This is a genomic window from Marinomonas pontica (genome assembly GCF_036322735.1).
In the GTDB taxonomy this organism is placed as follows: Bacteria; Pseudomonadota; Gammaproteobacteria; order Pseudomonadales; family Marinomonadaceae; genus Marinomonas; species Marinomonas pontica.
In genome coordinates, this window is the sequence record NZ_AP027271.1 from 780,001 (window position 1) to 837,671 (window position 57,671).

The following is a 57,671-nucleotide window of genomic DNA, read 5'->3' on the forward strand; positions in this document are numbered from 1 at the left end:
CGGAGAAGGCTAGGCCAGCACAGCGATGGTTGTCTGTGTTTAAGGCGGTAGGTTTAGGGCTTAGGCAAATCCGGGCCCTTTTAAGACCGAGAACTGATGACGAGCCCTCTTTTGGGCGAAGTGGTTGATGCCATGCTTCCAGGAAAAACTTCTAAGCTTCAGATATGCAGGAACCGTACCCCAAACCGACACAGGTGGTCAGGTAGAGAATACCAAGGCGCTTGAGAGAACTCGGGTGAAGGAACTAGGCAAAATGGTACCGTAACTTCGGGAGAAGGTACGCCGGCCGGTGTGAAGGACTTGCTCCGTAAGCACTAGTCGGTCGAAGATACCAGGTGGCTGCGACTGTTTATTAAAAACACAGCACTCTGCAAACACGAAAGTGGACGTATAGGGTGTGACGCCTGCCCGGTGCTTGAAGGTTAATTGATGGGGTTAGCGCAAGCGAAGCTCTTGATCGAAGCCCAAGTAAACGGCGGCCGTAACTATAACGGTCCTAAGGTAGCGAAATTCCTTGTCGGGTAAGTTCCGACCTGCACGAATGGCGTAACGATGGCCACACTGTCTCCACCCGAGACTCAGTGAAATTGAAATCGCAGTGAAGATGCTGTGTATCCGCGGCTAGACGGAAAGACCCCGTGAACCTTTACTATAGCTTCACAGTGAACTTTGAACCTACTTGTGTAGGATAGGTGGGAGGCTTTGAAGTGCAGACGCCAGTTTGCATGGAGCCACTCTTGAAATACCACCCTGGTATGTTTGAGGTTCTAACTCAGGTCCGTAATCCGGATCGAGGACACTGTGTGGTGGGTAGTTTGACTGGGGCGGTCTCCTCCCAAAGAGTAACGGAGGAGCACGAAGGTGTGCTCAGCATGGTCGGAAATCATGCATAGAGTGTAAAGGCAAAAGCACGCTTAACTGCGAGACAGACACGTCGAGCAGGTACGAAAGTAGGTCTTAGTGATCCGGTGGTTCTGTATGGAAGGGCCATCGCTCAACGGATAAAAGGTACTCCGGGGATAACAGGCTGATACCGCCCAAGAGTTCACATCGACGGCGGTGTTTGGCACCTCGATGTCGGCTCATCACATCCTGGGGCTGAAGCCGGTCCCAAGGGTATGGCTGTTCGCCATTTAAAGTGGTACGCGAGCTGGGTTTAGAACGTCGTGAGACAGTTCGGTCCCTATCTGCCGTGGACGTTTGAGATTTGAGAGGAGCTGCTCCTAGTACGAGAGGACCGGAGTGGACGAACCTCTGGTGTTCCGGTTGTCACGCCAGTGGCATTGCCGGGTAGCTATGTTCGGACGGGATAACCGCTGAAAGCATCTAAGCGGGAAGCCTCCCTTAAGATAAGATCTCACTGGGACATAAGTCCCCTAAAGAGCCGTTCGAGACTAGGACGTTGATAGGTTGGGTGTGTAAGTGCTGTGAGGCATTGAGCTAACCAATACTAATTGCTCGTGAGGCTTGACCATATAACACCAAAGTGGTTTTAGATGAAGAGAGTGAAAGCTCAAGATCATCAAAATGACAAAGACACAGATACGATACAACATCAGCAATGATGAGCATCGGTTTGATACTTGGTTATCACTATTTCAAAATGAATTGTTAAAGATCCAAGCACGTATTCGCGTGTTTTGAGTCAAGCTAACCTTAAAAGGTCAGCGCACAACACAGTGCAGCTCAGAACAAACGCAAAACGAATTGCTTGACGGTCATAGAGGCGTTGAACCACCTGATCCCATCCCGAACTCAGAAGTGAAAAGCGCCATCGCCGATGGTAGTGTGGGAGATCCCATGTGAGAGTAGGTCGTCGTCAAGCTTTAAACAAAGAGAAACCCCATCCTGCTATGCAGGGTGGGGTTTTTTCGTTATGAGGAACCTCCTCACCGTCGCCGAGGGCAGTCCCACGAGGATAAGCATCCCACAAGGGGATAAGCATCCCACAAGGGGATAAGCATCCCACAAGGGGATAAGCATCCCACAAAGGGATAAATACATAGGGCGCTTTATAACAGACAAGCATGTGAAAATAGATCATCATCAAGCTTTATATTTAGAAAGCCCTGATAGGTTATCCTGTCAGGGCTTTTTTTCGTTATGGGCAGTCGGGGTCTTGGACTTTCCATTGGGCTAACATCATGGTCATTTCAAATTGTTAGATTATTAATGACCTAATTTCATGTTTTAGATATAAAATCTAATAACTAAACAGGGGGATTTTTAGCTTGAGCACCAATAGGCATCATAATGAAGAAAAGCAAAAGACGGATAAAAGAAATATCTATAAATTAGTTTTTTCCCAGTTTTTAATTAATTTAGGGGATGTTCTCATTAATCCCAAAGTAACTTTGCCATGGCTGTTGAGTAGTGTTGGTGCTCCGTTATTTCTATTGGGTTGGCTCGTGCCCATTCGGGAGTCTGGGTCACTGTTACCTCAAGTCCTTATTGCTCATTTCATGTATGGTTTAAAAAGAAGAAAGTGGGTGTGGATTCTAGGTAGCATAGTGCAATCTCTCTGTGTGGTTGTAATTGGCATTGCCGCCTTGGTATTAGAGGGTGCAAGTGCTGGCTGGGTAATAGTAGGGACGTTAATCGTATTTAGCATAGCGAGAGGTTTGAACTCTGTTGCATCGAAAGATGTCCTTGGAAAAACAGTTATTAAAAGCAAGCGTGGCAGAGTGACAGGCTGGGCTTCTAGCGCATCTGGATTTATTACTGTGGTTGCTGCATCTGCGATATTGTTTTTTTTCGATCAGCTGCAGGAGAATGTTAACTTTTATATCATTGGAATTGCAGCGGCTACCTTTATTTGGTTGTTTGCAGCCTTGGTTTATTCTTTTATTAAAGAGCCTTTAACTGAGGTTCATGAAAAAGCTTCTAGTTTATCGGCTATTTTGAAAGAGTTTAGATTGTTGAAAAACGACCCTGTTTTTCGTCGATTTGTCATCGCTCGTTCTTTGCTTCTGTGTGCGGCATTAAGTGCCCCTTATTATGTTCTGATCGCTCAAGGGCTTACTAATAGCTCTGTGCTCACTTTGGGCATTTTTGTGTTGGTTAGTGGCTTGGCTTCTTTGTTGTCTTCTCCTTTCTGGGGAATGTTTTCAGATTATTCTAGTCGAAAGGTAATGCTAATTTCATCTCTATTGAGTGCTTGTATAGGTGTTATCTTATTCGCCAGTGTGAGATATGAGTTTAATGCTTCCATAATTGAATGGATTATTCCTATTTTATATTTTTTGCTTAGTGTCGCACATCAGGGCATTCGAATTGGTAGAAAAACGTATTTAATTAATTTAGGTGAAGGGAACAAGCGGACAAGTTATGTGGCTGTCAGTAATACTGTCATTGGGTTTATTTTATTAGTAATGAGTAGTGTGAGCTTACTTAGCTATGCTCTTTCATTTGAAATGTTGGTGATAATATTTTCATCAATTACTTTTGTAGGTGTTGTTATGGTAATGCGTTTACCTGAGACCTGAAGCGACACTTGGTGCCGCTTTATTGTATTTAGGGTTAATTCGGTAAGGGGATTAAGGGCGCGTGTTTTACTCTGTTTAGGACAACAGTGGAAGTAAGATCTCTTACACAGGGATGGTTGGAGAGGGATTCACTTAAAAATACGGAAAGGGAAGGCAAATCCTCACTGATCACTCTTAACCAATAGTCTGCTTCCCCACTGACAGAATAACATTCTAATACTTGCGGAATCGCATCAATAGCTTGTTTGAACTCTTTGTCAGCGTGTTTAACGCTTTTTTCTAGAGTGACGCTGACGAATGCTGTAATTTGAAAACCAAGCTCGCTAGCGTTAAGTTGAGTAAAGTAGGCTTCAATTAGGTTATTCTGTTCTAGTCTTTGTAATCGTCTTGAGCATTGTGATGGCGATAAGTTAACTTGCTCTGAAAGTGCAACGTTACTGAGTCTTGCGTTGCTTTGTAATGCTTTTAATAATCGCCAATCATAGCTATCTAGTTCAATGTGACTCATTCAAGGTTCCTTATTCAGCATCTAGAATATGCTGTTATTTTTATATTAACCACGCCGTTTTTAGCCAGATCAATTAGAATAAGGTGTTTTTTAAAGTAAACAAGTTCAAAAACATTAAATTTGCGTTTTTTTAAACATTTATTTGCACGTTTTGTGCTTTTGATGATGTTTCGAAGAGCGGTTGTTGTGATTCGGCTAAGTTGATACAAAAATGCCGCACATCAAATTGACAGCGGCATTGGCATTCGTCTTGTTAGGCTGCTTACTTCGGTAAATTTTGAGCGAGCCAATCAAGCGCTTCTGGATAAGGTGCTGGTAATTTCAATGCTGCTAGGGCTGTTTGAAGTAATTCCAAATTACCAGAGCAAAAGTTTAGATGACCGACCTTTCTACCTGGACGAACTTCTTTCTTATACCAATACAGCTCAAGATCTTGGATGTTAAGCCATTGGTAATCTAAGTCCACACCAATTAGATTGACCATCATGCTCTGGTTTTTAATTTCAGCTACGGCTAACGGGAGCCCTGTTACAGCTCTTACATGATTTTCAAATTGGCAAACACTCGCGCCTGCTTGTGTCCAATGCCCACTATTATGAACGCGGGGAGCAAGTTCATTGATAAGTAAGTCATCGCCAACACGGAAGCACTCCATTGCCATGACACCTACATAGTCCAATGCATCCATTAGCTTGCTCAGCATGGCTTCCGCTTTATTTTGTAACGGCTTTAGTCTCTCAAGTGGGGAGATAGAAGCGTACAAAATACCATTGATATGAAGGTTAAGTGTTAATGGGTAAAAATGTGTTTCACCATCTCTTCCTCGTACACCGACGATCGACACTTCTTCATCAAAATTAATGGCTTGTTCAGCAATTGCATATCCTTTCCAGTCTTCAGGAATGTCGATATTTTCAGATTGCTTTAACCAATATTGACCTTTGCCATCGTAGCCACCACGACGACGTTTTAATAAGACGCGTTCGCCTAAGGTTTTATGCGCTGTTGTCGCGGTAGAGTCTGCTTCAACTGGAAACCATGGCGCTGTAGCCAATTCTAAACGATCAAGCCATTGCTTTTGCGTTAGTCGGTCAGCAAGTTGTGGGAAGGTAGAAAGGTTCACGAAGTTGTTGTGGGTTGCTAATTGTTTGGTTGCAACGGTTTCAGGCCACTCTTCTCTTTCGGCTGTTACAATATCAGTTGGTTGTAATGCTAATGTGTCCGTTGACTCTATATCAACAGGGCGTACATCAATGCCTAGGGGCGTTCCCGCTTGTTTTAGCATAGCGCCCAATTGTCCTGCTCCCAATACCCATAAAACTGACATTGATTAACCCTCTCTTGGATCTGGGTTCGACAGAACCGTTTCGGTTTGATTGGTTCTGAAGTCTTCGATTTTTTGAGCAAGCTCTGGATTTGTGATTGCTAAGATTTGGCATGCTAATAAACCTGCGTTAAAAGCACCTGCAGTGCCAATTGCTAGGGTTCCAACGGCAACCCCTTTTGGCATTTGTGCAATCGACAACAAGCTGTCCATGCCATTTAGAGCTTTGCTTTGAACCGGAACGCCAAGTACAGGTAGGCGAGTATGAGCCGCAACCATGCCTGGCAAATGTGCAGCACCGCCAGCACCACCGATAATGACTTTAAAACCGTTTTCTACTGCACTTTCAGAAAACTCTGCAAGTTTTGCTGGTGTCCGGTGTGCGGAAACCACTTCAACGTGATAGCTGACACCAAGGATATCCATAATTTCAGCTGCACCTTCCATAGTGGCCCAGTCGCTTTTTGAACCCATTATTAGGGCAACATCTGCTTGCAAAATAACTCTCCTATAGGTGGTATTCAACGTGGTGTTTAGGGGTAGTAGCGCTGAATATAGTCAGTAAATTGGAACTCTTAACGTTCGGCCTATCGTATTTTAAGAGAACAATAATTGGCGGCTAATATAGCCGATTTTGACAGAAACAGCGAGCCTTGAGGTAGGTAGAAGTGTTTGCGCTGCTATGAAAACAAAAGAGCGACTAAAGTCGCTCTTGAAGGTATTTATCGTAATCGGGTACTTGCCGTTCAAATTCACTTTCAAACAATGGAGATGAAACCAGAAAGTTAGCTGAAGAAACACTACAAGCAATCGGAATATTCCAAACTGCAGCGACACGAAGCAGGGCCTTTATATCAGGATCATGAGGCATAGGTTCAAACGGATCCCAGAAAAAAATCAATACATCAATTTTACCTTCGGCAATCAGCCCGCCCAGCTGCTGATCCCCTCCAAGGGGACCGCTGATTAAAGACTGAACGGGAACATTTAATTGCTTGTGCAATAAGTTACCGGTAGTGCCCGTTGCCATTAGATTATGTTTGATGAGTTTGTTTTTGTGCTTATCGGCCCACTCGATCAATGCTGGCTTCATATTGTCATGAGCCACCAGAGCGACATTTTTTCGCTCTGGTGTCGTGATGGTTTTTTGTTGCAAGGTTTTACTTTTCACCGTGATTTATTCCTCGGTTGCACCGACTTTTACCACTTTCATCATGTTGGTTGTGCCATAGCTTACTAAATGGTCGCCTTTGGTCACAATGACAAGGTCGCCATCTTTGATAAGTCTAAGTGATTTAACGTGATCGACTAAACCAGCCACAATCGTATCGACATTGAATTCCTGAGAGGAGAACGCAACAGGCGTAACGCCGCGATAAAGATTCACTTTGTTCAGGGTTGCTTGATTGGGTGATAAAGCATAAATCGGTAATCCAGAACTAATGCGTGACATAAGCAATGGTGTTGTACCAGATTCAGTTAAACTGATGATCGCTTTTACGCCTTCCAAGTGGTTAGCAGCGTACATTGCAGACATGGCGATCGTTTCATCAATGCTCGTGAAAGTCACATCGATACGATGCTTAGAACGATTGATTGCAGGTTGCTTTTCAGCGCCCAAACAAACGCGGTTCATGGTTTTGATTACTTCTTCAGGATACGCACCCGCTGCCGTTTCAGCAGAAAGCATGACCGCATCCGTGCCATCTAGAACAGCGTTGGCGACGTCAAATACTTCTGCGCGAGTTGGCATCGCGCTGGTGATCATCGTTTCCATCATTTGAGTTGCCGTAATGACGGGGCGGTTTAGCTGACGGCAGCGCTTGATCATGTGTTTTTGTACACCGATCAATTCTGCATCACCAATTTCTACACCTAGATCACCACGAGCCACCATAACAGCGTCAGAGGCAAGGATAATGGCATCCAGTGTTTCATTGTCTGCAACAGCTTCTGCACGTTCAACTTTGGATACAATGCCCGCTTTAAGGCCTGCAGCCTCCGCTAATGCACGAGCTTCGTGTAAATCTTCTGCGCTGCGCGGAAATGACACCGCAAGGTAATCAGCGTTTAAGGCTGCGGCAGTTTTAATGTCTTCTCGGTCTTTATCGGTAAGCGCTGCAGCAGATAATCCGCCGCCTTGACGGTTAATGCCTTTGTTGTTGGATAAAGCGCCACCAACAATCACCTTGGTAATCACTTCTTGGCCTTTTACTTCTAGTACTTCAAGAACAACTCGTCCATCATCAAGCAGCAGGACATTTCCTGGTTGAGAGTCTTGAGCTAATTGCGGGTAATCAATACCAACGCGAGTTTCGTCACCGTTGTTTTTGTCAAAGCCGACATCAAGAATAAAAGTGGCGCCATCTATCAGCTCAACCTTTGTATTCTTGAAACGTGCGATACGGATTTTTGGACCTTGTAAGTCACCTAGAATGGCGACGTGACGATTATTCTTTTTCGCCATCTCACGGACCACTTCTGCGCGGTTTATGTGATCTTCTGGTTGACCGTGAGAGAAATTCAAGCGGAAAACGTTAGCGCCAGCTAAAATCAGTTTTTCGATCATTTCTGGTGAGCTGGAAGCGGGACCTAATGTGGCAACAATTTTAGTTCTACGAGTCATTTTAAATACCAAAGATTAGAAAGCGTGAAGTGAAGTATAAGAGACGACGAAGGCTGCGTCAGCAGCCTTCGTGTATTTTGACTATTTCGCAGTCATTAATGCGATTGTATTGTCGAGCATTCGATTCGAGAAGCCCCATTCGTTATCGTACCAAGCCATTACTTTGACTAATTTACCTTGTACACGAGTTTGCGTCGCATCGAAGTTAGACGTATAGGCATTGTGATTAAAGTCTGTAGAAACCAATGGCTCATAGTTTACATGCAACACTTGAGCAAGAATTGGGTCTGCTTTAATCGCGTCTTCAATGATGCCGTTAATCTCTTCAACCGTTGTTTCGCGAGGTGCTAAGAAAGTTAAGTCAACAAGGGATACGTTGATTGTAGGAACTCGAACAGATAAGCCGTCAAACTTGCCAACCAATGCTGGGATAACAAGGCCAACAGCTGCTGCAGCGCCTGTTTTGCTTGGGATCATATTCATCGCAGCAGCGCGGGCACGGTAAAGATCTTCGTGATATACGTCTGACAGGCGCTGATCATTTGTGTATGCGTGAATGGTTGTCATCAAGCCACTTTCAATACCTAACTTTTCGCTTAATGGTTTTGCGAAGGGTGCAAGGCAGTTAGTAGTACAAGAAGCGTTGGAAATCACGGTCATTTCAGAAGTAAGTACATCTTGGTTAACACCGTATACAACAGTGGCGTCCACTTCTTTGCCCGGTGCAGAAATAATCACTTTTTTAGCGCCGGCAGAAATGTGAGCACTGGCTTTTTCTTTTGTAGTAAAAAAGCCGGTGCATTCATAAACAACATCGATGCCTAGTTCAGCCCATGGAAGGTCAGCTGGATTGCGTTCAGAGAAAGTGCGGATTTTGTCTTGATTGATGTAAAGCGCTTCTTCATCAAAGGTGACTTCTTCACTAAAACGACCGTGTACGGTGTCATATTTCGTTAAATGAGCGTTGGTTTTTGAGTCGCCTAGATCATTGATCGCAACAATTTGGATTTGATCACGCTTCCCAGACTCGTATAGGGCTCTAAGCGTATTGCGTCCAATGCGTCCATAACCGTTGATAGCTACTTTAATTGTCATACTCACCTCTAAATAGTGCGAAAGATGCAGGGTGTTCGAATTCGAACATTCCGCGTTCAATATTGTTCTTTGACGTAAAAATACTACATAAGTAATTTTTTAAGCAAGGATTAGTAACAAATTCCTTACAATATGGCTATATTTTGATCAGTAAATGATCTTTGATTGATATTGTACAGATTTATATTACAAACGTTAGCGTATTTTAGCGGAAATAATTGGAATTTCGAATCCTTTATGTAAAAAAATTACAAAATGACGTTATTTTATTCATTTAAATTGCCTTTAAGGCGTGAAATAAATTAAAAATGTAGTAATATTACATAAAATTATCATGTCAGTCTGGTTACTGAGATAACTGAATTAAAAACGGAGAGAAGCATGAATCCGATTGTTGCTAAGGTAACGAACGACATTATTGAGCGAAGCAAGGTACTGCGTGCGCAATACCTTAAAGATATGAAGAAAGCGCAAGAACAAGGTCCGCATCGAGGCAAATTGTCATGCGGTAATCTGGCTCATGGTTTTGCGGCATGCCAACCTCAAGAAAAGCAAAAACTTACATTAATGGAAGAAGCCAACATTGGTATTGTGTCTTCTTACAATGACATGCTTTCTGCGCATCAGCCTTATGAAGCGTATCCAGATCAAATTCGTTCTGCAGTGAAAGAAATGGGCTCTGTTGCGCAGTTTGCAGGCGGCGTTCCCGCTATGTGTGATGGTGTAACACAAGGGCAAGACGGTATGGAGCTGAGCTTATTCAGCCGTGATAATATCGCACAAGGCGCAGCCATTGCTCTTTCTCATAACATGTTTGATGCGGCTATTTATCTTGGTATCTGCGACAAAATTGTACCGGGTCTGTTGATCGCCGCGTTACGCTTTGGCCATTTGCCTGCGCTGTTTATTCCCGCTGGTCCGATGCGTTCTGGAATTACTAATGCCGCCAAGGCGGCTGTTCGCCAGCGTTATGCGCAAGGGCAGGCCACTCGTGAAGAATTACTTGAGGCAGAATCGGCGTCTTACCACAGTGCAGGAACTTGCACCTTTTACGGTACGGCAAATTCCAACCAATTATTGGTTGAGATCATGGGGCTTCAGCTTCCGGGTTCATCTTTTGTCAATCCAGATGATCCATTACGGGGAGCGTTGACAAAATACGCTTCGCAACTGTCTACTAAAATCACGGCTCTTGGCCGAGATTACCGACCTTTATACGAAATAGTGGATGAGCGTAGCATTGTTAACTCAATTGTTGGCTTGTTAGCGACGGGCGGTTCAACCAATCATACGATGCACATTGTGGCTTATGCGCGTTCTGCCGGCATCATTGTGACGTGGGACGATTTTTCTGCGTTATCTAAAGTCGTGCCATCATTGACTAAAATTTACCCGAATGGTCAAGCTGATATTAATCATTTTCACGCCGCCGGTGGTATGGCATTTTTGGTTAAGCAGTTACTAAAAGGAGGGTTGTTGCATGAAGATGTGAATACCATCGTTGGTAAGGGGTTAACGCACTATACCAAAGAGCCTTTCTTAGATGGTGATAACCTAGTATGGCGTGATGGTACGGATGAAAGCTTAGATATGGATGTTGTGCGTCCTATCGACAATCCGTTTAGCAAGGAAGGCGGCTTGGCTTTGCTGAAAGGCAACCTTGGTCGTTCAGTCATTAAAGTTTCTGCAGTGAAGGAAGAAAACCGCATTATCGAAGCGCCGGCCGTTGTTTTCCATAGTCAGAATGCCTTAGCAGATGCCATCGCCAGTGGTGAGTTGAAGCGTGATTGTGTTGCTGTTGTCCGTTTTCAAGGGCCAAAAGCGCTAGGTATGCCAGAGCTTCATAAACTGACACCGTATCTTGGTAACTTACAAGATCAAGGTTACCGAGTGGCATTGGTGACGGATGGTCGTATGTCTGGTGCCTCCGGTAAAGTGCCTGCGGCGATTCATTTGACGCCTGAAGCATTGGCAGGCGGTCTGATCGCTAAAATCCAAGACGGCGATATGGTTCGTTTGGATGCGGTTGAAGGGACGCTATCGGTATTGATTTCAGACGAAGAGCTAAATAATCGCGAAGCGGCGCAGCAAGACTTAACAGATTCCCATCAAGGCATGGGGCGTGAATTATTTAGCGCACAACGCATATTGGTGAGTGGCGCAGAACAGGGCGCTTGTAGCCTATTTAATGATTAAACCTTTCCTCTGACTACTAACAGTTTTGTTAGTAAATGGTGTTTAGGGGCTTGTTTCAAGCCCCATTTTTTTGTCCAAAATTTCCTTTCCTTTCCTTTCCTTTCCTTTCCTGTTTTTTCTGATTTTTCTCGGTGTTTGGTTGTTGTTATTTGTCGTGCTTCTTTTGATTCTGGACTCAAAAAAAGCCCAGATCGAAATTCGATCTGGGCCTTGTGTTCCATCAACTCAAAGGGTCGATGAATTAATCCATTGTATGAAGCGCTTTTTCGTACTCATCAAAAGATTCTGTCACGGATGTTTCAGGTTTTCCTGTCGTCAAGCTAACAACAAAAATGGCAAGCGTTGATAGGATGAAGCCTGGGACGATTTCGTATAGATCGAAAAGGCCGCCACTTAGCTGTTTCCAAACAACCACTGTTACGCCACCGATAATGATGCCCGCCAGTGCGCCATTGCGGTTCATGTTACGCCAGAACAAACTGAGTAGAATGGCTGGACCAAAAGCGGCACCAAAGCCTGCCCAAGCGTATGACACTAGACCAAGTACTGAGCTCTCAGGATTAAGTGCTAGCAATAGAGCGATGATAGAAATCGCAACCACGGCAAAGCGGCCAACATTAACGATTTGTTTCTGAGTAGCTTTTTTATTGAACAGCTGCTTGTAAAAATCTTCAGCTAGTGCAGAAGATGACACCAATAGTTGAGAATCTGCAGTACTCATGATTGCAGCAAGAATGGCCGCTAGTAAGATGCCTGCAACCACAGGGTGGAAGACCGCATTGACTAAGATCATGAAGATTTTTTCGGGGTCTGCTAGGTTGCCGGCAAGATTGCTGTCAACGAAGTTCAAACCAACCAGACCAATCAGCAACGCGCCAATCATGGAAATCATTGTCCATACAACGGCGATACGACGAGCTGTTTTGATGTCTTTGTTTGAACGAGACGCTTTAAAGCGCGCTAGGATGTGTGGTTGACCGAAGTAACCCAATCCCCAAGCAACAAGAGAAACGATGGCAATAGCGCTAAGTGGCTCGCCACTGACATTAGTCCAGATATTCAAAAGCTCTGGGTTCTTGTTCATCAAGGTAGTGGAAAGGTCAGACCAGCCACCATCGATAGCAATAACAGGCACGATGACCAATGCTGCGCTCATCATTAAACCTTGTACAAGGTCCGTCCAAGCAACAGCAAGGAAACCACCGAACAATGTGTAAGACACAACACACACTGTGCCTATGATCACTGCGTAGGTGTAATCTAAACCGAAAACGGTTTCAAACAGTTTGCCACCAGCCACTAAGCCAGAACTTGTGTAGAACAAGAAGAACAGCAAAATGAACAAGGCGGAAATAGTTTGAATTAGCTTAGACTTATCGTTGAAACGTGTGGATAAGAAGTCTGGTAACGTCAGTGCATTGTTTGCTTTGATACTGTAAGTACGTAGGCGTTTTGCACAAATCAGCCAGTTTAACCATGTACCAACCAACAGACCGCCTGCGATCCAAACCGCTTCTAGGCCAGCTGCAAATGCGTAGCCTGGTAGACCGAGCAATAGCCAACCACTCATGTCTGATGCGCCGGCTGAAAGCGCGGTAGGCCAAGGCCCTAAAGAGCGTCCGCCAAGAAAGTAATCTTCAGAGCTGGAAGTACGTTTATAAGCGTATAGCCCAATTCCTAGCATAACGACTAGATAGGCTAGGAATGTAAGGCTGATCGCATAACTGCTTTCTATCATTGTTATTGTCCCCTAGTTAGAAAAAAATTGATGAAAAGACCTTAGATAAATTAGGTCATTTATCGGTGTTCCGAAATGTTGTCACTTTAAAAGTGTTTTCGAGATGGCCATTGATGTCAGAGGTAAAAATTAATCACATGGTAGTAAATAGAATGGATCGTATTTTGACATATCGCAAGACTCGCGCCGATTCTAAGTGGCTAGGGTAAGATAATCTTTCAAAATACTCTGACAAAGTTACAAAAAAATCTTATTTTTGCGTTAAGTCTGCGGATTTTGTTAAATATTTAGGAATTTTCGTGATGCAATGTAAAGAAGCAAGGCGCAATAGCATGCGCCTTGTGGATACGTTATTTCTTTTCTATTTTCGGTAAGCGAGTATCTTGGACACTTTGTTTTAGCTTTTTAAGGTGAGCGTTGAATTCTGGTCCACGCTTTAAAAGCACACCTGTTGCTAATGCGTCAATCAGTGTCAAATAGACAATGCGCGAGCTCATTGGGGTGTAAATATCAGTGTCTTCCGTCTCTTCAATTGGCAGAACAATGGAACAATGTTCAGTCAAAGGAGAATCGGGGTTCGTGATGCCGATAACCGATGCGCCGGTAGCTCTTGCAACCCGTGCGGTTTCAATCAGTGGTAGCGTTCTCCCGGTATAGGAAATCACCACAATAGCGTCACCAGAGTGAGCGCCTGCTGCCGCCATACGCTGTACCAATATGTCGGTATAAGCCACCACTGGCATGTTTAGACGGAAAAATTTATGGTGTGCGTCTTTCGCAACGGGGCCAGATGCGCCCAAACCATAAAATTCAATGCGTCGAGCTTGAGCAAGAACATCAACGGCGCGACTGATTAACGATTCAGGTAAAATTTCCTGAGCGCGCGTTAAATTGTTTTTTGCCGCCTCGAAAATTTTGGCTGTGACCGCTCCTGGCGCATCGTCAGGTTCCACATTCAAGTTCACATAAGGCGTGCCAGTCGCAAGGCTTTGAGCAAGTGAAACCTTAAAGTCCGGAAAACCACTGCCGATTAGACTGCGGCAAAAGCGGTTAACGGTTGGTTCACTCACTTCCGCTCTAGCGGCCAATTTTGCAATACTTGAGTGGATGGTGGTTTTCGGGTCGGCAAGAATCGCTTCCGCAACTTTTCGTTCGGATTTGCTTAATGTGCTCAGTCGTTCTTGGATTTTACGAATAATGTCTTCGTGTTTATTCATTGATCTGCTTCAAAGTTGTCTATTGACTCGGATGGTTCAGTTGTCCATTCTGACAGCGACTTCTAATTCTGGCAATAAAATGATGAAAAATGACTGAATTATCTAAGTATTTCGCAAATATGGCTGGCATTTTACCAGCAACAGAAAAGCTTGAAATCACTTTGTTTGAGGAGGGGTTTTCAAATCAAGTGTACTTGATTCGATGGGATCACGTTTCTCGTTTGGTACTGCGTGTCCCCGTCATTGATAACGGCGTTTTTTACATTAATCGTTGCGAAGAGATCGCCACGTTAAAAAGTGCGGCAACACTTGGTTTGTCGCCTGCCGTGATGTGGCATGATCAAAAAGGGGCGGTGGCTTGCCAATTTGTTTCTCAACCCTCATTGGATTGGTCGATTATCCATAAAAATAGAGACATCCCAAGAATAGCGGGTGCACTGGCAGCGGCTCACCGGTCATTGCCAATCGGAAAACACCAATACGCCGTGTTTGATGTGATTCAACATTACTTGCAAGAAATATTGATCCGTTGTCACTGCGATACTGCGGTGGTGGACGAGTATAATTACCTCTTGACCAAGTTTAACCAATTAACACCGCCGGACGCTGTTTTAGCGACCGCGCTTTGTCATAATGACTTAAATCCCAAAAATATCCTTATGGATGATGAACAGCTATGGCTGATTGACTGGGAATATTCTGGGGCAGGAGATCCATTGTTTGATTTGGCCGTGGTGGTTAAATCCCACAATTTGGATGATCGACAAACCTTGCTGCTTTTAGAGTCGTATCAAAAGGGGTTGGCTCAGCCACAAACCCATGTGGCGCTTCAGGAATATGTTAAAGCCTACGGGTTAAGGGAGATGGCGTGGTTGCTATTAAAGTATGCCGTCAACCCGAATGACGTATTGTCGTTGCAGTATTATTATGAATTTAAAGCCACGCCTTCATTAAACCCTTTCCATTCAGTAGAACCACGGACCACAGCATAAGAGAAGTAAATGATCGAAACATTAGGTGATTGGGATGCGCATTTAGCCGATGAGTTTAATAAGTCGTATATGCAATCCCTACAGGCATTTTTAGAGTCAGAGCGTGCTACAAAAACGATTTACCCTGATTCGTCCGAGTATTTTTCGGCGTTAATAGCCACTCCGTTTCACAAGGTTAAAGTGGTGATTCTTGGGCAAGACCCTTATCACGGAGCGGGTCAGGCGCACGGCTTATCGTTTTCGGTTAAACCGGGAGTGAAAGTCCCACCATCACTGGTGAATATTTATAAAGAATTGAATGCAGACTTAAACATAGCGCCAGTGGATCACGGGTATTTATTGTCTTGGGCTGAACAAGGCGTGTTACTACTAAACAGTGTTTTGACAGTAGAGGCCAGTAAAGCGGGATCCCATCAGGACAAAGGCTGGGAGGCGTTCACGGATAAAATCATTGAGGTAATTAACCAAGAACATGATGGCGTTGTGTTTATGTTATGGGGGGCATACGCTCAGAAAAAAGGCCGTCATATTGATCGTGATCGGCATTGTGTTTTGGAAAGTGTGCATCCTTCCCCCTTATCGGCTTACCGCGGCTTTTTAGGAAGTCGTCCTTTTTCAAGGGCGAATCAGTACTTGTTGAGTATTGGTAAGACGTCTATTGATTGGAGGTTATCGCCGATAGACGATGAAATAACAGAGAACGCGACCTCGCAAATTCATCTGCCGTTTTAGATGTGCGTGCTGCGAATATTTTAAAGGGTTTATCCCTTTTAAAAAGTGAAAAACCATAGGCCTTATATTGCGCTATGGTTTTTCCATAGAAGCTATAACTCTAGTGAAAAATGAGCGGTATAGTTCGCGTTTCTACTTCTTAGTCTCCAGTGAGTAGGGAAGCGGAAGTAATGTGACGACGTGGTTGTCTAACGAGAGTGTTTCTGTTTCGTTTGGCTCGATGTTTAAAATAATTTGAGCAAAGTGGGTCGATTGGATAGCGGCGACCGCAAAAACTTGGCCGACACTTTTCCCTTGCGCATCGGTAATATCTTTTGTTGTATCGAGCAATCCGTCCCAGGTCACCAAAGCCAATTGTTTTTTGGACTTCCCTTTATACTGCATGCGCGCCACGATCTCCTGCCCCGTGTAACAGCCTTTAGTGAAACTGATTCCCCCTGTGCTTTGCATGTTTAGCCATTGCGGAAGAATGGTTTCACTTTGTTCTAGATAAATTAAAGGTCGAGCGTCAAGAATGGACAGAGCAGATAAGTGAGCATTTTGTTCTGTGAGGTTTGCTGACTCTGATTCGACGATGTGCCATTGCATGACTAACGGTTTTTGGCACAGTGTAAGAGTGACGCCATTTTTACTTTGTGTCGTATCGAACCGTTCAGGATGGTTGGAAGGCTGAGCTTCATTTTGTGCTGAAAAAGAAGCATAAACCGTCATCTTATCTTGGGTGTCGATGAGCTCAGTCTTGAAAAAAACCGCGTATTTTTTTAGGTGCAATGTGGTTTTTTCGACTAGGTCTTTTGCCATCAGCATCAAAATGTCTTCATTATATTGCACCAGATAAAAGTTCGTAATAATACGGCCTTTGATGCTGCAAATAGCGCCATAAAGTCCAGAGTCTGGTGTTAACTTATTAATGTCACAGGTAATTTGCCCTTGGAGAAATTTCTTAGCGTCCACACCTGTTACCCGTAAAACGCCCAAATGTTGCTGTTTGACGACGACATCATTGTTTAGCAGTATTGGGTTTATAATATCTTGAAGCGAAGTCATAAAGCGTTCCATAGGTAGAGTGAGCAAAAATGCGCATTGCATTCTATAAGTGTGGCTTATTTGTAATGGCTATTTTTGCATTTTCAATAGACAAGTGAGAATGATTTTATTTTTTCATTGTTTCTGCGAACTTGGCTTTGATGTCCAGTAGTTTGGGTAATTCTTGCAGGAGTAAGGGAGGAAGCGCAGGGTCAAAGTGTTTCCCACTCTGCTCTTGAATGTAGTTTATTGCTTCTTCGGTTGACCACGCTTTTTTGTATGGGCGCTCACTGGTCAGCGCATCAAACACATCGACTAATGCCACAATCCGGCCTTCTATTGGAATCTCTTCACCCACTAGGCCGTTAGGATACCCCGTGCCATCCCATTTTTCATGGTGGGTAATGGCAACTGAATGAGCCAGTTCAATCAAATGAGAACTTGGGTCTGACAGAATCTCGGCGCCGATCTGCGCGTGTGTCTTCATCACCTCGTATTCTTCTGCGGTAAGCTTTCCGGGCTTTAGAAGAATATTGTCAGCGATCCCGATTTTCCCGATGTCGTGCATCGGAGCGGCCATCATTAAGTCATCGGCAGATTCTTCACAAAAACCATACGCCAGTGCAATAACTTTGGCATAGCGGCTCATGCGCTGAACATGCATCCCCGTTTCATTGTCTTTGTATTCGGCCGCGCGCCCCAGTCTTTGTATTAGATCGATGTGGGTATTTAGCAGCTCATCCGCCCGTATCAATGAAAGGTGAGTTTTTACCCTGGCCAGCACGATAGCGGGCACAATGGGTTTTACAATGTAGTCCACCGCACCAATTTCAAAGCCTTTTTCTTCGTCCACACTGTCTTTTAATGCGGTGACAAAAATCACTGGAATGTGCGCGGTTTTGGGGTTTTGTTTTAGACGCTTACAGACTTCGAGGCCAGTCATTTCTGGCATCATGATGTCGAGTAAAATGAGGTCGACCGCTTCTTTTTCCACGAGCTTGAGCGCATCTTGCCCTGAGCGAGCAAAGGACAATCGGTATCTGGCGGCCTGCAGGACTTGCCTAAGTACTCTTAAATTGGATGGTTCATCGTCAACTAATAGGATGCGAGGGGCGGGTTTCGTTCCGATTCTCATGCATTTGCCTCCTGCAAAAGCTGTGCTTTTAAGTTGTGTAGACATACGACGGCGTGGTCAAAATCAAAGTTAGTAATGGATTGGCTGATTTCGATTGCTTGTGCTTTTTGCTCTTTAGGAGCGCCAGCGACCAGTTGATCGATCGTATCGTCATCAACTTCATAGGATTCGGCCGCGCTAATAAGTGTGTCTAATAACGATAATAGCCTGTCATTTGTCAGCACAGTGTGCGTTGCCGGGGCATTGACGTCGTCGGCTGTTTGGTTGTTTTCAATAAGCTGCTGAAGTTCTTCTAGAAAAAGCGCGAGTTGCGTTTTTAGTATTTGAACATGACTTTGGCAATGTTGGTCGTCTTTCGTCTCTGCTGTACGCTCGATAACCGCCATAGTGTTTGATATCGGAATCATTGCCAAGTTACCGGAGGCGCCTTTTACGGCGTGTGCTAAGGCGTGAAGTTGAGTGTAATCTTGACTGGACAAAAGCAAAGACAGTTTTTCGCTTAGGCTGGTATTTTGTGTGGCAAAAGTAGACAGTTCATTAAGGTAGATGGACATATCACCCCATAAAGAAAGTCCTTTCTTTATGTGAATTTGTAAGTCTTGATGACTTTGGGACGTGATGTCGGGCCCTAGCGGCTCTAGTTCCACAGGCGCTTCATTTAGGACTCTTGCCATTTCCCCTATTAATACTTGTATATCGATTGGCTTATTAGCAAAGCCGTCCATCCCTGCTTGTTGCGCGTCTAACTTGTCTTCTATCAGTACGTTTGCCGTTAATGCGATGATCGGAGTGTGCTCTAAGCCGTTTTCTTTTTCATAGCTACGAATGATTTGCGTGGCAGTTAAACCATCCATGTTGGGCATTTGAATGTCCATTAGAATGATGTCCGGCTTAATGGACTTGAATTGTTCTACGGCCGTGAGGCCATCTTTTGCAAAGAAAATCGCGTGCCCATAGCGCTTGAGTAATAATGTCAACAGCGTTAAGTTTTGTTCTACGTCGTCAGCTAGCAAAATTTTCTTAGGCGAAATTGTCGAAACCTGCGCCGTTTTTTGTTGCGGTTGATGGTTTGATTCTTTTAGCGGTAAATCGAAAACAAAGCGGCTACCAATGCCCATGTCACTTTCTACAAAAATGTGACCGCCCATCAAGGTGACTAGCTGTTTTGAAATGCTGGTGCCCAACCCGGTACCGCCAAAACGGCGACTCATGGACGCATCGGCTTGGGTGAATGGATCAAAAATACTGTCTAAGCGTTCTTTAGGTATGCCAATCCCGGTATCCTGAACAATAAAGCGAATATGGCCGTTGGGTTGTTTTGATACGGTTAACGTCACATTTCCCTTCTCAGTAAATTTGATGGCATTACCCAAAATGTTCATCAAAACTTGTCGGATTCTGTCTTCAGCCCCCAAATATGCGTTTGCGACTTCAGGTTCAATTTGGAAATTAAGCTCCAAGCCTTTGCTTCTTGCTTGAAGCCAGAGAGTAGATATGACGGTATCGACCATGTTGGCCAATAAAAAAGCTCGCATGTCTAATTCGAGTTTGTTTTTTTCCAGCTTGGCACTGTCGAGTATGTCGTTCAGCAAGTGCAACAAAGAGCGCGCCGATTTACTGATAGTAACGAGGTGTTGTTTGTTGTCACCAGAGATATCAGATTCTAACAAGACGTCAGAAAAACCAATGATGGCGTTCATTGGGGTGCGTATTTCGTGGCTCATGTTTGCGAGGAAAGAGGCTTTACTTTCGGCTGAGGCTTCCGCTTTTACTTTTGCTAAGCGTAGATCGTCTTCCATTTTTACACGTTGTGAAATGTCTAAAATAACGCCATCAATCCACTCCGGTGTACCGTCTTCGGCATGAATAACCGAGCCATTTTCCAATACCCAAACATAATGGCCTTCTTTATGCCTTAAACGGTATTCAATCTTGTAAGTCCTGCGCTCGCTGGCGGCGAGATTGATGGCCAGTGTACAGGCGTCAATGTCTTCAGGATGAACCAATCTGGCGAAGGAAATCGTTTTGTTATAAAAGTCTGTGGTTTCCCAACCTGATACTTCGTGAATGGCATCACTGACAAATAAGGTTGTCCAATGTTCGTCCATCAGACAACGAAAAGAGGCGCCTGGAATATTTTTGATAAGCGAGCTGTATTGCTTTTCGCTTTTCTTGATGGTTTCTTCGAGTGCTTTTCGGGTAGAAATGTCTGTGATAAAGCCAACAAACAGCGTTTCCTCATTTTTAATATCGACACGGCCAATGCCCAGGCGAATCGGGAACACGTGGCCATCTTTATTGACTGCGCATACTTCACGATCCGTTCCGGTTAGGCTGACCTCTCCTGTGTCACGGAATTTTTTTAAAGACAGAGTAAATTCATCCACGTATTTTTGAGGGAATAAGACACCAAACGATTGATTAATAATGTCTTCTTCTTCCCAACCAAAAATAGCGGTAGCCGCGTTGTTGAATTCTTTAATAATACCGTGGCTATCGATAGTGATAATGCCATCAACGGCCGTGTCCAATGTGGTTTTCAGGCGTTGTTCACTGGCTGTTTTTTCTTGCAATAATTGACGGTAGCGTAGCTGGGAAGCAATATTGGCGGCTAAAATCGACAGCAATAAGGTGATGGTAGCGACGACAAATGAGATGTAGTCGTTGGTGTTTTCTTGCATGTGGGACATGGTCATGTCCCCTGAAGAAATGAATCTCGCGCCAGCCATGCCTGCGTAATGCATCCCCGCAATGGCAGACCCCATTATAAGGGCGCTGATCAAGCTGACGATTTTAGGGTTCAGTCCAGTCCAGATTTTTCTAATGTAGTACTGCGTGGATAGAGCGATGAACGCCAATACGACTGCGATAACAATAGACAGTATGAACCAAGTTGGATCGTATCGTAAATCAACGTCCATTTGCATTGCTTCCATACCAATGTAATGCATGGCGCCAATTCCGCCTCCGACAAGTACGCCGTTAGCGAAAAGTTCCCAGAGGTTTAAATGGGATTTGATGAGCCTCTTTAACGTTAAATAGGACGCAATGACGGCAGGGATTAACGAGATGGCAGTCAGTAAAGGGTCGTAAGAAACCCCATGCCCCATATTAAATGCGAGCATGCCAACAAAATGCATACTCCAAATGCCGCCTGCCATAATGAAAGCGCCAGACACCAAGGCGATAGTTTTGTATTTTTGGATGACAATATGTTGTGCAATCGACGCGAAATGTAAGGCAAAAAAAGAAGCACTAGCAGCCAAAAAGATAGACAGAAGAACAAGTAGGTAGTTGTAGTTACCCATGGCGAGTTGGTTGTGATCTATCTGGGTAACAAAAAAACTATTTAACCATTGCATTAAATTTACGTTCTACCTTTGAAACAGTATGTAAAAAATCACATTCTAAAATGAGAATGTGATCCTACTAAATCACCTAAACTAACCATTTTTATTCTCTGATTGTACTAAAAAGGCCAATTCTTCAAATTATATTGACTCTTATCGCTATTGTTTCGAGTATGGAAAAGTACGGTTTAATTGGTTATAGCATGCCATATAAAAAAACAAAACAAACCACAAATATTTGATGAAATGAGTAATAAAATGTATTTAGGTCTAGATCTCGGAACCTCAGGGTTAAAAGGGGTTGTTATCGACGACGATGGCAACGTACTTGCGCAAGAATCCGTTTCTTTGGTCGTAACATCGCCTCATGCAACATGGTCTGAACAAGATCCTGAGTCATGGTGGCAGGCGTGTATCGACGTGATTCAGCAGCTGCAGCAGCGCTTAGATTTGAGTAAATTAAAAGCCTTGGGATTGTCAGGCCAAATGCATGGAGCGACGTTACTGAATAAACAGGGTGAGGTATTGCGTCCTTGTATCTTATGGAATGATGGCCGTAGTCAAGCTCAATGCGCATCATTAATGGCGCAATTTCCTGAATTAATAGAGCGTTCTGGTAACTTGGCGATGCCAGGCTTTACCGCACCTAAAATACGTTGGGTGCAAGAGAATGAACCGGAAATTTTTGATCAACTTGCCTTTGTGCTGCTTCCAAAAGATTACCTAGCGTATCGCTTAACAGGGCTAATGTCGTCTGATTGCTCGGATGCGGCGGGCACGCTTTGGTTGAACCCACAAACACGTCAATGGGACGATACTCTGTTGGCCGCAACGGGGCTAACACAAGCCCATATGCCCATCGTATATGAAGGGTGTGATCTGATTGGTGTATTGTCTGATTCTGCGGCAAAACTACTTGGGCTTCCTCAGTTGCCGTTGGTTGCTGGGGCGGGAGATAACGCGGCCGGTGCCGTCGGGATGGGCATTACTAACCCTGGGCAAGGTTTTATTTCGTTAGGCACTTCTGGCGTGTACTTCACCGTCAGTGAATCTCACAAAGCCAACCCTCTTAATACTGTGCACGCTTTTTGTCATGCGTTGCCCAATCGCTGGCATCAGATGGGGGTCACTTTGAGCGCAGCCAATTCATTGTCTTGGTTTGCTAAGCTGGTGGACAAATCGGTTGCTGAATTATTGGATGCACTGGAAGACAGTGAACTGACACAAACCAATGTACTGTTTTTGCCTTATCTGAGCGGAGAGCGCACACCGCACAACGATCCGTTGGCAAACGGTCAGTTTGTTGGTTTAACCAACACAACCAATACGCCTGCGATGACCTTGGCTATTTTAGAAGGTGTTGCGTTCTCTTTATTAGACTGTCAAAACGCGCTCGACAGTGCAGGCAGTTACGTCGACGAGCTGTCTTTGATAGGGGGTGGTGCGCGTTCAGCAATGTGGCGTCAGATTATTGCTAATGTCTTGAATAAGCGGCTTATTTATCGAGATGGCGGCGATGTGGGGCCAGGACTGGGGGCGGCAAGGTTGGCTTTGCTGGGTGAACAACAGAGCCAAGGGAAAGAGATCGAAGCGCTGATTGCAGAATATTGTACGTTACCTGAGGTGTTGGAAGTGCATGAGCCAAATGGTGTTCAAGCGTCTTATTATGAACATAAGTATGCGCTTTACCAGGCCGTGTATCAGGCGACCAAAGGTTTGAATGACGCCTTGGCGCAGCTGTCGTCTTAAATAAAAAAGCGCCGCTAAACCATTGGTGTTTAGCGGCGCTTTAGTATTCTTTTTTTCACTTACTTAGATGGCCTTATGAAACGGGCGCAACGCCTTCCATGTGAATATTGCTTTGAGAACGGAAGTCCCGAGGTGTGACGCCTTTTAGTTCGTGAAAACGACGATTGAAATTTGCCACATTATTAAAACCGACTTGAAAACAAATGGTTGCAATCTGCTGGTCTGTTTCCGTTAATAAACTGCAAGCACGGCTAACTCGCACGCGGTTTACAAATTCAATAAAACGGTTGCCGGTCGCTTTTTTGAAAAAGCGTGAAAAGTGACTGTCTGACATACCGATTAGGCTGGCAACGCTCGACAGCGTGATGTCTTGGTTGTAGTTTTGTGAGACGTAATCGACCACGGTATTGATTTTACGTTGCAGTGTTTCGTTGGACTTTAGGTCAATTTGTACTGTTGATAGTAAGCGATAACTACGGCTATGGGCTAATTTCTGTAATAAGGGTAGGGAAATGATGAGCCTAGATAAGCCGCTGGAATCACGTACTTTTCTAAAAATGTCCTTTAGATATTCATGGTCCAAATCAAAAAACTCTATGCCCGATTTTGCTCGCGCTAACATAGGGAGAATTTCAGCCAGCTCAGGGATGATCTTCATGCCGTTAGAAAACGACTCGTGGTCAAAGCGAATCACCATGTCTCTGAGTTTGACAACTTGTTGGTCGTCTTGGCAAATCCAATTATGAGGGAGTCTCGGCCCTGTTAAGATCAGTTGTCCGGGAGAATAGTTGCCAATGTAATCCCCAACAAAAACTTTGCCCGACGTTGCGACGATGAAGTGCAATTCGTAGTCATCGTGTGCGTGCCAACGAATAAGGTCACTTGGGTGCCCATGTTCTAAATATCGAATGGTTTCATTGTCTTGGACAATTTCATATTCAGGCGTGATGCGTTTGGCGGTATTTGGCATATTGGTCTCGCTCAAGCAGTAGCACAATATGGCTGTGTCTAGGCTGCTTTGTATTCTTATTTTTTGAAGTCACTCAAGAAATCATAGAGTAGACGTGGGTCAAACGCGATGATTTCTTGAGTTAGATTACCGTATTATCTAAGCATATTTTTCCATGTTTGTCTGAATGGCTTGTGTTAGCTGGACGACAAAATCTGGGTGTTCTGTTGGAACCGTGCCCCATAAAAAGCGATCTGTTGCAAACGCACGAATGCCTTCGTCGTCATTGGTAAAACCAGCCAGAGAGGCTTTATTTGGCTCGTGGTAAGGGGTTGCGACTTTACCTTGAGCTGACAGCTGCATGAAGGTAAACCAGCTTGCAATGCCTTGGATTGTTTTTGTCGGCGTGCGACCTTTTTTGTAAACGCCTTCTAGCGTTGGAAACACAAAAATAGGGAATTTTGCGTAACCATCGGTGCAAATGCGTTCTACGGTATCGCCAATGTTTGCGTTGCTAAATCGCTGCGCAATAATCTTGAAATACGCAGGCAGATCAACTACTGAGTCACCAATGGCAGGAATCGAATCTTGCAGAATGAAATCCGTAAAGTACTGCTTCAGTTCTTCATCGCGCATGGCTTCGTCAAAGTAGGTTAAGCCTTTCAGTGCCGCTTGATAGGTGACGCAGGTATGACCCGCGTTTAAGATGCGAATTTTGGCTTCTTCAAATGGATCTACTTTATCGACAAATTGTACGCCGACGAGATCAAGGGCTGGTTTGTCACCCGCAAAATTGTCTTCCACAACCCATTGAATGAAATCTTCTCCCATGACCGTCATTTTGTCATCGATAGCGAATTTTTCTCGCACATCATCAACATGTTGTTGACTAGGTTTTGGGGTGATTCGGTCGACCATAGAGCAAGGGAAAGAGACGTTCTGAGCGACCCACTTTGCTAACTCAGCGTCATTTTTCGCGGCCAAAAATTGCATCAATCCCGTTTCGAGTAGCTCGCCGTTATGACGTAAATTATCACAACATAATAACGTGATTTTGGCGTTTGAGGTTTCGCTGCGCTGTTTCAGACCCGCATACAAGAAAGCATAAAGCGTATTGCGAGCGCCTTCGATGTCCGCTTTTATTGCAGGGTGTTCAAGGATCAAACGGCGATTTTCATCTAGGTAATAACCGCCTTCGGTTACGGTCGATGTGACGAGTTGAGTGTTTGCATCGGCAAGCGCCGCGTCGACTTTTTCAGGCGCTTGCGCGCCATCAATTTGCTGAACAATCGAGCGAATGTGTTCGTAATGCGTTTCACCATCCGCTGCCATGGTTTTTAACACGTACTCGCCGTCTTGCTCTATAAAGCGAGCAAAGGCCTGACTGTCTTGTGGGCGGATATTGACGCCAATGATGCCCCATTTTTTCTGGCTGCTATGAGCCAAAAGTCGGTCTACATAAACGGCTTGGTGAGCACGATGAAAGGCGCCTACACCAAGGTGAACAATGCCTGCCTGAATCTCTTCTTTGGAGTAATCCTGGGCTGAAAGTTGCGCCGTGTTTGCCGAAGCATGAAGAAAATTGGCCATGTTATGCTTCCTCTGGAATAACAGAAATCACGCGATCGCTTTCGTTAAACAAGATCACTTCAGACACATCAATGTTGATGCTGACTTCTTGACCATCTTTTAGTTCGCTGCGTGCCGGTGCTTTTACGATGATGGTTTGGTCGCTAGACAACTGAATGTGCGCGTAAGCTTCGGAACCTAAATGCTCCACTAATTCGATACGACCAGAAATATCACCACCCTGATCCACCAATGTCATGTGCTCAGGACGAATGCCAACAATCACCGACTCTGGTAAAGGCCCTTTTAGACGGTTCACAGGGAACATGATGTTTTGCCCTAAAAGGTCGATGGCCAGACTGTCTTCATGGCGAACCAATTTATTGGCAGCGATGAGGTTCATTTTTGGCGTGCCGATAAATTCGGCCACAAAGCGGCTGTTTGGCTGGCGATAAAGTTCCAGCGGTGTGCCTACTTGTTCGATCTGACCTGCATTCAAAATGACCACGCGGTCCGCAAGTGTCATGGCTTCCACCTGATCGTGCGTTACGTAGATCATGGTTGTGCCAAGCTTTTTATGAAGGCGTGCTAGCTCTAATCGCATTTGTACACGAAGTGCGGCGTCTAGGTTTGATAATGGCTCGTCGAACAAGAACACCTTAGGTTGACGAACGATAGCGCGGCCAATTGCAACACGCTGACGCTGCCCGCCTGATAACTCTTTCGGTTTACGCTCTAGCAGCGCGTCAAGTTGTAATGACGCAGACACTGAGCGTACTTTCTCTTGAATTTCAGCGTCAGACACTTTGGCGAGGCGCAAAGCAAAAGACAGGTTGTCAGCAACCGTCATGTGCGGGTAAAGCGCGTAAGACTGGAACACCATCGCCAAATCACGTTTTGATGAGGCCAGCTCAGTGATGTCGCGACCGTCTAGTTCAATCGTGCCACCCGTGCTGGATTCAAGTCCCGCAATGGTGCGTAGCAGTGTGGATTTGCCACAGCCAGATGGGCCAACGAATACGACGAATTCGCCTTCGGTGATAGAAAGGTTGATGCCGCGAAGTGCATGGTAGTTGTCATAATGTTTCTGTAACTCTGTGATCGCTAAATAAGACATAAAAACTTCCTAATAATTATTTTACGGCGCCGAATGTCAGGCCTTGGACCAATTGTTTTTGACAGAACCAACCGAAAATGACGATTGGCGCACAAGCAAGCGTGGATGCGGCGGATAATTTCGCCCAGAACAATCCTTCAGGGCTTGAGTACGAGGCAATCATCGCGGTTAACGGCGCGGCGTCGGAGGCGGTTAAGTTCAAAGACCAAAAGGCTTCGTTCCAGCACAGCACGATAGACAAAAGCGCAGTGGAAGAAATGGCGCCCACAGACAGTGGTAGAACCACTTTGACCACTTCATCCCATGGTGTGGCTCCATCCATTCTTGCGGCTTCTAGAATTTCTTTTGGTAAATCCTTGAAGTAAGAAAACAGCATCCAAACAATGATCGGCAAATTCATTAAGGTAAAAATGATCACCAATGCGGTTTTAGAATCCAGTAATCCATAGTCGCGACATAAGATGTAAATAGGGACCAATACGCCTACTGCTGGTAGCATTTTGGTTGAGAGCATCCAAAGCAAAATGTCTTTGGTTTTCTTGCCCGGAAAAAATGCCATGGAGTACGCCGCAGGAATCGCGATGATCAAGGCAATGATGGTCGAACCAAAAGAGGTGACGACGGAGTTCCACGCATGGTGAATGTAATCACTGCGTTCTTGAACAATTCGGAAGTTATCCAGTGTCGGTTCAAAGAATAGAGACGGGGGAACCGAGATCGCCTGTAATTCTGTTTTAAATGAGGTGATAAACATCCAAAAAATAGGGAAGAAAAGCACCAATGCCACTGTCCAAGCGAATAAGCCGGTCAGAAAGGTTTTGAGTTTACGCTGTTGATTAAGAGTCATCGTATTCACCTTATACCGTTAAGTTTTTGCCGACGGCACGAATTAAGAAGAAGGCAACGATATTGGCTAGCAAGACGGCAAATAAGCCACCTGCGGATGCCACACCCACGTCATATTGAAGAAGAGCTTGGTTATAAATTAGGTACGCTAGGTTAGTACTGTCATAACCTGGGCCGCCGCCTGTAGAGACAAATATCTCAGCGAAAACCGCCAGCAAGAAAATAGTTTCTATCATCACGACCACTGCAATTGGGCGCGCCAGATGCGGAATGGTTAGGTAACGGAAGATATGCCAGCCTGTTGCACCATCCATTTGAGCGGCTTCTTTTTGCTCGGTATCTTGAGATTGCAGTGCCGTTACAAATACTAGGATCGCGAAAGGCAACCATTGCCAACTGACCATGATAATGACGGACATCAATGGATAGCTGGACAGCCAATCTATCGGTTCAAAACCTAATGATTCAGAGATCCAAGCAAAAATGCCATAGACCGGATTCATCATCATGTTTTTCCAAATTAGGGCGTTTACCGTTGGCATAATAAAAAATGGCGAAATGAGCAGCACTCTAACAATGCCTTGGCCGAAAAAAGGTTTATCAATCAAGGCGGAAAGCATTACGCCCAGCACCACCGTGATGATTAACACAGACAACAATAAAATGAGTGTGTTGGAGACGGCTGGAATAAAGCCTGGGTCAGTAATAAAGAACTCAAAGTTCATCCAGCCAACGAAGTTATTCTGGCCTGGATACAATAAGTTGTAACGAATGGTAGAAAAATAAATGGTCATGGATAATGGAATGATCATCCAAACCAAAAGCATGATGACTGATGGCGCCATTAATAAGCGAGTGATTGAGCGCTTCATGGTGAGTTTCTCTTATTATAAGCAGGGTGTTGCTCTATGCAGAGCGAATCAAAAGTAGAAATAGGGCACGAAGCCCTATTTCTGTGTCACATGAGGCTAGTAGTAACCTGCTTGACGCATTTGACGGTCTGCTGAGATGTTGGCAGATTTCAAGGCTTGGTCGACGGTCATAGAGCCAGACAATGCACCTGAAATCATTTGTCCTGTTGTTGTACCAATTGCTTGGAACTCAGGAATGGCAGCAAACTGAACGCCCACGTATGGCGACGGTTTTAGTGTGCTGTCGTTTGGATTAGCAGAGTTGATCGCTTTTAATTCCGCGTCAGCAAAAACGGCCGCTTTTTGGAATTTAGGGTTTGCGTAAGTACTGGCACGAGTTCCCGTCGGAACGGCTGCCCAACCATTGTTTTTACCAACTAGCTGGATGTATTCCTTAGACGTTGCCCAACGAACGAATTTTTGCGCCGCATCGGCATTTTTCGTTGCGGCAGGAATGCCTAATGCCCAAGCCCAAAGCCAGTTCGCGCCTTTTTCAGTCACTGCGTACGGTGATTGAGCGAAGCCTACTTTGTCTGCGACTTTACTTTGCTTAGGATCGGTTACGAAAGACGCTGCAATGGTGGCGTCAATCCACATGCCGCATTTACCTTCGTTAAACAATGCTAGGTTTTCGTTAAAGCTGTTGCTGCTTGAACCTGGAGGGCCGTATTTCGTTAACAAGTCAACGTAGAAATTCACTGCATCTTTCCATTCGGATGTTTGCAGTTGTGGTTTCCAACCTTCGTCAAACCAACGCGCACCGAAAGAGTTTGCCATGGCGGTCATGAATGCCATGTTGTCGCCCCAGCCTGCTTTACCACGAAGACAAATACCGTAAATGCCTTTTTCAGGATTGTTGACTGCGGCAGCGACATCACGAATGTGTTCCCAGCTGTCGCGGTCATTGATTTCCATGCCTGCGGCTTTTACTAGGTCTTTACGATACATCACCATAGAGCTTTCGCCGTAGAATGGTGCCGCATACATAGTGCCATTGTAAGAAAGGCCACCGCGAATGGACGGTAGAATGTCTTTCTCGTCGTAATTGCCACTTGTGTCTACGGCTTGTAACCAACCACGTTCACCCCAGATTGGCGCTTCGTACATACCGATCGTCATCACATCATAAAGACCACTTTTGTTGGCGATATCTTGAGTTACGTTTTGACGTAGTACACCTTCTTCCAAAGTCACCCATTTCACCTTGATGCCAGGGTTGGCTTTTTCAAATTCTGGTGTCAATTTTTGCATTTCGATCATGTGTCCGTTGTTCACGGTAGCCACAGTGATTTGTGTTGCTGAGAAGGCGCTAGCAGCGGTCATTGCTGCAGCGATAGATACCGCATAAGTTAGGGTATTTTTGGTAAGGCGTTTCATAGGTTTCCCCCAGTTTGGAGTTTCTTTGTTTTTATAGTCGTACCTAATTCTTGATAATTGATTATCAAGTGATCATTAATATAGGCTATGTGATAATTGACCTGTTAATACATAAAACGCCAATAACTGTACTATTTTGTTTCATTTTTAGTCAATTGATAGAAATTGAGTCAATATAATACTCTTTTGATGTGGGGTGATTTGAGTTATCTCTTTGTCTAATAAGGTTTTAGGTGACAAATGTCAGCCATTCATCTTGTGGCATTTTCGTTTTTTTGTGAGAAATGGCTATAATGGCGGGATTCTATTTAAAGGGTTGAATGATGATCGAAACCACAGAATCTATTAGCTTTAAACGTCTTAAAATGCAGTGCCGCCGTGGCATGTTGGAGCTTGATGTCTTGCTAGAGCCTTTTTTGGCAGATGTGTATTTAACGCTGGATGAAGAAGACAAACAGCGCTTTTCGAATTTGCTAACCTGTGAAGACCAAGATCTGTTTCCATGGTTTATGCAGAGCGAAGTGCCAGAAAATCCAGATCACGCCCACATTGTTAATATTATTTTGTCTCGTGTTCAGCCTGAAAACTACCGAGCTTAATGTCTCGTGGATCGCCTTCGGGTTGTGGCTTTTTTGGGTCATGGTCGGTTTAGCGTTACTGCAGCTGTTTTGGATGCCCGCTTTTTGGCGGGCATTGTTGTATTTGGGCGTAGGAGGCATTGGCGTTGCTGTTTTGCTTCACTTGTTTCGTCAATCATCACCCCAAGTCGGCATTGATGAGCAAGGCGCGTTTATTTTGGTGCGAGGTAAATATAAAAAGCTGCAATTCATTCGTATTAATGCAGTGCAACTCATAGCCAAACAGCCAAGAGAGTCACGTCTATTGGATCGGTTTTGGCCTAGCTATCGAGTGATTTATCGAGACAGTTTGAATGAACAGGCCTATCGAACATTGCGCTCTTTTGCAGCACAACAAATGTTGTTGCACCGCAGTGAAGAAGCAAGAAAACGTTATCGATCTGCCGATTAAACGGAGTGTTTCGGTGTGAGTATGGTGGGAGCGCTGGTGGTCTGCTTTTCTGGGTAGTCCAAGGTAAAATGCAGTCCTCGACTTTCTTTTCTCGACATAGCAGAGCGAATGATCAAATCCGCCACCATGGCCAGATTGCGCAATTCTAATAAGTCATTCGAAATTTTATAATTGGCGTAAAATTCTTGTATTTCAGACAATAGCAAATCGACTCGGTGCTTCGCGCGCAACAGGCGCTTATCCGTTCTTACTATGCCTACGTAATCCCACATAAAGCGTCGAAGCTCTTGCCAGTTGTGAGTAATAACCACGTCTTCATCAGAGTCCGTTACTTTACTTTCGTCCCAGTCGGGTATGGCCACATCCGTTGCTTCTGTGTGATTTTCGGTTATGTGTCGTGCGGCTGATCGAGCAAAAACAATGCATTCTAATAACGAATTACTGGCCAGACGATTCGCACCATGTAGTCCGGTGTACGCCGTTTCGCCAATGGCGTAAAGGTGATCAATATCGGTCGCACTGTGACGATTCACAACCACTCCGCCGCAAGTGTAGTGCGCAGCAGGAACAACAGGGATAGGCCCTTTTGTCATGTCGTGACCATACTCTAAGCAGCGTTTATAAATCGTAGGAAAATGTTCTTTGATGAACTCTGGATCCTTGTGAGAAATATCCAGCAAAACATGATGAATACCCAAACGTTTCATTTCATGGTCAATAGCGCGCGCAACAATGTCCCGCGGAGCCAGTTCTTCTCGTTTATCAAACTTTGCCATGAATCGAGTGCCATCGGGCAACAGCAGTTTGCCGCCTTCACCTCGAACTGCTTCTGAAATCAAAAAGGTTTTTGCTTTCGCGTCGTAAAGGCAGGTTGGGTGGAATTGGTTAAATTCCATATTGGCAACTCGACAGCCTGCACGCCACGCCATTGCGATGCCATCACCAGACGCGGTGTCTGGGTTGCTGGTGTAGAGGTAAACTTTGCTACTACCACCACAAGCCAAAGAGACAAAACTGCCATGAAAAACTTCAATAACGTCATCATCTAGGTTCAAAGCGTAGACACCAACGGCTTTGTTTGGGCCGGTTAGCCCTAACTTCTTTGTGGTGACCACATCGATGGCAACACGATCAGGGAAAAAGTCGATGTTTGGGTGATTTGTGGCATTCTTGATCAGTGTTTTCGAGATGGCCAAGCCTGTGGCGTCAGCGCTGTGAATAATGCGTCGATGACTGTGACCGCCTTCTTTGGTTAGGTGGTATTCTTCACTTTCGCCGTAACGGGTAAAAGGCACGCCTTGGTCAATAAGCCAATCTATGCTTTCTTTTGAGTGTTCAACGGTAAATCGAATCGCATCAGGATCGCCCAATTCGACGCCCGCGTCGATGGTGTCGCTTATGTGTGAGTCTATGGTGTCTTTATCAGATAATACGGCCGCGACACCGCCTTGAGCATACAGCGTGGATCCTTCGCGAATGTCGGCTTTTGTCAATATCGCCACGCTATGTTGGTCGGCTAGTTCAAGCGCAAGTGTGAGTCCTGCTGCCCCTGCGCCAATGATGACAATGTCGTGTTTGTAGTGTCGGCTCATTATTTTGATCTAATTATGACTAAAAAATTAATGTTACTATTGTTGTCCGTAAATAGTGAATACTTTCTGAGTGCGCATTTTGAATATTCATCATATTTTTGCGTGAGTAACGGTGTGACTTCGTTCAACAAATGATTTGTTGTTAAATGGAACTCGCTGAATTGAATGTTGTCTTCTCTTGTAGTATGCAAGGGCGCAGATGAATCGAGGTTTTTACATGAGGTGCCTATGCAGCACGAAACGTCTTCCGATCAGGCGTTAGTTGAAAGAGTACAACAAGGTGATAAGCGAGCTTTCGATCTGCTTGTTGTTAAATATCAATATAAAGTCATCGGTTTAATTGGGCGTTATGTACAGGATAGAAGTGAAGTATTAGACGTAGCTCAAGAGAGTTTTATCAAAGCGTATCGTGCAATTGGGAGCTTTCGAGGAGAAAGTGCTTTTTATACTTGGTTGTATCGAATCGCGGTAAATACCGCTAAAAACTACCTAGTAAGCCGCTCTCGTCGTCCGCCTGAGTCCGATGTTGAGCTGGATAATGAAGATGTTTTTAGTGTGTATGAAGCGTTGGGTGATATCGATACGCCAGAAGCGAAACTCAACAGTGACCGCTTAGAACAAGCGATTCATCATGCGATTCAACAGTTACCAGAAGAACTTCGAAGCGCACTAACGTTACGAGAGTTTGATGGTATGAGCTACGAAGATATTTCGTTGATTATGGACTGCCCTGTCGGGACGGTTCGCTCACGTATTTTTCGCGCACGAGAGGCCGTTGAAAAACACATACGCCCCTTGATGGAGACAGGAGAATAAAGATGACAGCTTTAAATGATGGTTTTTCAGAAAATCATGACTCCCCAGAAAGTCAGGGTATTCGAGAGGACAGCACCGCAGCAGAAAGGCTTCCTAGCTTATCCGCTATGTTTGATGGCGAAGCAACAGAACAAGATTTAGAGTGCTTATTACACGCAGACCGTGCGGAAATTAGTCGACAGCTAGAAAGTTTTCATTTGATTCAGCAGGCTCTTCATAAGGATTCGCGCGTTGAAGTGGGACTGGGCGACAGCCTAGTGTCGCGGATTCGTGCGGATCTGGATGTTGATGCTTCTTTTGGCGATACACCCGCGGACGCAACGGGCCATAATGTGTTGCCTTTTGTTTACCCGATAGCGGAAGAACAGCCAGTTCGGTCTGTCTGGCGTGTGGCACTGTCTAGTGTTGCGGTAGCGGCGAGTGTGACGTTTGTTGTTATTTTTGCGGGAAATGCGTATTTAACGCCGGATTCCGCTCCGCAGAATGTCGTCGCTGAAGTGCGAACGCCAGTCATAAATGGTGTTGTGACGCCGCTTGAAGCGTTGGACAAAGGTGGGTTGCAGATAGATAACCTTAGATTGCAAAACTATTTGCGACAACACGCCGAGCAAGCCTCAATGACCGTTGGTCAAGGGATGATTCCAATGGCTCGTGTCGTTAGCTATCCAATCAAAGAGTAACGTATGAAATCGTTTTCACCATTACATATTTTTTTCACGGTGCTGTGCTTTATTATGTCGGGAGCAAGTTTCGCCAATGGCGCTGCTCCTGATGCGCTGCATTTGTTGAGAAATATGACTCAGTCGTTTTCGACGTTGCGCTATGACGGTGTTTTTGTGCATTCAGAAGCGATGAACATGAATAGTATGCGTGTGCGTCATGACTTAATGGACGGTGTGGAATACGAAAGTTTGGTCGATTTAGATGGCGACAAAGTGGAAGTCTTGCGGATCGACAATAAGATTATTTGTGTTTATCCAAATGCTCATGTAGCCAATATGCGTTCGCCATTGATGCCGCCCTTTAAACGCTTTAAAAATGTAGAAAGTGAGCGTCTGCTGAAAGGTTATGACATGGTTGTGGGTTCACAAATTAGCCGTATTGCGGGTCGTAATGTCGTGGCGGTTAAGTTAGTGCCAAAAGATCAGTATCGTTATGGGCATGAATTTTGGTTGGACGAGAAAAACCATTTTCTGTTGAAGCATGACATGATGAAAGTGGATGGCCAATTATTAGAGCGTATCCAATTTACATCGGTTAATTTTGCACCGGACTTGAAACAGGAAGACTTTGTCCCAAAAGAGGGTAGTTACGCTGAGCCTGTTGTAGAAGCTCAGCCAAGACGGGTTAAAAATCTTTGGCAATTTGATTGGTTGCCAGAGGGGTTTTCATTGGTGTGGCCAGAGGCCAGATCGCTGAACCACGGAACCAGTATGCTGCTTTTATCAGACGGTATGACCACTGTGTCTGTGTTTATTGAACCAACCATGAAGGCCAAGGCCATGTCTATTTTGAACATGGGGGCAACCATTGCTGGCGAGCGTAGCATTAAAGTAAAAGATCAATTGTATTTGTTAACCATGGTGGGTGAAGTACCGGAACTCACCATTGAAAAACTGATGACCGTATTTATGCCAAGGCCAGAGCATGATTGAAGAGACTGGAAAAGTGCTGTCTATTGAAGATGGCTTTGCTGATGTTGAAACCATTCGTACCAGCAGTTGCACGTCTTGCCGTGCTCGTCATGGCTGCGGTCATCATGCCATCGCACAAGTGTCATCGGCTAACCGCATGCGCATGAAAGCCATCGATTCATTGAATGTTAAAGTCGGCCAGAACGTGGTGGTTGGAATTCCCGAAGATACGTTATTGCAAGCGTCTATTTGGATGTATCTGATCCCTTTATTGGGTTTGGTTGGTGGGGCAATCATTCCTTCGATATGGGGAGGAGAGTCTGGCATCGCGGTTATTTTTTCTATTATTGGTTTCGCTGGTGGTTTATGGTTGGCACGAAACAAGTCCCAGCAAGAAATGAACAATCTTGATTATTACCCCAAAATTTTAAGAATTGAATCGCTGAATGACAGTCGCATCCCTGTGGTTGTGACGCCATAAGCGTCTAATCGTCTTCACCTGGCACTGTAATGAATTTGGTAGTCTTAAGGAGACCAATCAATGAACAGATTGCTTAAACACGCCGGCACTGTTGTCATCAGTACGTTTATGATGGCTTCAATGCTTTCTCATGCCGCTTCTTTGCCTGACTTTACCGAGTTAGTAGAAAAAGCGTCCCCCGCTGTTGTGAATATCAGTACGGAACAGACTGTGACCACAAAAACCGCAAATGAAGGCGGTCAGCAATTGGGGCCAAACAGTGAAGAGCTTAATGAGTTCTTTAAACACTTCTTTGGCCAACAACCTTTCGGTCAGCAATCACCGCCACAACAAGGGCAACGTAACTCATTGGGTTCGGGTTTTATTGTTTCTCATGATGGTTATGTGTTGACCAATAATCATGTGATCGATGGTGCGGATGTGATTCATGTTCGTTTGAATGATCGACGTAAGTATTTGGCTAAGTTAGTCGGTACCGATCCACGAACGGATTTGGCGCTGCTTAAAATTGATGCCGACGATTTGCCCATCGTGAAAATGGGGGATTCTGATAAGCTAAAACCCGGTCAATGGGTGTTGGCAATAGGGTCGCCTTTCGGCTTTGATTATACGGTAACGGCGGGCATTGTTAGTGCAACAGGCCGCAATTTGCCGTCGGATAATTATGTGCCTTTTATTCAAACAGACGTGGCAATTAACCCTGGTAACTCAGGTGGCCCATTGTTCAACTTAGATGGCGAGGTTGTTGGTATTAACTCTCAGATCTATACGCGCTCAGGTGGTTTCATGGGGGTATCTTTTGCGATTCCTTCCAAAGTAGCGATGTCTGTAGTGGATCAGCTTAAGAGTGATGGTAAGGTGTCTCGTGCATGGCTCGGGGTATTGATTCAAGATGTCAACAATGAGCTCGCTGAGTCTTTCGGTCTAGATCGTCCAAATGGCGCGTTGGTTAGCCGAGTGTTACCCGACTCCCCAGCTGAAAAAGCCGGTCTTAAGTCTGGCGACATCATTCTCAAATTTAATGGTGAATCGATTGCGCACTCTGGGGAGTTGCCTTACATAGTTGGGCAGTTAAAAGCAGGCGATAAAGTGAAAGCTAACGTGTATCGTGACGGTAAAGAGCAAACTATTTCAGTCACATTGGATGCTCGCCCGACAGACCCTAAAATGATGGCTCAGTCTCAGCAAGATCAAAATCGATTGGGAATGATCGTGGGTGAAGTGCCTGCGGACATGGCCAAAAAATTTGAGATTGATGGTGGCGTTGTGATCGAACAAGTACTCGGTGGTACTGCGGCTCGCAACGGTCTACAACAAGGTGATGTGATTACTATGTTGAATGGCAAGCGCATTGCTGGTGTGGCGGATTTCACGGGAATCGCTAAAGACATTCCAAGTGGCCGTTCTGTTCCAATGCGAGTGATCAGACAAGGTTACCCAATGTTTATTCCGTTCAAAATCATTGAGTAATAATAAAATATGAAAAAAGCGGCCAATAGGTCGCTTTTTTTTGCTTAAAACTTGTGAGAGTTGCGCAGAGTGAGTCTAAAGCGTTCAAAATGACGACCCAGAACCGAATTGTCTGGGTCGCATGGAAAAGCTCTTTCTACATTGATACGTTACAGCTGTTTCGAGAATATCTTCGAGTTTCGCTGATAATTGTAAAGTGCCTGTTTTTTCGTTGGTAGGCTGCTTAATGTGGTTTCGCTGAACCCTCGTTCAATAAACCAATGCGCTGTTCGTGTTGTTAGCAGGAACAGCATGGAGAGATTCAGGCGTTTTGCGGCTTGCTCTATGCCCTTGAGTAAGCGCTCTCCGCGGTTTGATCCTCGGTAGTCGGGTGATACCGCCAGACACGCTAATTCCCCTGAGTATTCTTGTTCAAACGGATACAACGCCGCACACGCAACAATAGCGCCGTCACGCTCAATGACGATAAAACGGTCTATTTCATTTTCTAATAATTCGCGAGAACGTCTCACTAAAATGCCTTTTTCTTCCAGTGGTGACAGTAGCGCCATCATGCCGCCAACATCATCAATGTGGGCAGGACGAAGTTGCTCGTAGCTGTCTTCGTCGATCATGGTGCCAGAACCTTCTCGGGTGAACAGTTCTTGCAGTAAGCCACCATTTTCATTGTAAGAAATGAGGTGGGCACGAGGTACGCCTTGTCTTACGGCTTGAACGCAAGCATCCAGTGCGGCGTGGGTAATGGTGGACAGTGTCTTTTCTTTTAAAATCGCTTCAGCGTCTTTGGTTAGTAGTTCTGAGTACAGTTCGCCGTTGCTCTTAAATACGCCTTCTTCTTCTGCAAAAATGACGAGTTTATCGGCTTTTAATTGAATAGCGGCCTGAATCGCTACGTCTTCGCTTTTGAGATTAAATACCTCTCCGGTAGGAGAAAAGCCAAGGTGTGGTAACAGCACCATGTTGTCGTCTTCTAACAAGCGAAAGATGGCTTCGGTATCGATACGGCGAACTTCACCTGTGTGGCCGTAATCAATACCGTCCACAACACCCAGTGGGCGAGCAATAACGTAGTTGCCACTGCATACTTTAAGTCTCGCTCCGTCCATGGGAGTATTTGAAAGCCCCATTGAAAGCTGTGCTTCCAGCTGAACTCTCACGGCCGCCGATGCTTGAATGATGTCCAGAAGTTGGTCTTGAGGCGTCACCCGATAATCGTCTTCGACGCGACTGACTAAACGTCGATTGGCTAATACTCGGCTGATCTGTGGACGTGCGCCTTGTACTAATACCAAGCGAATACCCAACGAGTCCAGCAAAGCGAGGTCGTGGATGATGCTTGAAAAGTGAGCGCATTCTACGGCCTCACCCGGAATTAATATAACGAAGGTTTTTCCCCTATGGGCATTAATATAGGGGGAAGAATGGCGGAACCAGTCCACATAATTAAATTCTTCAGGCACGCTATTCCTCATTGTTTGGCTCGTTTGTTTGAAGGCAAAAACGCTCGATTAGACCGCGAATTACCTGTTGCATCGGTTGAATTTGATCCAGCGCCATAAATTCATTGGGCTGGTGGGCTTGATCTATTGAACCAGGCCCGAGTATTAGGGTTTCCATTCCCATTTGATTCAGGAAAGACCCTTCGGTAGCAAAAGCGACGGTGGTGGCTTGTCGTTTGGTTAATGTCTCACACGCTTTAATGATATCCGATTCAACGGAGGTATAAAAAGAAGGAACATCAGGAAACAAGGAATTTAACTGAATTATGGTTCCTGTTTTCTCTTCGATGCGAGGCAATATCTGAGCAATTTCGGCCATTAGCGATTGATTGCTCATACCCGGTAATGCGCGTAAATCGAACTCAAGTTCGCAACGCCCGCAGATCCGGTTAGGGTTGTCACCGCCATGAATGCAGCCAAAGTTCATAGTGGGGTAGTCGATCACAAAACTGGCATCGCGATAGTTTGCTTTTAGCTGCTGACGAAACACCATTAATTCTGACATGACTTCATGCATGGCATCGAGTGCATTGTTGCCAAGTGATGGATTGGAAGAATGGCCAGCTTGTCCTGTGACTTGGATTCGCTCCATCATGATGCCTTTGTGGGCATACACAGGTGTTAACGACGTAGGCTCACCGATCAAGGCGTATCTTGCTTTGAACTTTTGTTGGTCTACGAGTGCTCTTGCTCCTGACATGGAGCTTTCTTCATCTGCGGTTGCCAGAATAATCAGTGGCTGTTTCACCTTAGAAAGTGACATTTGGCGAACGGTATCCAGCACAATGGCAAAGAATCCCTTCATATCACAGCTGCCCAATCCGTAAAGCTTTTGGTCTCTTTCTTCCAATTTAAAAGGGTCAGATTGCCAGCGGCCTTTATCATAAGGCACGGTATCTGTATGGCCTGCCAATACCAATCCACCCTCGCCCGTTCCGAGTGTGGCGATCAAATTGAATTTATTCGGCTGGTCCGGTAGTGGCATAACTTCGCATTGGAAACCTTGAGAGCTTAACCAGCTTTCAAGTAACTGAATCACGCCTTTATTTGACTGATCCCAGTGAGCTTGACTACAACTGATAGAAGGCGAAGCAATGAGCTGTGACATCATACTGATAAGAGAGGGAAGAACGGGCATACGAATGCTCCTTGGAGTAATTACCTAATATTACTACTGTAAGCTAGGCATCTGGTACACTTGCTCGCACATTATTTTTCTTTGTTGTTGGCTCAACAGCAAAGGTTTTAGAGGTTCGTATATTATGGCTACCGAGCTAGAGCTTAAGTTAATGGTTCAGTCTGAGTTTCTCAAGTCGGCAAGTGACTTTCTTGACGAATTTTGTCGATTATCAGACAACGACGATCAATCCCGTCAGCCCACATTGCTGTTAATGAATGCGTATTTTGATACCGAAGACGCCAGTTTGATGCAGGGCGGTATGGCGCTGCGTATTCGCGCTGTGAACAACACGTTTATTCAAACGGTCAAAACGCGTGGAAGTAATCGGATAGGCATGCATGCTCGCGGTGAATGGGAATGGATTCTCCCAAATGACCAATTAGATTTGGCGCTGCTGAAAGAGGTGCCATTACCTGAGCCGTTGCAGGATATGTCATGGAGCAATGAGCTTGTTGAAGTGTACCGTACTGACTTTGAGCGCCAAGTGTGGAACATACAGACCCAAGATAGCAAAATGGAAGTGGTGTGTGATCAAGGTAAAGTGACATCGCCCTACGGTGAGGATTTAATCAGTGAGTTAGAGCTTGAATTGAAGGAAGGTGATGAGGTCGGTTTATACCAATTTGCTTTGCAATTGGCGACACAGGTGCCAGTTCAAGTTAGCGTGGTGTCTAAAGCGCAAAAAGGCGTGCGCCTGAAATACGGTCAAATCGAATTTCCAGAAAAGCCGCAGGATATGGCGAACAAAATGACCTTAGCGGCTTACTGGTATGAAGTTTGGTTAGTGTATTGGGAAGCCATGTCTTTCATGAAAGATGAAGCCTTGCTGCAACCGTTCCGTCATTCTATGTCCCAATTAAAAGCCTGTTTGCCAACAGAGCTGGCAAAACAAATCGAGGATTTGGATCAGCAGATAATGCCATATTTGATCGACGAGACGACGGTATTAACGCAGCTGGCTGCGATGAAACCAATTGGTGTAACCATGTTAACGATTGGGCAATGGTTAAACCGTCAAGCCCTTTAACCCCCATTATTGAATGTAAAATAACAAGAAGATTTTGAAAGGAAGCCACTTTTGACCACTCCGCATTTGAACCCACACTACGCGATTTTTTGTGAACAGACTCCGGCTCGATCATTGCTTTTAGAACATATTCAAGACGCGAGAAAAAGACAAAGTCTGGAGGTATTAACGGCTGAGCAGATTGAGTTTTTGGAACCTTTGTGGATTCTAAGCGACTATTTGCATCAACAACTGGTGCGCTTCCCTCACTGGTTGGACGATTTGTTGGTGTTAACGCATTTGCCTGAATTGCCCTCAAAAGAGGCCATGATGGCCGGTGAAGCATGCTTTCACAAGGCCGCCAGCATTTGCGCTAATGAGTCACAAGAGGCGTTAGATGAAGCGGGTTTTATCAAGCGTTTGCGTTTGTATCGTCAATGGTGGATGGTCAGATTGATCGCCTTAGATATTCAGCAGCTACTGCCATTGACTGAGTTAACCTCCCGTTTGAGCGGCCTAGCGGATGCTTGTGTGAATGCCAGTCTGCAATGGACAACGCAGCACTACCTTTCCCTGTATGGTCAAGCGCTCGATGGTCAAGGACTACCGCAATCCATGATTGTGATTGGCATGGGAAAACTGGGCGGGAATGAGCTGAATTTATCTTCTGACATCGATTTGATTTTTGCCTTCCGCGAACATGGTGACACACAAGGTGGTAAAAAAAGCCTGTCTCACCAAGAGTACTTTACAAAGCTTGGGCAAAAGTTGATTCAGCATTTAGATCAGGTGACGGCGGATGGTTTTGTGTTTCGTGTCGATATGCGCTTGCGTCCTTTTGGTCAGTCTGGTGCCTTGGTGCTAAATATGGACTCATTGGAAAACTACTACCAAGATCAAGGCCGAGATTGGGAGCGTTACGCCATGATCAAGGCGAGAGTCATGGCGGGGAACACGCTTGATATTCGTGAATTCGAAGCCTTACGCAAACCGTTTGTGTATCGAAAATACCTTGATTTTGGTGCAATAGGTGCCTTACGGGATCTAAAGCAGATGATTGCCAAAGAAGTGCGTCGTAAAGGCATCGAGCACAACATTAAATTGGGAGAGGGCGGCATTCGTGAAGTGGAGTTCATTGCGCAAGCGTTACAGATATTGCACGGTGGCCGCGATCAGGGGTTGCAAACTCCTGCCTTATTAAAAGTGTTGCCTTACCTTGCTCAGCAGGATTATTTGTCTGAGGAAGAGGAGCAACAATTGCGCGAAGCGTATTTGCTTTTGCGTCGAACCGAGCATGCCTTGCAAGCGGTGAATGACGAACAAACTCAATTATTGCCCGACGATAAGCGTGCACGTACTCGCATTGCTTTATTGGTTGGATTTTCTACATGGGAGGCGTTAGATGAGCGCTTGTGGGAAGTTCGTCGCAATGTGCACCGAGCGTTTGTCGCATTAATTGATGACGGTCATGAAAGCAGTGACGAAGTAAAGAGCCAAGAATCATGGCGTTTATTGATCAAGCACCCAGAAGATCGTGACGCAATACAAGACGCCATCGAGTTGATTGAATGGCAAGACCAAGACGCTATTATCAACCGCATATCTCAACTGCTAAGTTCGCGTACCGTGGTATTTATGCAGCCTATTGGCCATGAGCGACTTGCCGTGTTTTTAGCCGCCTTAATGGCGACATTACCTGACGAGGCTAACCCTGACCTAGTGCTGGAGCGGGTGTTTCCTATTCTAGAAGCGGTACTGCGCCGTACTGCTTATTTGGTGTTGCTGTGTGAGAACCAAACGGCATTGACGCACTTAATTCGTTTGTGTCGGGAAAGTGTGTGGTTTACCCAAGCCATTTCTACCACACCCGCACTGCTGGATGAATTACTCGATGCGAACACCTTGTTTTCGCCGCCAAATAAAACCATGTTGGCAGAAGAGCTTCAGCAAATATTGCTGCGCTTGCCCGAAGAAGACGAAGAAGCGCAAATGGATGCCATGCGCCGTTTTAGACGATCCATCATTTTGCGTATTGCCGCCTGTGATATCACAGAGATATTACCTGTGATGAAAGTAAGTGATCACTTAACGTGGCTTGCTGAAGTGCTTTTAGATCAAGTGCTACAGCAGTCATGGCAATATTTAACCAAAAAGCACGGTTTTCCAGTCAGTCAGGGAGAAGCTTCTTACACCCCGCAGTTAGCGATCATAGGCTACGGAAAGTCCGGGGGCTGGGAATTAGGGTACGACTCTGATCTGGATTTGGTTTTTATTCATGATGCTCAAGCAAACGGAAGTACAGACGGCGATCGCAGTATTGATAACCTGACTTTTTATACTCGCCTTGGCCAGCGCCTTATTCACATGATCACCAGTTACACGGCCGCGGGTCGATTGTATGAAGTGGACATGCGTTTACGGCCTTCTGGTAACTCTGGATTATTGGTGTCCAGCCTAGAGGCTTTTAAAGATTACCAACAAAAGGAAGCGTGGGTGTGGGAGCATCAAGCGTTAACACGTTCTCGTGGTTTGGCAGGCGAGCCGAATTTGTTAGCGAAATTTGAAACGTGCCGTAAAGACATAATTGCTTCCGTTCGTGATCGACAAGCCTTAAAAGCCGAAGTCATTAAAATGCGTGAAAAAATGCGCGATCATCTGGATACGGGTGGAAAAGAAAAAGGCTTTGACCTTAAACAAGGCGCGGGTGGCATTATTGATATTGAGTTTATGGTGCAGTATTTGGTGTTGGCTTGGTCGAATCAGCACGCTGAGCTCATGCGATTTTCGGATAATGTTCGTCAGTTGGAAGCGGCGGTTTTCGTTGGCTTATTAGACGCCGAGCAAGCCGAAAAAATGACCGACACCTATACGCTTTATCGTTCGCTGGCGCATCGACTTAGCCTCCAGCAACAGGGACGAGTGGTTCAAAGTGAAGCATTGGCCAGCAACCAAAATTTAATAAGCCAGTATTGGGAGCGATTCGTAAGCGATGAAACGCTGTGAGTGGTGAACGGGTTTAACGAATGGTAAAAATACATTCGTAAAATAGTCTTGTGATAGCTATACTGTTTCTATTGATGTTTTTTTGAACAAACGATACATGAGCCGCATTCAGTAAAATGATTGCCAACAGGAGGAGGAAACATGCCAAGTGTTAATGGTGTGAGCAGTCCTGCGATGGATTATGCAAGCGAAGCGTACAGCGCCAATTTGGCCAAAGCCGCTCAGCAACAAAAGGCGGAGCAAGATCTTGCCTTACTCGCAGAAGCCGCAAAAAATGTTACGCCAGCCGCAAGCAGTGGTTCGCACACTACAACAGACAACTTAGGCCAGAATATCAATATCAACGTTTGATGGTTGTCCTGAGTTCCCATTACGGAAAATCGATAAAAGCCCCGCTGGAAAACCAGCGGGGCTTTTTTTTGGAAAATACGTGAGTTCGGAACACTAAAGAGTCTCAGTAGGTCGATCGTCTTCTGGCAGTGGTTGATTGTCGATCACGGCTTCAAAGGCTTTAAGACGTTTGTAGATTGAAAGCAGTTCTACAATGGTTGTCCAAGAGTTGATGAGATATTGGAAAGAGTTTTCCACTTGGTTAAACGCATTCAATACACGTTGCATAATGCCCAGTGTAAAAGCGCCTGCCACAATAGATGGCGCTAATACGATCAGTGGAACAAATTGTCCGACGTTCAAGTAACCATATCGTACTACGTTGAAATATAAGTAGTTTGCATAAAGACGGAAATAATTTTTGCGTACATTCTCAAACAATTCATTGAGGCTAATGGGTGTTGCGCGGTCTGCGTGATCTTCGCCATAGACCAGTTCTTTTCGGTAAGCGGCTTCAACTTTCTGGTTTTTGAATTCCAGTCCAGGAAGTTTTATTCCAGCTAAAGCCAGTAATAATGTGCCAAAAATTGACCACATAATGGCGGTAAATACCAATGCTTGAGGCACTTCACCGATCAAGGGCAAGGTTTTTACGTAGCCAGAAAGTCCCCATAAAATGGGCAAAAACGCGATCAGCGTCATCACGGATCGAAGTAAGCTGACTCCTAGCCCTTCCACAATAGAGGCGAAACGCATGGTGTCTTCTTGAATACGTTGTGATGCCCCTTCAATATGGCGTACTTGATCCCATTTTGATGTGTAATAGCTGGTCATCGCTGTACGCCAGCGGAATACATAGTGACTGATGAAAAAGTTACTCAATACGGATACAGTGATAGCGACCATGATGATCACGGCAACCGTAGACAATTCAGCGTAATAATCGGCGAGAAGAATGCTATTGGGTTCGGCAAGCGCTTTTTGGATAAGGTCATAAAAGCTGCCGTACCATTCGTTTAGCATAACGCTGACTTGCACTTGAAACCAGGTTATAAAAACAATCAAAGCAGATCCGAGTACAGACCATTTTGCCCATTTCTGGCCGCCAAATAGAATCCAAGCACCAACAAAAATGAGATAGCACAGTATCATGTATTGATAGAGCCATACATCTAATGCTGTGCTTTGCGCGCTTTGAAAAGCGGCTTGAGCTGCCGCATCAGCGCCTTCGGCTAAGGCATCTGGAAAGTGAACGCCAAACACAGAGCCCAAACTTAATGTGGGGCCAATATCTTGAATCACAAAATACCAACCAAGAACACAGGCGAGTGCCCATAGGGCGAAACTTAAAAAGAAAAGTTTGGGTTTAGGAAAAAAAGATTGAAACACAGTATCGTTTCTCTATTAGTTGAATGAGTCATAAGCCATTGATTTTCTCAGAGTTGTCCAATGGCGCTTTGCCTGAGCTTAAACCACTCAAGTGATAATCACAATCAACTAACCTTTAAGGAATCAGCAAAAAAGGCGATATTTCTATACGTTAAGGCTGATAACAGATTGAGGTTGGAACATAGATATAAAAAATCGGACCGAAGTCCGATTTTTTATAGAGTATTGATATAAAGACACTTAGCCGATTTGGTTGTTAGCAACCACGGTCGCAATGGCGTTATCAAGACGAGCTAGGCCGTCAGCAATGTCTTGTTCTGTGATGATCAAAGACGGTGCCAAACGCAATACGTTCGGACCGGCAACCAGCACAAACAAGCCTTCTTCTGCCGCGGCTTTAACGATTTCACCCGCTTTGCCGGCTAAGCTATCAATGACTTCTGCACCGATCAAAAGACCCATACCACGAATGTCTTTAAAGACGTGATACTTTTCGTTTAGGGCGGTTAGGCCGGCTACAAAAATATCATGTCGCTTCGCAACGCCACCAAGTACTTCTGGTGTGTCGACGATGTCAATCACGGCTTCTGCAATGGCACAAGCCATTGGGTTACCGCCATATGTGCTGCCATGTGTACCAAATGCCAAGCTTTTAGCGGCTTTTTCAGTGGCTAACATAGCACCAACAGGGAACCCGTTGCCTAAGGCTTTTGCCGTCGTCATTACGTCAGGTTTTACGCCAAGTTGCTCGTAAGCGTACAACGTACCTGTACGGCCAACACCTGATTGTACTTCGTCATAAACCAATAGGGCATTGTATTGGTCACACAATTCACGAACTTGTTTTGCAAATTCAACGTCTGCCGGAATGATACCGCCTTCGCCTTGAATCGGTTCCATCACAACTGCACAAGTCTTGTCGCTAATGATCGCTTTAAGCTGTTCAATGTCATTGTAGTCACAATGCTTGATGCCACCCGGAGTGGGTTCAAAGCCTTCTTTGTATTTTGCTTGTCCGCCAACAGACACGGTAAACAAAGTACGACCATGGAAGGATTTATAAAAGGCGATAATTTCGTGCTTTTCTGGGCCAAAATTATCAAACGCGTAACGACGAGCTAATTTGAACGCAGCCTCGTTGGCTTCTGCGCCACTGTTGGCAAAGAAAACACGATCAGCAAAGGTTTTTTCAGTCAGTTTTTTTGCCAATCGTAGTGCAGGTTCATTGGTCATGACATTGGATAAATGCCAAAGTTGTCCAGCTTGCTCACGCATGACGTTGACTAAAGTTGGATTAGAATGACCCAATGCAGTAACCGCGATGCCGCCTGCAAAATCGATGTATTCTTTACCTTCTTTGTCCCATACGCGAGAGCCCTCGCCACGCACTGGAATAATGGCAGAAGGTGCATAGTTAGGAACCATTACTTCGTCAAAGGTTGCTCTCGTTACTTGTTGTGCCACTTTACTATCCATCTTAAAAAAAAGACCTCTTAAAAATAGGCGGCCGACAGGACGACCGCCTTTTGGTTTATATCAGATTTCTCAACTCGCGAATAGCAACAGTTACCATCGCAAGCGTTAATTCGCTTTCGGCTTTTATTTCACTAAATGCCGCACGGTAATGCTTGATGCTGTCGCTGTTTGAATCGCGCCAATGAGTCAAACGTTGTTCCAGCTTTTTGATGTCCGCACTGGATTGAATGACCTCTTGGGTGAGGGTTCTTAAACTATTGTCGACTTCGTCGCCAAGTCCCGCTTTTGCACGGCGTTGCCACATGTCATCGGCAGACAGTTCACCGACTTTGTAACGTAACCAATGCAGTTCTAGATCCATTTCAAGTGCAAAGTAGGTCTGAGCCACATCCAAGACTTCTGTTTCGGTGTTTGAAGCCACTCGAATGATGTCTAGTCCGTAGAATAGGTAGTTGATTGACGACAGTCTTTCCGCTACTTCAGTCGGGATGTTTTGCTCAACCAGACTTGCCGTAATGTCAGCCAAATGTGCTTGGCTGGATTCCGTCAAAATGGCTTGCATGTTTGCTCTGATCACTTCTACACCCGGCTTATATGTGTCCTTTAAGCGCTGGATGGATAAGCTTTCGCGTGTATTACGCAACAACCAAAGTGTTGCGCGTTCTAACAGACCTTGAATACGAATCAGTAAGCTATTTAATACAGCGTTAGACACAGTGAAGTCTAGGCTGTTGATCGCATCCCAAAGTGCTGGAATACCAAAAATATCCTCTGCCGCCATGTAAGCACGTACCACGTTCAAAGAAGACGCACCGGTCTCTTCTTGCATGTAAGTGGTAAATGTTGGCCCCATACGGTTGCCAAGGTTATTGGTCACGTGGCCTGCGATGATTTCTTGAATCAATGGGTGTGACGCCATTTGGCCGCCGAAATGCTTCGTCAACTGTGTTGGGAAGTATTCGTTGATCTGAGTGGTCAAATCAGAGTCTTCACCAATGCCGTCTTCTACCAATTGCTCGGACAGTTTGATTTTTGAATACGCCAACAAGACGGAAATCTCAGGGCGAGTTAAGCCTTGCGCTTTATTCAAGCGTTTTTTGATTTGCGCGTCACTTGGCAAGTATTCGATTTCACGGTTCAGGCGTCCTTCTCTAACAAGAGACTGGATCAAACGCCAGTGATCGGCAAGACGTTCAGGCGCTTGTGCATTGGCCAAAGACAACACATGGCTTTGGCCACGGTTATGACGCAATACTAAGTTACCCACTTCGTCGGTCATTTCCGCAAGTAAGCTGTTACGTTGTTTCTCGGTTAAGTCGCCGTTTTCTACAACACGGTTCAGTAAGATTTTGATGTTAACTTCGTGATCCGAGCTGTCAACACCCGCCGAGTTATCGATTGCATCCGTGCTGATTAAACCGCCTTTTTGAGCGAACTCGATACGACCTAGCTGAGTTAAGCCTAGGTTGCCGCCTTCGCCAACGATTTTGCAACGCAGTTCTTTGCCGTTGACACGCAGCCCATTGTTAGCGCTGTCGCCCGCATCGGCATGGGATTCGCCTTCGGATTTCACGTACGTCCCGATACCACCGTTCCAAAGTAGATCGACTGGTGCTTTCAAAATAGCATTGATCAAATCGGTTGGCGCCATGGACTTGACGTTACCCTCAATACCAAGCGCTTTACGAATATCCGCATTGATTGGGATGGACTTCGCAGAGCGATTGAAGATACCGCCGCCTTTAGAAATAAGCTCTTTGTTGTAATCTTCCCAAGAAGAACGCGGCAGTTTGAACATACGCTCACGTTCAACAAAAGATGTTGCTGCATCTGGCGTTGGATCGATAAAGATGTGCATGTGGTTAAATGCAGCAATCAAACACGTGTGTTTAGATAGCAGCATCCCGTTACCAAATACATCGCCCGCCATGTCGCCGATACCCACAGTGGTGAAGTCCGTTGTTTGGCAATCAAGGCCGATTTCTTTGAATTGACGTTTAACGGATTCCCAAGCACCGCGTGCCGTGATGCCCATTTTTTTATGGTCGTAACCATTAGAACCACCAGAGGCAAAGGCGTCGCCTAGCCAGAAGCCGTATTTCGCTGAAATACTGTTCGCTAAGTCGGAGAAAGTGGCCGTGCCTTTATCCGCTGCGACTACCAAGTACGGGTCATCTTCGTCGTAGCGAAGAACGGAAAGTGGTGGCACCACTTCGTTTTGAACTAAGTTGTCTGTTATGTCTAGCAAGCCACTAATGAATGTTGTGTAGCAATGGATAACTTCTGCTTGAACTTCTTCACGCGATGCGTTCTTTTTCAGTTGTTTGGCAACGAAACCACCTTTTGCTCCAGATGGAACGATAACGGCGTTTTTCACCATTTGTGCTTTTACCAAGCCAAGAACTTCGGTACGGAAGTCTTCCATACGGTCAGACCAACGTAATCCACCACGAGCGACTTTACCACCGCGCATGTGAATACCTTCAACCCAAGGCGCGTAGACGAAAATTTCGAATTTCGGTCTTGGTAGTGGTACCGCTGGGATCAATGACGGGTCCAATTTGAAAGAGACGTAATCTTTGACATCGCCTTCAGTACCAGCTTGGTAGAAGTTGGTTCGCAGCATGGCCTGAATCACCGATAGGTAGTGTTTCAGAATGCGGTCTTCGTCCAAGTTTGCCACTTGATCCAATTCAAGATCGATTTTCTCAAGCAATTTTTGAACTTTTTCGTCACGTTTGGTTTCTTGGCTTGGGTCAAATCGTTGCTCGAAAAGCTGAACCAAAAGACGAGCGATGCCCGCATTTTTCTCTAGTGTTTGTTGCATGTACTGCAAAGAGAAAGGCACTTGCAGTTGCATCAAGTACTTGGTTAGCGCACGCAGCATGGTAACTTGGCGCCATGTCAAAGAGGCACTCAATACTAGGGCGTTGAAACGGTCATTTTCGACACGACGACTGAATACTTGATTGAATGCGTCTTGGAACGCTTCGCGTTGTGTGTTTTTTTCAAGATTAACGTCGGCATCAACACTAATTGCAAACTCAACAACCCAAGTATTGGCAGAGCCATCACCATTTTGGTCTAGCTCGTATGGGCGCGCTTCCAGAACACGTAATCCCATGCATTCCAAAATTGGCAATACATCAGAGAGTATTAGCGTGGTGCCTGCGCCGTATACTTTAAAGAAATAGTTGTTTTTCGTTTGGCCTACTTGACGGTATATGTGAGTAGAAATGTCACCTTCACCTGCCAATAGACTTAGACGTTCAATGTCTAAAACCGCTGCGTTTGGCGAGAAATCTTCACGGTAAGCTGCTGGTAAATAAGGGACATAGTTATTAAATAAAACGTTGCCGCTTTCTTCACCATGGCTCTTATGCAAAGCCGTTAATAGCTTGTCTTCCCATGAGCTCATGGCGTCTTGCATTTTACGCTGGATGTCTTCTGCGTCGATGGTTGGACTTTGTTTCGGGTCTGCAATTTGAATGGTGAAGTTGACGCGAGCCAATACAAGCTGAGAAAACTGTACGTTAAATTCTGAGCTAGTGCCGTTGCAAGCTGTCATCAATATGTCTTGCATCTTGATGCGCAGTTCGGTGTTGTACCGATCTCGTGGAACGTAAACCAAGGCGTTTAGGAAACGACCATAAATGTCTTTGCGCAAGAAGACACGCAATTGGCGACGTTCTTGAATGGCCAAGATGCTTTCAATTGTGCTGAACAGCTCTTCGACTGGTGCTTGAAGCATTTCGTCACGCGGGTAGCTGTTTAGAATGTGCTTTAGGTTTTTGCCTTTGTGGCTGTTTGGATCCACGTTGGCTTTTTCGACGATAACATTCAGTTTTTTACGCAATAATGGAATGTCTTGTAAGCGAGCAATGTAAGCCGCAGAAGAGTACAAACCAAAGAAGCGCCATTCGCCGATGACTTTGCCTTTTTTGTCAAAGCGTTTGATGCCTAGGTAATCTAAGTGTACTGGGCGGTGAATGGTCGATACGGCGGTAGATTTTGTAAGAACAAGAATGTTTGAACTGTCTATGGCCAATTTTGCCAAGTTATCTTGCAATACGATGTCGCGTTTTACTTTCTTATCGTTGATGTCACGGAAAGTGCCAAGACCTGAGCCATCTACCAATTTAAGGTGAGTCTCTTCGCCTTCAATCGATAGGTCATAAGCGCGGAAGCCAATAAAGGTGAAGTGGTCGTTTGCTACCCAACGCAAGAAATCTAGGATTTCTAGGTGTTCTTCGCTGCCTTTAAGGTGTGCTAACTGCTCGGACTCTGCAATAACATCGTTGAGTTTTGCTTTCATCGTTGGCCAGTCGGTGACGGTTTTTTTCACATCGACTAAGCTGTTTAGAAGTTCTTCTTTTATCTCTTCCAGCAAATTGATGTCGGATAAACGATCGATCTCGAATCTCATCAAGGCTTCGTGAGAAGTGGATGTTAAATTGATGTTCTGTAGTTCGCCTTTTTTATTGCGGTCAACAGGAACAACAGGGTGTGCAGTTAGGTGAATCGTGTGGCCAAGACGAACCAGCGCCATATTAAAAGACGAGACAAGGAACGGCATATCATCTGTTAGTATTTCAATAACAGTGTGAGTGGATTGCCAGCTGTGTTCCTCGTAGTTCGGATTGTATACACGAACTTTAGGTTGATTCGTTGGGCGTTGTTGAATGAAGTCCCATAGGCAAATGATCGTGCCATATAGGTTTTCAATTGATTCATTCACCAGGTCTTCTGTTAGAGAGTCCTGAAAATAAAGACGGGTTAGTTGAATCAGGTTGTTCGCTTCTGCGGCGTTAAAGTTTTCGTTTATTTCGACTTCTACGCGTTCGATTAATTCGTTTTTTTTGTAATCAGTCATTAGAACTCATCCCTCGTGAGTGGTGTTCTTAATAAAACTAGTTGTAAATGCAATTTTGCGAAAGTATTGGGTTTGGACTCTGAATACGATTATTATGAAAATTCATCTCCTTTGATAGTTAGTAACTTTTCAAATTGCGACACATTGTTACGATGTCTGGTTAATTGGGCTAAAAAAGTCTTGCTCAATACGAAAAAAACCTTTGTTATCCATTTTAAACGAAATAAACTCCTTTTTTGCCTATAGTTCGCAGGATAATATTTTGTACAAGACCGAATTCGCATCAAGAGAAATCATGCAGGCAAGTAAAAAGCCCTTAAAATACGGTTTTTTACTTTTGCCGCAGTATTCTATGTTGGGTTTTTCTTCCGCTATTGAAACATTGCATATGGCAAACTGGGTGGCAGGAAAAGAGCTTTATTCTTTCTGTACTATTAGTCATGAAGAAAGAGAGATCCCTTCTAGTACGGGGGTTACAACCGTTTCTGACTATCTAACCAGTGACGCACCAAGCGATTTGGACGCCATTTTTGTCTGTGGGTCCTCTCCAGGTATAAAAAACGAAAGTCAGACTTTAGAAAATTGGATAAAAAAACAAGCAAAAAGACAGGTTGGACTGGGCGGTGTCTGCACAGGAAGCTACTTATTGGCAAAAGCCGGCTTGTTGGATGGCTATCGGGCGACGATTCATTGGCGTAGTTTGGCCAACTTAAGAGACGAGTTTTTGCAGACGATTGTTTCGAACCACCTTTTTGAAGTAGACCGAGACCGTTATACTTGCAGTGGTGGTACGGCCGCCATGGACATGATGTTGTTTCTTATTGGTAAGCAGCACGGCATGTCCTTGGCCAGTGGCATATCAGAACAATTTGTGTGTGAGCGGATCCGCACACATGAAGATCCACAGCGCATACCTTTACAAGCTCGAATTGGCACGGGTCAGCCAAAGCTTGTTGAAGCGGTGCAACTCATGGAAGCGAATATTCAAGAGCCTCTGTCGTCTGATGACATTGCGTATCATGTGGGTGTATCACGGCGACATTTGGAACGTTTGTTTAAAAGTAATTTGGACATAGTGCCTTCGCGTTACTATTTGGAGCTGAGATTACAGCATGCCAAACAGCTGATAGTTCAAACAGATAAGGCGATTACGGACATTGGTGTTGAGTGCGGATTTGGTTCTGCGCCCCATTTTAGTACAACCTATAAAGGCTTTTTTAACATTACCCCTCGTGAAGAGCGTAATAAAATCAATGATAAAGCAGCCGCGCCTGTCCAAACGGACAAGAAAAAGAGGCGGTTGTGGAAAAAGTAACTTAAAATACGGGGTGAATTGCTCTTGGCGTGATTCTTGTATTCTGGTTATTACATTGATCGAGCTGTCCTTATTGAATGGGCGTATTCGAATGAGTGCACAGATACTGGATTAAAAATAATAAGTTCACATAAAATAAAGAAGGTAGAAAACATGTCGAAAGTCCCGGCGTTAGAGCTCATTGATATTCACAAAACGTTTGGTGATATCGAGGTGTTAAAGGGTATTTCTTTAAAAGCCTACGATGGTGATGTCATTTCTATTTTGGGATCGAGCGGTTCTGGCAAAAGTACGTTTTTGCGTTGTGTGAATCTGCTTGAAAACCCAACTCGTGGCGATATTTTGTTTAACGGCAATAAGCTGGATTTGATTCAAGGAGAATCCGATTTAGTCGCTGGTAACATGAAGCAGCTTACTCAAATGCGTCAACAGATTGGTTTTGTGTTTCAAAGCTTTAACTTGTGGCCACACATGACCATTTTGCAAAATGTGATGGAAGGCCCGCTTCATGTGTTAAAACGCCCAAAGCATGAAGTGGCAGAATACGCAGAACATTTGTTGCGTAAGGTGGGGATAGCTGAGAAAAAAGACATGTATCCAAACCAGCTGTCAGGTGGTCAACAGCAGCGTGTTGCTATCGCAAGAACATTGGCCATGGACCCGCAGGTTATTTTGTTTGATGAACCAACATCAGCATTAGATCCTGAGCTAGTTGGGGAAGTGTTGGGTGTGATGCGCAATTTGGCAGAAGAAGGGCGCACCATGCTTATCGTTACGCATGAAATGAATTTTGCTCGTGAAGTATCGAGTGAAGTGGTTTTTCTACACCAAGGTGTAGTAGAAGAGAAAGGCACGCCAGATCAGGTATTTGGTGCGCCAAAATCTGAGCGTTGTAAGGCGTTCTTGTCGAGTGTGTTTTAAGTTCAGTGATGCACTTGATGAAAAAAATAAAAGAAAAAATGAATAAATACGCAAATATCTAAGGGGATTGCAATGAAATTGAAAAAAGTAGTTTTGGGATCAGCGTTGTTGCTTGGTGCGGCCTTGTCATCTGTTTCAGTTCAAGCGGCAGACAAAGTGCGCTTTGTAACAGAAGGGGCTTGGGCGCCTTTTAACTTTATTGATGAAGCGGGTAAACCACAAGGTTTCGATGTGGATATCGCTCGTGCTTTGTGTGCCAAAATGGCCGCTGATTGTGAAATTCTTACACAAGATTGGGATGGTCTGATTCCAGGTCTGAAAGTACGTAAGTTCGACGCGATCATTGCGTCTATGTCTATTACTGAAGAACGCTTGAAAGTGGTTGATTTCACTAACAAATACTACTCTGGCGGTTTGCGCTTTATGGGGCGTGTTGGCGAAAAATTTGACCTAACAAACCTTTCTGGTAAAACCATCGGCGCACAGCGTGCAACATTGGGAGCTCAATATTTAGAAGATAACTTCACTGGCATGGCCAATTTGAAGTTTTATGATAACCAAGACAACGTTTACCTAGACTTGGTTTCTGGTCGTTTGGACATCGTATTGTCTGATGAACTTCCGACATACAACTGGTTAAAAACGTCTGAAAGCGGCTCTAAATTTGAATTTAAAGGCGATGCTTTCATGAAAACAGACAACATCGCGATTGCGATTCGCAAGGGCGATGACAAGCTAAAAGCGAAATTGAACAAAGCACTGGATGCGATTTTAGCAGACGGAACGTACCAAAAAATTAACGCTAAGTACTTCCCGTTCTCTATCTACTAAGTGTAGATATTTCTTAGAGTTTCTCGATGCTTTTGCATCGAGAAACTTACTTTAAGCTTACTCTGAGAAACAACTATGATCGATCTTCATGGGTTCGGTGATCAGCTGCTACAAGGGGCTGTTATTACCTTAGAGCTAGCGCTGTCTTCGCTGTTCGTCGGTTTGATTTTAGGACTGCTAGGTGCGTCTGCCAAATTATCCTCTATTCGCGTACTTCGATGGATTGCAAATGGTTATACAACCATTATTCGTGGTATTCCTGAGCTTCTAACGGTTCTTATTATTTATTTTGGTGCCACCAGTGTTTTGATGGCCATTGCGAGTGTGTTTGGGTATGACGAATACATTGAGGTTGGTGCATTCGCTGCTGGTGTGACGGCATTGGGCCTAACATTTGGCGCGTACGCCACTGAAGTATTTCGTGGGGCGTTACAGTCCATTCCTAAGGGGCAGCATGAAGCCGCGATTGCATTAGGAATGGGCCCTGTTAGAAAATTTTATCGTATTATTTTACCTCAGGTATGGCGCATCGCTTTGCCTGGGCTTGGAAATTTGTTTTTGGTGTTACTGAAGGATACGGCGCTGGTTTCGGTGGTAGGGCTGGATGATATTATGCGCAAGGCGAATATTGCGGTAAGTAGCACTAAACAAGCGTTTTTGTTTTATTTGGTGGCCGCTTTCATGTATCTGGCTTTAACCATTATCTCTATGGCGTTTGTTTCCTATATGGAAAAACGCGCCAGTCGTGGATTAACAAGGGGATAATGTATGGATTTTTCAGTCGTCGTTGAATATTTTCCCCGCTTATTACAGGGAACTTGGGTTAGCCTTCAATTAGTGGTTATATCCATTGTATTGGGCGGTATCTTTGCATTGCCTATTGCCTTGGCAAGAATCTCTCCCGTTGCTTGGGTGAGAGCAGTGCCTTTTGCATACATCTTTTTCTTTCGCGGTACGCCATTGCTAGTGCAAATATTTTTGGTGTACTACGGCGCATCTCAATTTGATGCAGTGCGTGAAAGTATTTTGTGGCCTATTCTTAGAGAGCCGTTTTGGTGTGCCATTATCGCTTTCACATTGAATACTTCTGCATACACCGCCGAGATTTTTCGTGGGGCGATTCAGGCTATCCCGCAAGGTGAGGTTGAAGCTTGTAAGGTAGTTGGAATGACCAAGTACCAAATGTATCGTCGCATTTTATTGCCTCGCGCTTTTGGTATCGTGTTACCGGCTTACGGCAATGAAATTATTTTGATGCTAAAAGGCAGTGCTTTGGCCAGTACCATCACTATTTTGGATTTGACCGGTATGGCGCGAACCATTATTGCTAGAACGTATACGCCAATGGAAATTTTCTTAGCGGCAGGGGCGATTTATTTGGTGATTAGTATCGTGATTATTGCGATTTTTCGTCAAATTGAATTGCGTCAAAACCGTTATTTGGGAACCTTGTCTATCAAGGTGCCAGATAAAGGCTGAGAGAATGTTAGGTACAAAAAAAGAGGCTAATGCCTCTTTTTTTGTATTCGCATGACGCTAAATTGCTTCCGCGCCGGTTTCACCAGTACGAATACGGATGATTTGCTCTAAAGCAGTAACAAAAATTTTGCCGTCGCCGATTTTGCCGGTGTTTGCACTGTGCTGAATCGCTTCAATGGCGCGTTCAACTTGGTCTGTTTCTACGGCAAGTTCCAGTTTTACTTTTGGTAAGAAATCGACCACATACTCTGCTCCGCGGTAAAGCTCAGTATGGCCACGTTGGCGCCCAAAACCCTTCACTTCGGTGACGGTAATGCCGTTAATCCCAATTTCTGAAAGTGCTTCGCGCACCTCATCAAGTTTAAAAGGCTTAACAATGGCCGTAATTAATTTCATTTTGTCTCTCCATACGAATAAAGCATTAATTCATCTAAAAATACCACTCTATTGAAAAAGTCGCCACAAGATCGATGTGTATGATCTATATTTAACAAAAATATACCCCCTATCTGTTGATCTAAATAGGAGAGCTTGAAATGAAAAGAACAACATCAAGCGAGCATTTTAGAGCAAAATCCGACGTTTTTTTTTCGGATCTGGCCGCTTTATTGTTCCGAAAAGAGGGAGTGCATTTGGCGAGCGTATCAGCGCCCCAGAGCCTTGCATGCTATCAAACCGTGGATTTAAATCTGTGTTTGCAATTGCGCTTGGTGTTGATTCCATTAACAAATGGGCGTCTGCTTGGGCGGCTGTCTTGGCTTGATCGGCGTGGCGTTGACCATGTTTGCTGTTATGTGAATGAGGCGTTTGATTGCTTGATTATGGCTTCCGATGGGGCCTGGATTAAGCAAACAAAAAGTGCAGAAAAGCTGTGTATTAATGAGTTTGAAGCCTTGGTTGCCTGATCTAGAGTCTATTAAAAGACCCTAGATCCGTGCCCCATTAATGTGATTTAAAGGCCGTTGAGTGCATCTAAGTCGTCGTATTTTGGTTCATGGTATTTGCGACCTAAATCATGAACCGCGTCGATCAAATACTTAGGGTGATCTGGGTTCACGAACTGATGGATGCCATGACCAAGATTAAACACATGCCCACTGCCAGTCCCAAAGCCTGATAAAACATTTTCAACTTCACGTTCGATGACGTCCTTTCCAGCGTAGAGTACGCAAGGGTCGATGTTGCCTTGTAATGCAACGCTGTCTCCAACGCGAGCTCTCGCCTCCGCGATGTCGGTGGTCCAGTCTAGGCCTAATGCATCGGCTCCTGTTGCCGCCATGTTTTCAAGCCATTGACCGCCATTTTTCGTGAAAAGAATCACAGGGATTTTTTTACCTTCGTGTTCACGGATTAGGCCATCAAGGATTTGTTTCATGTACAGCAAAGAAAACTGCTGATACATCGG

At 44.9% G+C, this 57,671-nt stretch carries 46 protein-coding genes and 2 rRNA genes (2 of these 48 only partly in view); 23 read left to right on the plus strand and 25 right to left on the minus strand.

The genetic code is table 11. From position 1 onward, the window contains the following. From AABA11_RS03660 to AABA11_RS03670, 3 genes are all read left to right on the plus strand, one after another. Window positions 1-1,475, plus strand: a 23S ribosomal RNA gene (locus AABA11_RS03660); it begins 1,415 nt to the left of the window's first position. A 235-nt stretch (window positions 1,476-1,710) separates the two neighbouring features. After that, a 5S ribosomal RNA gene (rrf, locus tag AABA11_RS03665) occupies window positions 1,711-1,825 on the plus strand. A 406-nt stretch (window positions 1,826-2,231) separates the two neighbouring features. Further along, window positions 2,232-3,485 carry an MFS transporter gene (locus AABA11_RS03670; protein ID WP_265728681.1) on the plus strand — a complete coding sequence of 418 codons (1,254 nt, stop codon included), beginning with the start codon at window positions 2,232-2,234 and terminating at the stop codon, window positions 3,483-3,485. A 34-nt stretch (window positions 3,486-3,519) separates the two neighbouring features. Here the strand turns inward: AABA11_RS03670 and AABA11_RS03675 are convergent, their stop codons facing one another. From AABA11_RS03675 to gap, 6 genes are all read right to left on the minus strand, one after another. Next, the gene (locus AABA11_RS03675) at window positions 3,520-3,993 is read right to left on the minus strand and encodes an Lrp/AsnC family transcriptional regulator (RefSeq protein ID WP_265728682.1); all 474 of its coding nucleotides are present in this window, start codon (window positions 3,991-3,993) and stop codon (window positions 3,520-3,522) included. Window positions 3,994-4,255: 262 nt separating this feature from the next. Continuing rightward, a complete protein-coding gene (purK, locus tag AABA11_RS03680) occupies window positions 4,256-5,320 on the minus strand; it encodes a 5-(carboxyamino)imidazole ribonucleotide synthase (RefSeq protein WP_265728683.1) in 1,065 nt (354 codons plus the stop codon). A gap of 3 nt (window positions 5,321-5,323) precedes the next feature. Then, a complete protein-coding gene (gene purE, locus AABA11_RS03685) occupies window positions 5,324-5,815 on the minus strand; it encodes a 5-(carboxyamino)imidazole ribonucleotide mutase (RefSeq protein WP_265728684.1) in 492 nt (163 codons plus the stop codon). Between the two features lie 202 nt (window positions 5,816-6,017). Continuing rightward, window positions 6,018-6,488: a methylglyoxal synthase gene (locus AABA11_RS03690; protein WP_265728685.1), complete on the minus strand. Its 471-nt coding sequence runs from the start codon at window positions 6,486-6,488 to the stop codon at window positions 6,018-6,020. A gap of 6 nt (window positions 6,489-6,494) precedes the next feature. After that, complete coding sequence (gene pyk, locus AABA11_RS03695; RefSeq protein ID WP_265728686.1) at window positions 6,495-7,943, minus strand: pyruvate kinase; 1,449 nt, start codon at window positions 7,941-7,943, stop codon at window positions 6,495-6,497. An 81-nt stretch (window positions 7,944-8,024) separates the two neighbouring features. Next, a complete protein-coding gene (gene gap, locus AABA11_RS03700) occupies window positions 8,025-9,038 on the minus strand; it encodes a type I glyceraldehyde-3-phosphate dehydrogenase (protein ID WP_265728687.1) in 1,014 nt (337 codons plus the stop codon). A gap of 381 nt (window positions 9,039-9,419) precedes the next feature. Here gap and edd point away from each other — a divergent pair, with 381 nt between their 5' ends. Next, window positions 9,420-11,234, plus strand: a complete 1,815-nt coding sequence (gene edd, locus AABA11_RS03705; RefSeq protein WP_265728688.1) for a phosphogluconate dehydratase — start codon at window positions 9,420-9,422, stop codon at window positions 11,232-11,234. A gap of 241 nt (window positions 11,235-11,475) precedes the next feature. Here edd and putP read toward each other — a convergent pair whose 3' ends face one another. Together putP and hexR are read right to left on the minus strand one after the other, a co-directional pair. After that, the gene (putP, locus tag AABA11_RS03710; protein ID WP_265728690.1) at window positions 11,476-12,972 is read right to left on the minus strand and encodes a sodium/proline symporter PutP; all 1,497 of its coding nucleotides are present in this window, start codon (window positions 12,970-12,972) and stop codon (window positions 11,476-11,478) included. 350 nt (window positions 12,973-13,322) lie between these two features. Next, window positions 13,323-14,189, minus strand: coding sequence for a transcriptional regulator HexR (hexR, locus tag AABA11_RS03715; RefSeq protein WP_265728691.1), 867 nt, complete (start codon window positions 14,187-14,189; stop codon window positions 13,323-13,325). 89 nt (window positions 14,190-14,278) lie between these two features. On the opposite strand from hexR, the gene AABA11_RS03720 reads away from it, so the two are divergent. Both AABA11_RS03720 and ung read left to right on the plus strand, forming a co-directional pair. Next, complete coding sequence (locus AABA11_RS03720; protein WP_265728692.1) at window positions 14,279-15,181, plus strand: phosphotransferase; 903 nt, start codon at window positions 14,279-14,281, stop codon at window positions 15,179-15,181. A 9-nt stretch (window positions 15,182-15,190) separates the two neighbouring features. Next, window positions 15,191-15,913 carry a uracil-DNA glycosylase gene (gene ung / locus AABA11_RS03725; protein ID WP_265728693.1) on the plus strand — a complete coding sequence of 241 codons (723 nt, stop codon included), beginning with the start codon at window positions 15,191-15,193 and terminating at the stop codon, window positions 15,911-15,913. Window positions 15,914-16,045: 132 nt separating this feature from the next. On the opposite strand, the gene ygfZ is transcribed toward ung, so the two are convergent. The 3 genes from ygfZ to AABA11_RS03740 all read right to left on the minus strand — a co-directional run bounded on the left by ygfZ (window position 16,046) and on the right by AABA11_RS03740 (window position 21,436). Beyond that, the gene (gene ygfZ, locus AABA11_RS03730) at window positions 16,046-16,960 is read right to left on the minus strand and encodes a CAF17-like 4Fe-4S cluster assembly/insertion protein YgfZ (protein ID WP_265728694.1); all 915 of its coding nucleotides are present in this window, start codon (window positions 16,958-16,960) and stop codon (window positions 16,046-16,048) included. 106 nt (window positions 16,961-17,066) lie between these two features. Further along, window positions 17,067-18,074 (minus strand): response regulator, encoded by a 1,008-nt coding sequence (locus AABA11_RS03735; protein WP_265728695.1) that lies wholly within the window; start codon window positions 18,072-18,074, stop codon window positions 17,067-17,069. Beyond that, on the minus strand, window positions 18,071-21,436 hold the full coding sequence (locus AABA11_RS03740; protein WP_338265480.1) for a PAS domain S-box protein: 3,366 nt from the start codon (window positions 21,434-21,436) through the stop codon (window positions 18,071-18,073). The genes AABA11_RS03735 and AABA11_RS03740 overlap by 4 nt, the downstream gene beginning before the upstream one ends. Window positions 21,437-21,682: 246 nt before the next feature. On the opposite strand from AABA11_RS03740, the gene xylB reads away from it, so the two are divergent. Further along, window positions 21,683-23,173: a xylulokinase gene (gene xylB / locus AABA11_RS03745; RefSeq protein WP_265728697.1), complete on the plus strand. Its 1,491-nt coding sequence runs from the start codon at window positions 21,683-21,685 to the stop codon at window positions 23,171-23,173. A 73-nt stretch (window positions 23,174-23,246) separates the two neighbouring features. Here the strand turns inward: xylB and AABA11_RS03750 are convergent, their stop codons facing one another. From AABA11_RS03750 to AABA11_RS03775, 6 genes are all read right to left on the minus strand, one after another. Then, the gene (locus AABA11_RS03750; protein WP_265728698.1) at window positions 23,247-24,143 is read right to left on the minus strand and encodes a helix-turn-helix domain-containing protein; all 897 of its coding nucleotides are present in this window, start codon (window positions 24,141-24,143) and stop codon (window positions 23,247-23,249) included. Between the two features lie 138 nt (window positions 24,144-24,281). Then, window positions 24,282-25,712, minus strand: coding sequence for a mannitol dehydrogenase family protein (locus AABA11_RS03755; RefSeq protein ID WP_265728699.1), 1,431 nt, complete (start codon window positions 25,710-25,712; stop codon window positions 24,282-24,284). A gap of 1 nt (window position 25,713) precedes the next feature. Continuing rightward, on the minus strand, window positions 25,714-26,808 hold the full coding sequence (locus tag AABA11_RS03760) for an ABC transporter ATP-binding protein (RefSeq protein ID WP_265728700.1): 1,095 nt from the start codon (window positions 26,806-26,808) through the stop codon (window positions 25,714-25,716). 16 nt (window positions 26,809-26,824) lie between these two features. Further along, the gene (locus tag AABA11_RS03765) at window positions 26,825-27,655 is read right to left on the minus strand and encodes a carbohydrate ABC transporter permease (protein ID WP_265728701.1); all 831 of its coding nucleotides are present in this window, start codon (window positions 27,653-27,655) and stop codon (window positions 26,825-26,827) included. Between the two features lie 10 nt (window positions 27,656-27,665). Next, entirely contained in the window at window positions 27,666-28,526 is an 861-nt protein-coding gene (locus AABA11_RS03770; RefSeq protein WP_265728702.1) for a carbohydrate ABC transporter permease, read from the minus strand. Between the two features lie 96 nt (window positions 28,527-28,622). Next, entirely contained in the window at window positions 28,623-29,942 is a 1,320-nt protein-coding gene (locus tag AABA11_RS03775) for an ABC transporter substrate-binding protein (protein ID WP_265728703.1), read from the minus strand. A 323-nt stretch (window positions 29,943-30,265) separates the two neighbouring features. On the opposite strand from AABA11_RS03775, the gene AABA11_RS03780 reads away from it, so the two are divergent. Together AABA11_RS03780 and AABA11_RS03785 are read left to right on the plus strand one after the other, a co-directional pair. Continuing rightward, entirely contained in the window at window positions 30,266-30,541 is a 276-nt protein-coding gene (locus AABA11_RS03780) for an FAD assembly factor SdhE (RefSeq protein ID WP_265728731.1), read from the plus strand. Between the two features lie 22 nt (window positions 30,542-30,563). Next, window positions 30,564-30,971 (plus strand): hypothetical protein, encoded by a 408-nt coding sequence (locus AABA11_RS03785; RefSeq protein WP_338265489.1) that lies wholly within the window; start codon window positions 30,564-30,566, stop codon window positions 30,969-30,971. On the opposite strand, the gene nadB is transcribed toward AABA11_RS03785, so the two are convergent. After that, window positions 30,968-32,563 carry an L-aspartate oxidase gene (gene nadB, locus AABA11_RS03790; protein ID WP_338265492.1) on the minus strand — a complete coding sequence of 532 codons (1,596 nt, stop codon included), beginning with the start codon at window positions 32,561-32,563 and terminating at the stop codon, window positions 30,968-30,970. The genes AABA11_RS03785 and nadB overlap by 4 nt on opposite strands. Window positions 32,564-32,791: 228 nt before the next feature. Between nadB and rpoE the strand changes: the two genes are divergently transcribed. Genes rpoE through AABA11_RS03815 form a run of 5 tightly spaced genes read left to right on the plus strand, consistent with a single transcriptional unit; the run spans window position 32,792 to window position 36,964 of the window. Beyond that, a complete protein-coding gene (gene rpoE / locus AABA11_RS03795) occupies window positions 32,792-33,379 on the plus strand; it encodes an RNA polymerase sigma factor RpoE (RefSeq protein ID WP_265728706.1) in 588 nt (195 codons plus the stop codon). Between the two features lie 2 nt (window positions 33,380-33,381). Next, the gene (locus AABA11_RS03800; protein ID WP_338265495.1) at window positions 33,382-34,059 is read left to right on the plus strand and encodes a sigma-E factor negative regulatory protein; all 678 of its coding nucleotides are present in this window, start codon (window positions 33,382-33,384) and stop codon (window positions 34,057-34,059) included. Window positions 34,060-34,062: 3 nt separating this feature from the next. Further along, window positions 34,063-35,034: a MucB/RseB C-terminal domain-containing protein gene (locus AABA11_RS03805; protein ID WP_265728708.1), complete on the plus strand. Its 972-nt coding sequence runs from the start codon at window positions 34,063-34,065 to the stop codon at window positions 35,032-35,034. Next, on the plus strand, window positions 35,027-35,494 hold the full coding sequence (locus tag AABA11_RS03810) for a SoxR reducing system RseC family protein (protein ID WP_338265499.1): 468 nt from the start codon (window positions 35,027-35,029) through the stop codon (window positions 35,492-35,494). The genes AABA11_RS03805 and AABA11_RS03810 overlap by 8 nt, the downstream gene beginning before the upstream one ends. A gap of 60 nt (window positions 35,495-35,554) precedes the next feature. Then, the gene (locus AABA11_RS03815) at window positions 35,555-36,964 is read left to right on the plus strand and encodes a DegQ family serine endoprotease (RefSeq protein ID WP_338265502.1); all 1,410 of its coding nucleotides are present in this window, start codon (window positions 35,555-35,557) and stop codon (window positions 36,962-36,964) included. A 149-nt stretch (window positions 36,965-37,113) separates the two neighbouring features. On the opposite strand, the gene argA is transcribed toward AABA11_RS03815, so the two are convergent. Then, window positions 37,114-38,436: an amino-acid N-acetyltransferase gene (argA, locus tag AABA11_RS03820; protein ID WP_338265506.1), complete on the minus strand. Its 1,323-nt coding sequence runs from the start codon at window positions 38,434-38,436 to the stop codon at window positions 37,114-37,116. Further along, window positions 38,426-39,601, minus strand: a complete 1,176-nt coding sequence (gene argE / locus AABA11_RS03825; protein ID WP_265728712.1) for an acetylornithine deacetylase — start codon at window positions 39,599-39,601, stop codon at window positions 38,426-38,428. Before argE ends, argA begins: the two co-directional genes overlap by 11 nt. Before the next feature lie 124 nt (window positions 39,602-39,725). Here argE and AABA11_RS03830 point away from each other — a divergent pair, with 124 nt between their 5' ends. The 3 genes from AABA11_RS03830 (at window position 39,726) to AABA11_RS03840 (ending at window position 44,003) form a co-directional block, all read left to right on the plus strand. Beyond that, window positions 39,726-40,670, plus strand: a complete 945-nt coding sequence (locus tag AABA11_RS03830; protein ID WP_338265509.1) for a CYTH domain-containing protein — start codon at window positions 39,726-39,728, stop codon at window positions 40,668-40,670. Between the two features lie 51 nt (window positions 40,671-40,721). Further along, complete coding sequence (glnE, locus tag AABA11_RS03835; RefSeq protein ID WP_338265512.1) at window positions 40,722-43,652, plus strand: bifunctional [glutamate--ammonia ligase]-adenylyl-L-tyrosine phosphorylase/[glutamate--ammonia-ligase] adenylyltransferase; 2,931 nt, start codon at window positions 40,722-40,724, stop codon at window positions 43,650-43,652. A gap of 141 nt (window positions 43,653-43,793) precedes the next feature. After that, entirely contained in the window at window positions 43,794-44,003 is a 210-nt protein-coding gene (locus AABA11_RS03840; RefSeq protein WP_338265514.1) for a hypothetical protein, read from the plus strand. A 93-nt stretch (window positions 44,004-44,096) separates the two neighbouring features. Here AABA11_RS03840 and sbmA read toward each other — a convergent pair whose 3' ends face one another. The 3 genes from sbmA to AABA11_RS03855 all read right to left on the minus strand — a co-directional run bounded on the left by sbmA (window position 44,097) and on the right by AABA11_RS03855 (window position 51,720). After that, window positions 44,097-45,371 carry a peptide antibiotic transporter SbmA gene (gene sbmA, locus AABA11_RS03845; protein ID WP_338265516.1) on the minus strand — a complete coding sequence of 425 codons (1,275 nt, stop codon included), beginning with the start codon at window positions 45,369-45,371 and terminating at the stop codon, window positions 44,097-44,099. 240 nt (window positions 45,372-45,611) lie between these two features. Next, complete coding sequence (locus AABA11_RS03850) at window positions 45,612-46,847, minus strand: aspartate aminotransferase family protein (RefSeq protein ID WP_338265518.1); 1,236 nt, start codon at window positions 46,845-46,847, stop codon at window positions 45,612-45,614. 55 nt (window positions 46,848-46,902) lie between these two features. Beyond that, window positions 46,903-51,720: an NAD-glutamate dehydrogenase gene (locus AABA11_RS03855; RefSeq protein WP_338265520.1), complete on the minus strand. Its 4,818-nt coding sequence runs from the start codon at window positions 51,718-51,720 to the stop codon at window positions 46,903-46,905. A 295-nt stretch (window positions 51,721-52,015) separates the two neighbouring features. On the opposite strand from AABA11_RS03855, the gene AABA11_RS03860 reads away from it, so the two are divergent. The 5 genes from AABA11_RS03860 to AABA11_RS03880 all read left to right on the plus strand — a co-directional run bounded on the left by AABA11_RS03860 (window position 52,016) and on the right by AABA11_RS03880 (window position 56,266). Beyond that, complete coding sequence (locus AABA11_RS03860; protein WP_265728719.1) at window positions 52,016-53,035, plus strand: GlxA family transcriptional regulator; 1,020 nt, start codon at window positions 52,016-52,018, stop codon at window positions 53,033-53,035. 153 nt (window positions 53,036-53,188) lie between these two features. Further along, complete coding sequence (locus AABA11_RS03865) at window positions 53,189-53,956, plus strand: ABC transporter ATP-binding protein (RefSeq protein WP_265728720.1); 768 nt, start codon at window positions 53,189-53,191, stop codon at window positions 53,954-53,956. A 72-nt stretch (window positions 53,957-54,028) separates the two neighbouring features. Next, window positions 54,029-54,787, plus strand: a complete 759-nt coding sequence (locus tag AABA11_RS03870; RefSeq protein WP_265728721.1) for a transporter substrate-binding domain-containing protein — start codon at window positions 54,029-54,031, stop codon at window positions 54,785-54,787. A 75-nt stretch (window positions 54,788-54,862) separates the two neighbouring features. Beyond that, the gene (locus tag AABA11_RS03875; protein ID WP_265728722.1) at window positions 54,863-55,552 is read left to right on the plus strand and encodes an ABC transporter permease; all 690 of its coding nucleotides are present in this window, start codon (window positions 54,863-54,865) and stop codon (window positions 55,550-55,552) included. Window positions 55,553-55,555: 3 nt separating this feature from the next. Beyond that, a complete protein-coding gene (locus tag AABA11_RS03880) occupies window positions 55,556-56,266 on the plus strand; it encodes an ABC transporter permease (RefSeq protein WP_338265530.1) in 711 nt (236 codons plus the stop codon). Between the two features lie 57 nt (window positions 56,267-56,323). Here AABA11_RS03880 and AABA11_RS03885 read toward each other — a convergent pair whose 3' ends face one another. Further along, a complete protein-coding gene (locus tag AABA11_RS03885) occupies window positions 56,324-56,662 on the minus strand; it encodes a P-II family nitrogen regulator (RefSeq protein ID WP_110577288.1) in 339 nt (112 codons plus the stop codon). A 140-nt stretch (window positions 56,663-56,802) separates the two neighbouring features. Between AABA11_RS03885 and AABA11_RS03890 the strand changes: the two genes are divergently transcribed. Further along, window positions 56,803-57,171, plus strand: a complete 369-nt coding sequence (locus tag AABA11_RS03890) for a hypothetical protein (RefSeq protein ID WP_338265534.1) — start codon at window positions 56,803-56,805, stop codon at window positions 57,169-57,171. A 47-nt stretch (window positions 57,172-57,218) separates the two neighbouring features. Here AABA11_RS03890 and hemE read toward each other — a convergent pair whose 3' ends face one another. After that, on the minus strand, window positions 57,219-57,671 hold the 3' portion of the coding sequence (hemE, locus tag AABA11_RS03895) for a uroporphyrinogen decarboxylase (RefSeq protein ID WP_265728725.1). 648 nt of this gene lie beyond the right edge of the window; the window shows 453 of its 1,101 coding nt (coding positions 649-1,101); the start codon falls outside the window, past its right edge — the gene reads right to left on this strand; the stop codon is at window positions 57,219-57,221.

Excerpts from the sequence above, each read along its gene's own strand:
- AABA11_RS03675 (WP_265728682.1), bottom strand. The coding sequence starts at position 3,993 with ATGAGTCACATTGAACTAGATAGCTATGATTGGCGATTATTAAAAGCA.
- purK (WP_265728683.1), bottom strand. The coding sequence starts at position 5,320 with ATGTCAGTTTTATGGGTATTGGGAGCAGGACAATTGGGCGCTATGCTA.
- pyk (WP_265728686.1), bottom strand. The coding sequence starts at position 7,943 with ATGACTCGTAGAACTAAAATTGTTGCCACATTAGGTCCCGCTTCCAGC.
- gap (WP_265728687.1), bottom strand. The coding sequence starts at position 9,038 with ATGACAATTAAAGTAGCTATCAACGGTTATGGACGCATTGGACGCAAT.
- edd (WP_265728688.1), top strand. The coding sequence starts at position 9,420 with ATGAATCCGATTGTTGCTAAGGTAACGAACGACATTATTGAGCGAAGC.
- putP (WP_265728690.1), bottom strand. The coding sequence starts at position 12,972 with ATGATAGAAAGCAGTTATGCGATCAGCCTTACATTCCTAGCCTATCTA.
- hexR (WP_265728691.1), bottom strand. The coding sequence starts at position 14,189 with ATGAATAAACACGAAGACATTATTCGTAAAATCCAAGAACGACTGAGC.
- AABA11_RS03720 (WP_265728692.1), top strand. The coding sequence starts at position 14,279 with ATGACTGAATTATCTAAGTATTTCGCAAATATGGCTGGCATTTTACCA.
- ung (WP_265728693.1), top strand. The coding sequence starts at position 15,191 with ATGATCGAAACATTAGGTGATTGGGATGCGCATTTAGCCGATGAGTTT.
- ygfZ (WP_265728694.1), bottom strand. The coding sequence starts at position 16,960 with ATGACTTCGCTTCAAGATATTATAAACCCAATACTGCTAAACAATGAT.
- AABA11_RS03735 (WP_265728695.1), bottom strand. The coding sequence starts at position 18,074 with ATGAGAATCGGAACGAAACCCGCCCCTCGCATCCTATTAGTTGACGAT.
- AABA11_RS03740 (WP_338265480.1), bottom strand. The coding sequence starts at position 21,436 with ATGCAATGGTTAAATAGTTTTTTTGTTACCCAGATAGATCACAACCAA.
- xylB (WP_265728697.1), top strand. The coding sequence starts at position 21,683 with ATGTATTTAGGTCTAGATCTCGGAACCTCAGGGTTAAAAGGGGTTGTT.
- AABA11_RS03750 (WP_265728698.1), bottom strand. The coding sequence starts at position 24,143 with ATGCCAAATACCGCCAAACGCATCACGCCTGAATATGAAATTGTCCAA.
- AABA11_RS03755 (WP_265728699.1), bottom strand. The coding sequence starts at position 25,712 with ATGGCCAATTTTCTTCATGCTTCGGCAAACACGGCGCAACTTTCAGCC.
- AABA11_RS03760 (WP_265728700.1), bottom strand. The coding sequence starts at position 26,808 with ATGTCTTATTTAGCGATCACAGAGTTACAGAAACATTATGACAACTAC.
- AABA11_RS03765 (WP_265728701.1), bottom strand. The coding sequence starts at position 27,655 with ATGACTCTTAATCAACAGCGTAAACTCAAAACCTTTCTGACCGGCTTA.
- AABA11_RS03770 (WP_265728702.1), bottom strand. The coding sequence starts at position 28,526 with ATGAAGCGCTCAATCACTCGCTTATTAATGGCGCCATCAGTCATCATG.
- AABA11_RS03775 (WP_265728703.1), bottom strand. The coding sequence starts at position 29,942 with ATGAAACGCCTTACCAAAAATACCCTAACTTATGCGGTATCTATCGCT.
- AABA11_RS03780 (WP_265728731.1), top strand. The coding sequence starts at position 30,266 with ATGATCGAAACCACAGAATCTATTAGCTTTAAACGTCTTAAAATGCAG.
- nadB (WP_338265492.1), bottom strand. The coding sequence starts at position 32,563 with ATGAGCCGACACTACAAACACGACATTGTCATCATTGGCGCAGGGGCA.
- rpoE (WP_265728706.1), top strand. The coding sequence starts at position 32,792 with ATGCAGCACGAAACGTCTTCCGATCAGGCGTTAGTTGAAAGAGTACAA.
- AABA11_RS03800 (WP_338265495.1), top strand. The coding sequence starts at position 33,382 with ATGACAGCTTTAAATGATGGTTTTTCAGAAAATCATGACTCCCCAGAA.
- AABA11_RS03805 (WP_265728708.1), top strand. The coding sequence starts at position 34,063 with ATGAAATCGTTTTCACCATTACATATTTTTTTCACGGTGCTGTGCTTT.
- AABA11_RS03810 (WP_338265499.1), top strand. The coding sequence starts at position 35,027 with ATGATTGAAGAGACTGGAAAAGTGCTGTCTATTGAAGATGGCTTTGCT.
- AABA11_RS03815 (WP_338265502.1), top strand. The coding sequence starts at position 35,555 with ATGAACAGATTGCTTAAACACGCCGGCACTGTTGTCATCAGTACGTTT.
- argA (WP_338265506.1), bottom strand. The coding sequence starts at position 38,436 with ATGAGGAATAGCGTGCCTGAAGAATTTAATTATGTGGACTGGTTCCGC.
- argE (WP_265728712.1), bottom strand. The coding sequence starts at position 39,601 with ATGCCCGTTCTTCCCTCTCTTATCAGTATGATGTCACAGCTCATTGCT.
- AABA11_RS03830 (WP_338265509.1), top strand. The coding sequence starts at position 39,726 with ATGGCTACCGAGCTAGAGCTTAAGTTAATGGTTCAGTCTGAGTTTCTC.
- AABA11_RS03840 (WP_338265514.1), top strand. The coding sequence starts at position 43,794 with ATGCCAAGTGTTAATGGTGTGAGCAGTCCTGCGATGGATTATGCAAGC.
- AABA11_RS03850 (WP_338265518.1), bottom strand. The coding sequence starts at position 46,847 with ATGGATAGTAAAGTGGCACAACAAGTAACGAGAGCAACCTTTGACGAA.
- AABA11_RS03855 (WP_338265520.1), bottom strand. The coding sequence starts at position 51,720 with ATGACTGATTACAAAAAAAACGAATTAATCGAACGCGTAGAAGTCGAA.
- AABA11_RS03860 (WP_265728719.1), top strand. The coding sequence starts at position 52,016 with ATGCAGGCAAGTAAAAAGCCCTTAAAATACGGTTTTTTACTTTTGCCG.
- AABA11_RS03865 (WP_265728720.1), top strand. The coding sequence starts at position 53,189 with ATGTCGAAAGTCCCGGCGTTAGAGCTCATTGATATTCACAAAACGTTT.
- AABA11_RS03870 (WP_265728721.1), top strand. The coding sequence starts at position 54,029 with ATGAAATTGAAAAAAGTAGTTTTGGGATCAGCGTTGTTGCTTGGTGCG.
- AABA11_RS03875 (WP_265728722.1), top strand. The coding sequence starts at position 54,863 with ATGATCGATCTTCATGGGTTCGGTGATCAGCTGCTACAAGGGGCTGTT.
- AABA11_RS03880 (WP_338265530.1), top strand. The coding sequence starts at position 55,556 with ATGGATTTTTCAGTCGTCGTTGAATATTTTCCCCGCTTATTACAGGGA.
- AABA11_RS03885 (WP_110577288.1), bottom strand. The coding sequence starts at position 56,662 with ATGAAATTAATTACGGCCATTGTTAAGCCTTTTAAACTTGATGAGGTG.
- AABA11_RS03890 (WP_338265534.1), top strand. The coding sequence starts at position 56,803 with ATGAAAAGAACAACATCAAGCGAGCATTTTAGAGCAAAATCCGACGTT.